The organism is Nostoc sp. NMS8, from assembly GCF_017115045.1.
In the GTDB taxonomy this organism is placed as follows: Bacteria; Cyanobacteriota; Cyanobacteriia; order Cyanobacteriales; family Nostocaceae; genus Nostoc.
In genome coordinates this window covers 1-57,671 of the sequence record NZ_JABXKK010000068.1, presented here as the reverse complement: position 1 = coordinate 57,671, position 57,671 = coordinate 1, and the positions used below count along the sequence as shown (strand labels likewise).

Annotated in this window: 48 protein-coding genes (1 of these 48 running past the window's edge); 18 read left to right on the top strand and 30 right to left on the bottom strand. The window is 42.6% G+C overall.

The features are described 5' to 3' along the window. The 5 genes from HWQ39_RS13025 to rimI form a co-directional block, all read right to left on the bottom strand. A protein-coding gene (locus HWQ39_RS13025) for a UvrD-helicase domain-containing protein (RefSeq protein ID WP_292845158.1) crosses the window boundary here: on the bottom strand, positions 1-1,437 show its beginning. Its footprint begins 2,091 nt before the window's first position; only the first 1,437 of its 3,528 coding nucleotides appear in the window; the start codon lies at positions 1,435-1,437; the stop codon falls past the left edge of the window. Positions 1,438-1,651: 214 nt separating this feature from the next. After that, complete coding sequence (locus HWQ39_RS13020; RefSeq protein WP_292845155.1) at positions 1,652-1,921, bottom strand: type II toxin-antitoxin system YafQ family toxin; 270 nt, start codon at positions 1,919-1,921, stop codon at positions 1,652-1,654. Then, positions 1,921-2,127: a hypothetical protein gene (locus tag HWQ39_RS13015; RefSeq protein ID WP_292845152.1), complete on the bottom strand. Its 207-nt coding sequence runs from the start codon at positions 2,125-2,127 to the stop codon at positions 1,921-1,923. Before HWQ39_RS13015 ends, HWQ39_RS13020 begins: the two co-directional genes overlap by 1 nt. A 155-nt stretch (positions 2,128-2,282) precedes the next feature. After that, a complete protein-coding gene (locus tag HWQ39_RS13010; protein WP_292845149.1) occupies positions 2,283-4,751 on the bottom strand; it encodes an ATP-dependent Clp protease ATP-binding subunit in 2,469 nt (822 codons plus the stop codon). 417 nt (positions 4,752-5,168) lie between these two features. Beyond that, positions 5,169-5,720 carry a ribosomal protein S18-alanine N-acetyltransferase gene (rimI, locus tag HWQ39_RS13005; RefSeq protein ID WP_292845146.1) on the bottom strand — a complete coding sequence of 184 codons (552 nt, stop codon included), beginning with the start codon at positions 5,718-5,720 and terminating at the stop codon, positions 5,169-5,171. Positions 5,721-5,812: 92 nt separating this feature from the next. Here rimI and lysA point away from each other — a divergent pair, with 92 nt between their 5' ends. The 3 genes from lysA to HWQ39_RS12990 all read left to right on the top strand — a co-directional run bounded on the left by lysA (position 5,813) and on the right by HWQ39_RS12990 (position 8,981). Next, positions 5,813-7,210, top strand: a complete 1,398-nt coding sequence (gene lysA / locus HWQ39_RS13000) for a diaminopimelate decarboxylase (RefSeq protein WP_292845143.1) — start codon at positions 5,813-5,815, stop codon at positions 7,208-7,210. A 101-nt stretch (positions 7,211-7,311) separates the two neighbouring features. Then, entirely contained in the window at positions 7,312-8,235 is a 924-nt protein-coding gene (gene cdaA / locus HWQ39_RS12995; RefSeq protein WP_292845140.1) for a diadenylate cyclase CdaA, read from the top strand. Beyond that, a complete protein-coding gene (locus HWQ39_RS12990; protein ID WP_292845138.1) occupies positions 8,232-8,981 on the top strand; it encodes an isoprenyl transferase in 750 nt (249 codons plus the stop codon). Before cdaA ends, HWQ39_RS12990 begins: the two co-directional genes overlap by 4 nt. Positions 8,982-9,440: 459 nt before the next feature. Here the strand turns inward: HWQ39_RS12990 and HWQ39_RS12985 are convergent, their stop codons facing one another. From HWQ39_RS12985 to HWQ39_RS12970, 4 genes are all read right to left on the bottom strand, one after another. Then, on the bottom strand, positions 9,441-10,328 hold the full coding sequence (locus HWQ39_RS12985; RefSeq protein WP_292845137.1) for a hypothetical protein: 888 nt from the start codon (positions 10,326-10,328) through the stop codon (positions 9,441-9,443). 14 nt (positions 10,329-10,342) lie between these two features. Next, positions 10,343-14,161 (bottom strand): hypothetical protein, encoded by a 3,819-nt coding sequence (locus tag HWQ39_RS12980; protein WP_292845135.1) that lies wholly within the window; start codon positions 14,159-14,161, stop codon positions 10,343-10,345. Between the two features lie 118 nt (positions 14,162-14,279). Further along, complete coding sequence (locus tag HWQ39_RS12975) at positions 14,280-14,552, bottom strand: DUF3143 domain-containing protein (protein WP_179063775.1); 273 nt, start codon at positions 14,550-14,552, stop codon at positions 14,280-14,282. Positions 14,553-14,594: 42 nt separating this feature from the next. Next, the gene (locus tag HWQ39_RS12970) at positions 14,595-15,110 is read right to left on the bottom strand and encodes a J domain-containing protein (RefSeq protein ID WP_292845665.1); all 516 of its coding nucleotides are present in this window, start codon (positions 15,108-15,110) and stop codon (positions 14,595-14,597) included. 139 nt (positions 15,111-15,249) lie between these two features. On the opposite strand from HWQ39_RS12970, the gene HWQ39_RS12965 reads away from it, so the two are divergent. Beyond that, positions 15,250-15,609, top strand: a complete 360-nt coding sequence (locus HWQ39_RS12965; protein WP_292845132.1) for a type II toxin-antitoxin system Phd/YefM family antitoxin — start codon at positions 15,250-15,252, stop codon at positions 15,607-15,609. A gap of 94 nt (positions 15,610-15,703) precedes the next feature. On the opposite strand, the gene HWQ39_RS12960 is transcribed toward HWQ39_RS12965, so the two are convergent. Together HWQ39_RS12960 and dnaK are read right to left on the bottom strand one after the other, a co-directional pair. Beyond that, complete coding sequence (locus HWQ39_RS12960; protein ID WP_292845131.1) at positions 15,704-16,699, bottom strand: DnaJ C-terminal domain-containing protein; 996 nt, start codon at positions 16,697-16,699, stop codon at positions 15,704-15,706. Positions 16,700-16,815: 116 nt separating this feature from the next. Further along, positions 16,816-18,900: a molecular chaperone DnaK gene (dnaK, locus tag HWQ39_RS12955; RefSeq protein WP_292845130.1), complete on the bottom strand. Its 2,085-nt coding sequence runs from the start codon at positions 18,898-18,900 to the stop codon at positions 16,816-16,818. A gap of 403 nt (positions 18,901-19,303) precedes the next feature. Between dnaK and HWQ39_RS12950 the strand changes: the two genes are divergently transcribed. Further along, the gene (locus HWQ39_RS12950; RefSeq protein ID WP_292845129.1) at positions 19,304-20,152 is read left to right on the top strand and encodes a M28 family peptidase; all 849 of its coding nucleotides are present in this window, start codon (positions 19,304-19,306) and stop codon (positions 20,150-20,152) included. 112 nt (positions 20,153-20,264) lie between these two features. Here HWQ39_RS12950 and HWQ39_RS12945 read toward each other — a convergent pair whose 3' ends face one another. The 3 genes from HWQ39_RS12945 to HWQ39_RS12935 all read right to left on the bottom strand — a co-directional run bounded on the left by HWQ39_RS12945 (position 20,265) and on the right by HWQ39_RS12935 (position 23,733). Further along, the gene (locus HWQ39_RS12945) at positions 20,265-21,002 is read right to left on the bottom strand and encodes a hypothetical protein (RefSeq protein WP_292845128.1); all 738 of its coding nucleotides are present in this window, start codon (positions 21,000-21,002) and stop codon (positions 20,265-20,267) included. A 763-nt stretch (positions 21,003-21,765) separates the two neighbouring features. After that, positions 21,766-22,671, bottom strand: coding sequence for a bestrophin family protein (locus HWQ39_RS12940; RefSeq protein WP_292845126.1), 906 nt, complete (start codon positions 22,669-22,671; stop codon positions 21,766-21,768). Positions 22,672-23,334: 663 nt separating this feature from the next. Further along, the gene (locus HWQ39_RS12935) at positions 23,335-23,733 is read right to left on the bottom strand and encodes a VOC family protein (protein ID WP_292845123.1); all 399 of its coding nucleotides are present in this window, start codon (positions 23,731-23,733) and stop codon (positions 23,335-23,337) included. A 1,117-nt stretch (positions 23,734-24,850) separates the two neighbouring features. Between HWQ39_RS12935 and HWQ39_RS34400 the strand changes: the two genes are divergently transcribed. Both HWQ39_RS34400 and HWQ39_RS12925 read left to right on the top strand, forming a co-directional pair. Continuing rightward, complete coding sequence (locus tag HWQ39_RS34400) at positions 24,851-24,991, top strand: hypothetical protein (protein WP_366932269.1); 141 nt, start codon at positions 24,851-24,853, stop codon at positions 24,989-24,991. A 1-nt stretch (position 24,992) separates the two neighbouring features. Further along, positions 24,993-28,688, top strand: a complete 3,696-nt coding sequence (locus HWQ39_RS12925; protein ID WP_292845120.1) for a PAS domain S-box protein — start codon at positions 24,993-24,995, stop codon at positions 28,686-28,688. Here HWQ39_RS12925 and arsC read toward each other — a convergent pair. The 7 genes from arsC to HWQ39_RS12890 form a co-directional block, all read right to left on the bottom strand. After that, positions 28,685-29,080, bottom strand: a complete 396-nt coding sequence (gene arsC, locus HWQ39_RS12920; RefSeq protein WP_292845117.1) for an arsenate reductase, glutathione/glutaredoxin type — start codon at positions 29,078-29,080, stop codon at positions 28,685-28,687. The two genes, HWQ39_RS12925 and arsC, sit on opposite strands and share 4 nt — an antisense overlap. 47 nt (positions 29,081-29,127) lie before the next feature. Beyond that, on the bottom strand, positions 29,128-29,562 hold the full coding sequence (locus HWQ39_RS12915; RefSeq protein ID WP_292845113.1) for an ArsI/CadI family heavy metal resistance metalloenzyme: 435 nt from the start codon (positions 29,560-29,562) through the stop codon (positions 29,128-29,130). Positions 29,563-29,593: 31 nt separating this feature from the next. After that, the gene (gene arsB, locus HWQ39_RS12910; protein ID WP_292845110.1) at positions 29,594-30,658 is read right to left on the bottom strand and encodes an ACR3 family arsenite efflux transporter; all 1,065 of its coding nucleotides are present in this window, start codon (positions 30,656-30,658) and stop codon (positions 29,594-29,596) included. Between the two features lie 34 nt (positions 30,659-30,692). Next, positions 30,693-30,851, bottom strand: a complete 159-nt coding sequence (locus HWQ39_RS12905) for a hypothetical protein (protein ID WP_292845107.1) — start codon at positions 30,849-30,851, stop codon at positions 30,693-30,695. Positions 30,852-31,161: 310 nt separating this feature from the next. Beyond that, complete coding sequence (locus tag HWQ39_RS12900) at positions 31,162-31,488, bottom strand: metalloregulator ArsR/SmtB family transcription factor (RefSeq protein ID WP_292845104.1); 327 nt, start codon at positions 31,486-31,488, stop codon at positions 31,162-31,164. Positions 31,489-31,726: 238 nt separating this feature from the next. After that, positions 31,727-33,526: an ABC transporter ATP-binding protein gene (locus HWQ39_RS12895; protein WP_292845101.1), complete on the bottom strand. Its 1,800-nt coding sequence runs from the start codon at positions 33,524-33,526 to the stop codon at positions 31,727-31,729. A gap of 79 nt (positions 33,527-33,605) precedes the next feature. Further along, complete coding sequence (locus HWQ39_RS12890; protein WP_292845099.1) at positions 33,606-35,384, bottom strand: ABC transporter ATP-binding protein; 1,779 nt, start codon at positions 35,382-35,384, stop codon at positions 33,606-33,608. Positions 35,385-35,599: 215 nt separating this feature from the next. On the opposite strand from HWQ39_RS12890, the gene HWQ39_RS12885 reads away from it, so the two are divergent. Further along, complete coding sequence (locus tag HWQ39_RS12885; protein ID WP_292845097.1) at positions 35,600-36,661, top strand: L-histidine N(alpha)-methyltransferase; 1,062 nt, start codon at positions 35,600-35,602, stop codon at positions 36,659-36,661. 100 nt (positions 36,662-36,761) lie between these two features. On the opposite strand, the gene HWQ39_RS12880 is transcribed toward HWQ39_RS12885, so the two are convergent. Both HWQ39_RS12880 and HWQ39_RS12875 read right to left on the bottom strand, forming a co-directional pair. Next, a complete protein-coding gene (locus tag HWQ39_RS12880; protein WP_292845094.1) occupies positions 36,762-36,974 on the bottom strand; it encodes a type II toxin-antitoxin system HicB family antitoxin in 213 nt (70 codons plus the stop codon). Beyond that, on the bottom strand, positions 36,958-37,224 hold the full coding sequence (locus HWQ39_RS12875; protein ID WP_292845091.1) for a type II toxin-antitoxin system HicA family toxin: 267 nt from the start codon (positions 37,222-37,224) through the stop codon (positions 36,958-36,960). The genes HWQ39_RS12880 and HWQ39_RS12875 overlap by 17 nt, the downstream gene beginning before the upstream one ends. Positions 37,225-37,731: 507 nt before the next feature. Between HWQ39_RS12875 and HWQ39_RS12870 the strand changes: the two genes are divergently transcribed. From HWQ39_RS12870 to HWQ39_RS12850, 5 genes are all read left to right on the top strand, one after another. Then, positions 37,732-38,502, top strand: coding sequence for a pentapeptide repeat-containing protein (locus tag HWQ39_RS12870; protein ID WP_292845088.1), 771 nt, complete (start codon positions 37,732-37,734; stop codon positions 38,500-38,502). A gap of 36 nt (positions 38,503-38,538) precedes the next feature. Beyond that, a complete protein-coding gene (locus tag HWQ39_RS12865; RefSeq protein WP_292845085.1) occupies positions 38,539-39,183 on the top strand; it encodes a TenA family protein in 645 nt (214 codons plus the stop codon). A gap of 14 nt (positions 39,184-39,197) precedes the next feature. Further along, the gene (locus HWQ39_RS12860) at positions 39,198-39,413 is read left to right on the top strand and encodes a hypothetical protein (RefSeq protein ID WP_292845082.1); all 216 of its coding nucleotides are present in this window, start codon (positions 39,198-39,200) and stop codon (positions 39,411-39,413) included. 13 nt (positions 39,414-39,426) lie between these two features. Then, a complete protein-coding gene (locus tag HWQ39_RS12855) occupies positions 39,427-40,167 on the top strand; it encodes a cobalt-precorrin-6A reductase (RefSeq protein WP_292845079.1) in 741 nt (246 codons plus the stop codon). A 98-nt stretch (positions 40,168-40,265) separates the two neighbouring features. Then, entirely contained in the window at positions 40,266-41,126 is an 861-nt protein-coding gene (locus HWQ39_RS12850) for an alpha/beta fold hydrolase (RefSeq protein WP_292845076.1), read from the top strand. A gap of 85 nt (positions 41,127-41,211) precedes the next feature. On the opposite strand, the gene HWQ39_RS12845 is transcribed toward HWQ39_RS12850, so the two are convergent. After that, a complete protein-coding gene (locus HWQ39_RS12845; protein ID WP_292845074.1) occupies positions 41,212-42,585 on the bottom strand; it encodes a calcium-binding protein in 1,374 nt (457 codons plus the stop codon). Between the two features lie 433 nt (positions 42,586-43,018). Between HWQ39_RS12845 and topA the strand changes: the two genes are divergently transcribed. Further along, positions 43,019-45,214 carry a type I DNA topoisomerase gene (topA, locus tag HWQ39_RS12840; protein WP_292845071.1) on the top strand — a complete coding sequence of 732 codons (2,196 nt, stop codon included), beginning with the start codon at positions 43,019-43,021 and terminating at the stop codon, positions 45,212-45,214. Between the two features lie 131 nt (positions 45,215-45,345). On the opposite strand, the gene HWQ39_RS12835 is transcribed toward topA, so the two are convergent. The 3 genes from HWQ39_RS12835 to ftsH form a co-directional block, all read right to left on the bottom strand. After that, positions 45,346-45,507, bottom strand: coding sequence for a hypothetical protein (locus HWQ39_RS12835; protein ID WP_292845698.1), 162 nt, complete (start codon positions 45,505-45,507; stop codon positions 45,346-45,348). A gap of 238 nt (positions 45,508-45,745) precedes the next feature. Continuing rightward, positions 45,746-46,660: a DUF928 domain-containing protein gene (locus tag HWQ39_RS12830; protein ID WP_292845069.1), complete on the bottom strand. Its 915-nt coding sequence runs from the start codon at positions 46,658-46,660 to the stop codon at positions 45,746-45,748. 304 nt (positions 46,661-46,964) lie between these two features. Further along, complete coding sequence (gene ftsH / locus HWQ39_RS12825; RefSeq protein ID WP_292845066.1) at positions 46,965-48,896, bottom strand: ATP-dependent zinc metalloprotease FtsH; 1,932 nt, start codon at positions 48,894-48,896, stop codon at positions 46,965-46,967. Positions 48,897-49,462: 566 nt separating this feature from the next. Between ftsH and HWQ39_RS12820 the strand changes: the two genes are divergently transcribed. After that, complete coding sequence (locus HWQ39_RS12820; protein ID WP_292845063.1) at positions 49,463-50,008, top strand: NADPH-dependent FMN reductase; 546 nt, start codon at positions 49,463-49,465, stop codon at positions 50,006-50,008. An 84-nt stretch (positions 50,009-50,092) separates the two neighbouring features. Here the strand turns inward: HWQ39_RS12820 and HWQ39_RS12815 are convergent, their stop codons facing one another. Then, on the bottom strand, positions 50,093-51,208 hold the full coding sequence (locus tag HWQ39_RS12815; protein WP_292845060.1) for a ferrochelatase: 1,116 nt from the start codon (positions 51,206-51,208) through the stop codon (positions 50,093-50,095). A 221-nt stretch (positions 51,209-51,429) separates the two neighbouring features. On the opposite strand from HWQ39_RS12815, the gene HWQ39_RS12810 reads away from it, so the two are divergent. The 3 genes from HWQ39_RS12810 (at position 51,430) to ilvB (ending at position 55,410) form a co-directional block, all read left to right on the top strand. Further along, positions 51,430-52,023, top strand: a complete 594-nt coding sequence (locus HWQ39_RS12810) for a hypothetical protein (RefSeq protein WP_292845057.1) — start codon at positions 51,430-51,432, stop codon at positions 52,021-52,023. 76 nt (positions 52,024-52,099) lie between these two features. Next, positions 52,100-53,377: an MFS transporter gene (locus HWQ39_RS12805; RefSeq protein WP_292845054.1), complete on the top strand. Its 1,278-nt coding sequence runs from the start codon at positions 52,100-52,102 to the stop codon at positions 53,375-53,377. A gap of 143 nt (positions 53,378-53,520) precedes the next feature. Beyond that, a complete protein-coding gene (gene ilvB / locus HWQ39_RS12800) occupies positions 53,521-55,410 on the top strand; it encodes a biosynthetic-type acetolactate synthase large subunit (RefSeq protein WP_292845051.1) in 1,890 nt (629 codons plus the stop codon). Between the two features lie 174 nt (positions 55,411-55,584). On the opposite strand, the gene HWQ39_RS12795 is transcribed toward ilvB, so the two are convergent. Both HWQ39_RS12795 and HWQ39_RS12790 read right to left on the bottom strand, forming a co-directional pair. Continuing rightward, a complete protein-coding gene (locus HWQ39_RS12795; RefSeq protein WP_292845048.1) occupies positions 55,585-56,862 on the bottom strand; it encodes a ribulose bisphosphate carboxylase small subunit in 1,278 nt (425 codons plus the stop codon). Between the two features lie 111 nt (positions 56,863-56,973). After that, positions 56,974-57,438 carry a GAF domain-containing protein gene (locus HWQ39_RS12790; protein ID WP_292845045.1) on the bottom strand — a complete coding sequence of 155 codons (465 nt, stop codon included), beginning with the start codon at positions 57,436-57,438 and terminating at the stop codon, positions 56,974-56,976. Between the last annotated feature and the right edge of the window lie 233 nt (positions 57,439-57,671).

Here is a 57,671-nt window from a genome sequence, read left to right as displayed (position 1 = left end):
AATAGAGCTTTGTAATTGTAGAGTAAGGCGCTCTCGTATTTCTTCCGCAGCCTTGCGATTGAAAGCTAAAATTAATATTTCATTGGGTGCAACACCACAATGTTTTTGCAAAAATAAAGCTCGATTTACCAAAGTTGAAGTTTTGCCACTTCCAGCCCGTGCTACTACTTGTATATGACCATCCACAGCACCAATTGCTGCTGCTTGCTCAAGATCAGGTAACGTATTTAAGTTGGTTTTTACCCAAGATTGCACATAACTTAACTTTTCATATTGGTATTCTTGAAATGATATGTGTTCAGTACATTGGGCTTGATATAAGTTATCAGCATTGAGGAAATCTTGCTCAAATTTTTCTTTTAAGCTCTTGAGCAAACCTTGCTTTTCTGCTTCGTGACGAGCGCGTTCTTGTCGTTCTTCTTCTATTTTTATGAGCCGGAGCCTCTCTTTTTCTCTGCGCTCTTGCTCAAGGCGAACGCGTTCCTGATGTTGTTCTTCTAGTTTGCGTTTTTTTTCTTCATGCTCTGCTACGAGTCGAAGTCTTTCTTGTTCTCTGCGTTGCTGTTCCAGGTGAGCGCGTTCCTGACGTTGTTCTTCTAGTTTACGTTTTTTCTCTTCCTGCTCTACTACGAGTCGAAGCCTTTCTTGTTCTCTGCGTTGCTGTTCCAGGCAAGTGCGTTCCTGACGTTGTTCCTCTAATTGCACAGCTATATTATCAAGTTTTCTAATAATTCTTGGCTTTTGTATTGACTCAGTAATTTCTTCAAGAAAAAAGGGCGGATTTATATTAGTAAATTCTTTAATGAAGGTATGTTTTTTATATTTGATAGTATAATTACCAGTCTTATCAAAAGGCATAGCGTCAACAGTTGGGTAGCTTACCCATATCTCTGACCAGTCATTTTCTAATAACGAAACTCGTCCTCTTCCTCGGACAAAATGCACAACTTCTCTTCGTAGAAGAAGCTTCCAGAGGCTATAGTTATTTCCAACTATTTCTGCAAAATCTTTAATATTATTAATCTGTGACTTACTACCAATATTATTTGGAAGCCTATCTTTTTCTCTAAGCTGGTGTTCTAGGCTCCCATCCTTTTGTTTTTCCCTTTTTGGTTCTTCTTTTTTTGTTTGTGTTATTTCAATAATTTCTTTATATCTTATGGGTGGGTATATTTTATTCCATTCTTTTATTTGGGAAATTTTACGTATAGAATTCTTTTTAAATCCAAAACTATTTGTTTCTCTACTTGTGAATTCTACACCTATTTGTAAACCTTGAGGGTCTATCAAGAAAACTTTTCCTTGTCTTCCATCAAAATGTATAACCTCTCTTCCTAGAAGAAGCCTCCACGGTTTAATATTATTGCCAATAACTTTGATGAAAATTTGAATATTGTCAATCTGTGAACCGCTATCCATACTCTTTTTTACTCTCACTCAACTGCTTGCAGTGACTTAAGCGCCTATTCTCAGTTTTCCCCCAGACAGAGCATAATTAACAGGGAAGCAGAATTTATAGAAGGGATAAGGTTAGATTCATCTGCTGTTTGTCTTTTTGTCGTATTGATAGACAACAAAAAAACGGTAGATAAGTTTTGTCTTCTACCGTTTTTTGAATATTGATTTTTATCTGCCTATTAATATATTTTATTTAGTAAACATCATCGTGACTACCGATATCTACAAACACAGCATCTTCATCATCTGTAAAGTAAAAAACTACTCTTTCGTCATAATCTATACTAAAACTCCATAAGTCTTTAAGCTTACCTGACAATTTGTGAGTTTTCAAACCCTGCTCAAATGGATCTGCTGTAAACTGCTCCAACTTTTGCCAAAACCGTGCTTCTAAATCTACATTCCTTTGAATTCGCTTTTTAAAAGCACGTTTAAATGAAGAATTGAAACTTACTTTTAACATTACTCTTCTATCAGTTGTCTCAGTTCATCGATATTCGAGGAAAACTTTAGTTCACTATTTTGCTGTTCTACTTGCGCCGCCTGAAAATTTTGATAAATCTCTTCACGCTTTTCTTCCCGTAGATATTGCTGCAATAACAGTTGAATTTCTAACTTTTCTTCGCTGGAAAGACTTTTAATTGCTTCAACTACATCACTGAAAGTCATAATCTAGAACACCTTTTAGTGTTTGTCCGCTCAATGTAATATGGTAACAATTTAGTGAACGATATACTACCGCAGACCGAAAAAAACGGTAGAGCAATAAATACTCTACCGTTTTCTAATTTTTTATTTGAGAATTAAATCCCAAACCCTAAATCTTACTCAACACCTTGGGGTAACAATTCCCGACGCTGTTGAGAACTAACTTGGACAATGCCATTTTCATCCACATCAACAAGGGCTGTATCGCCATCTTTGATACGACCAGACAGAATTTCTTCTGCTAGGCTATCTTCTAACAGGCGCATAATTGCCCGACGTAATGGCCTTGCGCCGTAGCTGGGACTGTAACCTTCTTGAATCAAACGATCCTTGAAGCGGTCTGTGACTTCTAAAGTGATACCCTTTTCCGTCAGACGACCAAATACTTCCTTGAGCATAATTTCGGCGATTTGGGTCACTTCCGGCTTGTTCAACTGACGGAAGACGATAATTTCATCGAGTCGGTTGAGGAATTCTGGACGGAAGTATTGCTTCAATTCTTCGTTGACCAAAGAGCGAATCCGGTTGTAAGTTGACTCGCTGGCATCTTCGGAGAATTCAAAGCCGATACCGCTACCGCCTTTTTCAATTACCTTAGAACCAATATTGGAAGTTAAAATCAGCAAGGTGTTCTTGAAGTCTACCGTGCGACCTTTGGCATCAGTTAACCGACCGTCTTCCAAAATTTGCAGCAGCATGTTGAATACATCGGGGTGGGCTTTTTCGATTTCGTCGAACAACACCACGGTGTAAGGACGCCGCCGCACGGCTTCGGTCAACTGACCACCTTCGTTATAGCCAACATAACCTGGAGGGGAACCAATCAGCTTGCTGACGGTGTGACGCTCCATGTATTCGGACATATCTAAGCGGATCATCGCTTCTTCGGAACCGAAGAAGTAAGCAGCTAAGGATTTCGCCAACTCGGTTTTACCTACACCAGTAGGCCCAGAGAAGACAAAGCTAGCTATGGGTCGGTTGGGATTTTTCAATCCGACACGAGCGCGACGAATTGCCCGTGAAACTGCTTTCACAGCTTCATCTTGACCGATTAAACGCTGATGCAAGGTGTCTTCCATGTGCAGCAGCTTTTCAGATTCAGATTCGGTGAGTTTGTTCACCGGTACCCCAGTCCAGGAAGCGACAATGTGAGCAATGTCTTCTTCTGTAACTACAGGTTCTTCACCTTCTGTGCCAGTTGCATTGGTCTTGCTTTGAGCGATCGCCCGGATTTCGGCTTTGATTTCCATTTCGCGATCGCGCAATCCCCCAGCTTTGTCAAAGTCTTGAGAGCGCACCGCGTCATCTTTTTCTTTTAATATCTGACGCAGTTCTTTGTCTAACTCTTTGGCTGCGGGTGGCAGTTGGGAGTTAATCAAGCGCACCCTAGAACCAGCTTCATCAACTAAGTCGATGGCTTTATCTGGGAGGAAGCGATCGCTAATGTAACGATCTGATAACTTCGCCGCCGCTACTAATGCTTCGTCGGAGATTTTCAGTTTATGGTGTTGCTCGTAGCGTTCGCGCAAACCATACAAAATTTCAATTGTTTCATCAACTGTCGGTTCGCCAACCATGACTGGCTGGAAACGCCGCTCTAGGGCTGCATCTCGCTCGATGTGCTTCCGGTATTCATCTAGGGTTGTAGCTCCGATGCACTGCAACTCACCTCTGGCCAAAGCTGGCTTGAGGATATTTGCTGCGTCTATAGCACCTTCTGCTGCACCCGCACCAATTAAGGTGTGTACCTCATCAATCACGAGAATGACATTACCCGCCGAGCGGATTTCATCCATGATTTTTTTCAAGCGTTCTTCAAATTCACCCCGGTACTTGGTTCCTGCTACGAGCAAACCAATATCCAGCGTGACGACGCGTTTATCTTCCAGGATGTCAGGGATATCTTTAGTGGCAATGCGGGAAGCTAAACCTTCAGCAATCGCCGTTTTACCAACCCCTGGTTCCCCAATTAGCACTGGGTTATTTTTAGTCCGGCGACCCAAAATTTGAATCACCCGCTCAATTTCCTTGGCGCGTCCCACCACTGGATCGAGCTTATTATCGATTGCCATCTGGGTCAGGTTTGAGCCAAATTCATCCAGAGTCGGGGTTTTTGTGCGCCCAGATGAACCACCTGGTGAAACTTCGGCAGTTTCTCCCAACATACGGATGACTTGGGTTCTGACCTTAGATAGATCCACACCGAGGTTTTCTAGCACCCTGGCTGCGACGCCTTCCCCTTCGCGGATCAGGCCCAACAGCAGATGCTCGGTGCCAATGTAGTTATGCCCCAGTTGGCGTGCTTCTTCCAAGGAGAGTTCTAAAACTCGCTTTGCCCGTGGCGTAAACGGAATTTCCACGGCAACAAAGCCTGATCCCCGTCCTATAATTTTTTCAACTTCGATTCGGGCATCTTTGAGATTGACGCCCATTGATTTCAGCACCTTCGCAGCCACCCCAGTGCCTTCGCCAATCAGACCCAAGAGGATCTGCTCGGTTCCGACAAAGTTGTGACCTAAACGGCGGGCCTCTTCTTGGGCCAGCATGATTACCTTAATGGCTTTTTCAGTGAAGCGCTCAAACATGGCTTTATCCCATCATCTGCGGTCGTGCCGGTATGCTGATTTTAGCACAGGCAAAGCTTTTGGATGCCTGTATAACAGATTATAGACATCCTGAAGCTATGACTTTAGTTGATGGGCTAAATGTTAACTATTGACTACCTTTATCTGGCTAGTGTACTGAGGAGCTTTAGTTCACCAGCTTTTTTGGGATTTATTACAAATAGCAGACAGCTTAAATTAAGGATTTATTGACTTAATCCCAAACATCTATATATAACGTATATATTTCTTAATATCAAGCAAAAATAATTTATATATTAAAGTTTTATAGATAAAATTATTTTTATAAAAAATTCAAATCTAAAATAGCTTAATAAAGTTGCATTTTTTGCTGAGGCCGATTGCAAGCCCCAATAATTCAAAATTAATAATGCCCAACTACTTAAAAAGCAAGTGCCAAGAGGATTTGTCTAAGCGATCGCTGACAATGGAATACCAGTGGTCTAAAGTTGCTTTAAATTTGGGGTGTTGTAAATCTGGGAGCCAAAGAATCAGCGCGTCCTCATCATTATCTTGATAGTAATGCCGCCGCCGCCCTGCTATTTTGAAGCCAAATTTTTGATATAAAGATATAGCCCCCAAGTTAGAAGCTCGCACTTCGAGGGTAGCTCGCTCCATTTTGCGATCGCAAGCTGTCTTAATAAGTGAATATAATAAAGCCTGTCCCATTCCTTGACGGTGATATTCGGGATTAACCGCCAAAATTGTAATGTGGGCTTCCTCTAAAATTGACCAAAAGCAACCCATTCCCAATAGTCTGGAATTAGAGACAGGGGAAAACAAACCCAGCAAATCGCTATTAGGACTGTCCAACTCTCTTTGGTAGCCTTCTATTGTCCATAGACCGCCAAAACAAGCTTGATCCAGTTCCAACAATGCACTGAGATGCTCAGGAGTCAGTAATTTAATTTCTAAGTCTAGTGAGATCACATTTATTGAATAACGTTACAAAGCCTTTGTAAACTGGGAATCGGGAGACGAACTCAAAGCCCGTAATTTGAACAAGGAAAACTTTTATAGTTATGGTATCGACTCACCCCACTGGGGTTCAACATTCTGGAAGTCAATATTTACCTCAAAGGCACGACACCAGCACAAATCTATCGCCTAATCAACAACTTTTACCCTTGACTGCCAGAGTTCATCATCATGACCTCCTGGAAATTGGTGGGTGTGATGTCACAACCCTAGTTGAGCAGTTTGGTTCACCTTTATATATTTTAGATGAAGAAACCCTGCGTTCGGCTTGTCAGCAATACCGAGATGCTTTCAAGCGATACTATAAGGGCGAATCTCAAGTATTGTATGCTTCAAAAGCTTGGAATTGTTTAGCCGTTTGTGCGATCGCAGCATCAGAAGGACTGGGAATCGATGTCGTCTCTGGGGGCGAACTTTATACCGCCTTGCAAGCGGGTGTTAGTCCCAATAAAATTTACCTCCACGGCAATAATAAATCTCGTGAAGAATTAATTTTAGCGATCGCATCTGGTGTCACTGTTGTGGTGGATAACTGGTATGAATTACATACCCTGGTCGAAATCGCCCAACCCTCTCTTCCAATTCGCATCATGCTACGGCTAACTCCCGGTATCGAGTGTCACACCCACGAATACATTCGCACGGGACACTTAGATAGCAAATTTGGCTTTGATCCCAACGATTTAGATGAAGTTTTTACCTTTGTTAGTCAACAATCTGCCCTGAATTGCGTAGGAGTACACGCTCATATTGGTTCCCAAATTTTTGAGCGCCAACCGCATCAAGATTTGGCTGCTGTGATGGTGCAGTGGCTCCGAGATGCTACTAAGTTTGGTTTAAATATTACAGAGTTAAATGTTGGTGGCGGTTTAGGGATTAAATATATAGAATCAGACGATCCCCCCAGCATTGAAGAGTGGGTAAAGGCAATTTGTCAAGTAATTCAAGAAGCTTGTGCAGCCGAAAATCTACCTTTGCCGAAATTACTGAGTGAACCGGGGCGATCGCTAATTGCGACAGCTTGCGTCACTGCCTATACTATTGGTTCATCCAAAGTTATCCCAGAAATTCGTACTTACGTGGCAATTGATGGAGGAATGTCTGACAATCCCCGCCCGATTACTTACCAATCAGTTTATCGGGCAGTTGTTGCCAATAAAATGTCTTTCCCTTTAACTGAAACAGTCACAATTGCTGGTAAACATTGCGAATCAGGAGATATTCTGATTAAAAACGCACTACTCCCAAAAACTCAATCAGGGGATATTCTCGTAGTTATGGGAACTGGTGCGTACAATTACAGTATGGCATCTAACTACAACCGCTTGCCTCGACCGGCAGCAGTCGTAGTGGCGAATAGCGAAGCAAATTTAATTTTGCAACGTGAAACTTATGAAGATTTAATTCGACAAGATCGCCTACCAGAAAGATTAAAGAAATAGTCATTTATCCTTAGTCATTAGTCATTAACTGGGAACTAATGACTAATGACCAATGACTAATGACTAAATGTAATTAGAGGCAAAAGTGTAATCCAGATGTCATGAGAGATTGGTGGAAGCAATGGCTGGCAAACCTGGGGTGGTCACAGTCCTTGCTACTTGGGACTCTGGATATTGTGTTAGTGCTGGTGCTGACATATATGATACTAGTTATCATTAGTGAGCGCCGAACACTTTGGATGGTGCGGGGATTCATTCTTTTAATGCTAGCCTCAGCACTAAGTGGCAGACTCGGACTACCTCTGCTCAGTTTTGTACTGGAAAAGTTAGTGATTGGTTGTGCTGTAGCGATGGCAGTTGCTTTACAGTCAGAATTTCGGCGGTTTTTGGAGCAATTGGGGCGTGGCGAGTTTCGTCAGCTACTTCAACCCGACCGTCTGGCAATCCCCAAATCTGATAGTGTAATTGATGAAATTGTTGAGGCTGTTAAAGAATTGTCAAAAAACCGCATTGGAGCTTTACTAATTGTCGAAACCACAGGGCCAATTGATGAGCGAGATTTTTCTGTGCCAGGAGTAAAGCTAAATGCGGAGGTTTCTAAAGAACTGATCCAGACAATTTTTCAGCCGAAAACTTTGTTACACGATGGAGCGACATTGATTCGTGGCTCACGGATCGTGTCATCAGGTATAATTTTACCACTTTCGGGACGCACAGCCTCGCGCCAGTTGGGAACACGCCACCGGGCGGCAATGGGAATTACTGAGCGGGTCGAAAATTGCATTTGTGTCGTCGTATCTGAAGAAACTGGTTCTATTTCCTTAGCGGAAAGGGGAACCCTAAATAGACCGCTGACGATTAGGAAGTTGAAAGAGTCATTAGAGGCTCTTTTGTCCCCAACCGTGGATAGGGAAGCTGTTGCTCCTGGTCTGTTGAGTTTTGTTCGTCGGATAGGTGGGAAGACACTAGCACTGGTTTCACGTTTACTCGGATTACCATCGACTGCTTCTCGAGATAAAAAATGACAGCACAACAAACTAAACTGCAAGATTTGCCTACTGACTTAAAACGAGAACTATTGCCGCAGCACGTGGCGGTGATTATGGATGGTAATGGTCGATGGGCTAAACGTCAGGGTCTACCTCGAATTATGGGTCATAAGCGAGGAGTAGATACTCTTAAAGATTTACTTCGCTGTTGTCAGGATTGGGGAATTCAAGCGCTGACAGCTTATGCTTTTTCAACGGAGAACTGGAAAAGACCGCAGGAAGAAGTGGATTTTTTGATGACTCTGTTTCAAAGAGTTTTGCGCCAAGAACTGCGGGAAATGGTCGAAGAGAATGTTCAAATTAAGTTTGTGGGGAATTTGCAAGACCTACCGCGATCGCTCCAACAGGAAATATCGCGTTCTATGGAAGAAACTAAGAATAATCGCGGTATCCGGTTTTCAGTAGCAACTAATTATGGTGGACGACAAGAGATTTTACAAGCTTGTCAGGCGATCGCCAAACAAGTGCAGCAAGGTCTATTACAACCTGATGAAATTAATGAGCAGGTGTTTGAGAGCCACTTGTACACAGCCGGAGTTACTGACCCAGATTTATTAATCCGCACCAGTGGAGAAATGCGCCTCTCAAATTTCCTTCTCTGGCAAATGGCTTATGGAGAAATTTATATTACTGATGCTCTCTGGCCCGATTTTAACCGAGCAGAGTTTCACCGCGCTTTATGTGCCTACCAGCAACGGGAGCGGCGATTTGGGAAAGTGTAAGGAAGGGGCATTGGGCATTGAAAAGAGGCAGAGGGGCGGAGGGGAAAACTCTACTCCCTTGCTCCCTGCTCCCTGCTCCCTTGCTTCTTTCCGGCTCCCTCACCTCCCCGCATTCTTAAGGGTCATGCTTTGTCTGAAACACCGTAGCGCGATGCCTGCGGCGGTAAACTACGCACATTGGCACGAATTTGAGTCATTGCAGCCGAGCCATCAACAACTTCGCCCCGCTCGGACGCTTTCCACCCAATAAGCGCTTCTTCTTGCAGGTCTTGCAGTCGTCCTTGATAGATGTCTTCTTGCTGTTCCAGGAGTTTTATGCCTGCAAGAATAACTGCGATCGCGTTCTGATACTTACCGAAGCGTGATTTGGCGTTGAACTACGGCTTCTACTTCAGGTGGCAGAACGATTGATGTGCTGGTAAAGTACTGAACTAGTATGAAACTTAAGATGACACTCAATTAGTTCGCTACCATACTATCCAATTCATAGACCAGGAATTGATTGTAGTGTGGATCGCTCAATGAATTACACACCAACACTAAAGCAGCAGGTTTATTATCTTGTGCAGGAATCGTATCTAAACCAGAATAGTGGAATCCTTCTGGAACAGAATAAACAGTTTCTATTTGTCCCTGCTCATTCAAGGCATGAACTTCGTATTCATGTAATATAAACATGTGTTTCCCATCAAAGGCAAGCCTTGACACTTCTTCGGGTGCTGGCGCCGACCAACTTATTTCATCCTGCCAACTAACAACACCAACTTGCCCGGATTTTTCTGAGAAATCATGGTAAAGCATTTGGGATTTATCTGGTTCTACGCGCAAAACGTTACAGTTGCTCAGTGGAAGCTGATCTAATGCCCTTCGCCAACCTCTATGTGCAATTCGAGCTTGCATCCCAGTACTTTCTACAAAAATAGGAATATCACCCTGCCATTCCAAGTAAAAGAAACCGTAAGATTTACCACCAGTAATCCAAAATAGATTCTTCTCCCAAAGGTAGCGTAAATCTATCACTCGTTGAACAGAAGGACACAGCAAGCTGTAGGGGGGTAGATTGATTTCAAGAGATAACAAGTTAGCAGTTCGATGCTCTTCATTAAGAATCAAAACAGCTTGACCATCAGCACGGAAACACCACTCATTAATAATTCCAGAGTTGCTGTAACCTTCAGTAAAATCGACTTGAAGTAAATCATTGCCATTCCAAGGGTCTATTACTCTAATTCCCTGGTAGTTATTGTTGATGACAATATGACTGTGCATAGGACGCCGCTGCACTTTATAAATATCACCTGCTATAACAAATTTCGTATCTGGATTGACAATTGATTGATGAGTCATGCTTGTTTCAAAGACTATCTAAGATTATCTGGTAGAGTTCGCCCTTTTACTGGGCCATCCTTAACTCCTCCTTCTGGTTTGAGAGTTCCAAGGTGCTTGCCCTGGGCATCATAGAATTCAATTTCACTACCTCGACCTTCATGGAAATTATCAACATGATAATAGCGACCATCACCATCCTTGTAGATTTCCCTTCCTTGGAACTTTCTGCCTGTTCTAGTGTAAGTTCCATCAGCTAAGAAAGTTTCTTCATCAAGTGGTGGTCTATTTTCTTTTACATAGGGAGGATCTTCCGTGCCTTTGGGCAGTTTCTTTTGAATATCAGACTCAAGCTCTTTTGCCTTTTTATTGATGCTCTCAAACTCTTCCAGCGCTAAACCTTCTATGTCAGGATCACCCTTAGCGCCATCGGCTGATTCACTTGCATCATTCCAATTTTTCTCAATTTGGCGTTGCCGTTCGCCAAAAATTCCTTTGTCTTCTCCAGAAAGTTTTTCTGTATTTTCCTTGTCGTTAAGTAGTTTCTTAACTGCCTCAATAGTTCCGCGCGAGTCTGTTTTAGCTTTTGCTAAGTTTGCTCTGCGAACAGCAGCTAATTCTGCATCAATGTTTTTGACCTCTTCGGCGACTGCTTCAGGATCAGTTGCTTCTTTTTGTTTAGCTGTGTTCAGTCTCTCTTGAAGGTCTGCTCTCTGTTTTAGCTCGTTTGGGTAAGCATTTTGTATGTCTCCACAATTTGGGCTGCAACGAATAGTTCCCCTTTCCGTTACTTTGATTTCGTGATGACCATCAGCCGTTGTTCGTTTAGCTCGGACTCCTGGCTCTACAGGTTTAACTTCATCTGGTTTAACTTCACCGGGTTTGACTTCACCAGGTTTAACTTCACCGGGTTTAACTTCCACTGGGACTTCACCAGGTTTGCCACCCTTGAAAACTCTGCCAAGGATGAACATGAGAGCGATGGTTAGTACCCCTTCGGTGATTTTCTCTGCTCGCTGCTCTGGAGTAAGATTCAAATCTTTCCCAGTGAGAATACTTATATTAAGCGCTCCTTCAAGGATTGGTGAGATACCAACAGCATCTAAAAGGGACACAAATGGTATCGCAATACCAGCAGCAAGATAAATGTACCAGGGCGGATCGTCCACACCAGCAGCATGTAATGCCTTTGCAAATTCTTCACAGCGATTGATAAAGGAAGTGACAAAGCCATAGATTAAGAAGCCCAGACCAACGATCGCAGCAATTCCTACTATCCCGATCGCTGCTACTATTTCTTCTGGAAGTAGAAGAATAACCACAACTACAACAGCGACAAAAATTGCCAATCCCACTAAGACTTTTAAGATTCCTTCCCCAATTCCTTTAAGAACCTGAAGCCATCCAGGATCGGCAGCTTTTTCGGCTGCTGACTGAGCTACTTGGGCAAAGTCACTTGGAGCTTTACTTTCTACATCTTTATTCGATTTAATACCTTCATCAACTTTGCTACGAATATCGTTATTAACTTTCTGCTGCTGTTGAACCCATTCCTGCTTGGCTTCATCAATTTTCTGCTGAATTCCTCCACCAAATTGACTAATCAACTGTTCGTTAGCGTTTTTATTACTTGTGACTGATTGTTGTACTTGTTGTGCTGCCTGCTCTGGAACTTGAGCTAAACCAGTACTCAAAGAGTTTGTAGCCTTATCTGCTTCACCTGTCACTTTCTGCTGTAATCCATCCAAGTGACCAGAGATAGCACTTCCTAGCTGATTCAAACTATTATTAGCACCGCTAACCTGGGAAGAAAGTGCTATTTCCAACTGTAATCGCGTTTGTTGGAATGGTTCTTTTGTCTCCTGAATAAATTTATCAATTGCTTTGTGATTATTTTTCTTATTTTTAGGAACTTGATTCAGTTTTTCAACAACTTGATGTGCCCCTTTGTCAAGTTGGTTGAGGCTAGCAACTTTAAATTGGCTTAATTGAGTTGCAGCAGTCTTCCCAGATATTTTGGCCGCTGCGGCGGCTGAATTACCAGCTTGCTTAATTCCTGAGATAGAACTTAACTTTAAATTTTCTAAAGATGCAAGGGCTTTTGTTTGCAACGTATCTATCTTTTGCAGTTGTTGAGTAATTTGGGTAATGAATTGAGAAGTTATAGTATTGGCATTATCTCGGATAGCTTTTTCAACTTGCGCGGTATTACTCCCCACACCAGTCGCTAATTTCTGCCCAGCGGCTCGAAATTCTTGTGCGGCTTTTTGTGCAGCTTCTCTGGCATCTTTGGCTAAAGATTGCCCGCGTGAGGTTAGCTTGCCTACTACTTCCGCAGAAGCTTGTCCAGCACCCTGGCGTGCAGCAGTTTTTTCCTCTGGTTTACTGCCGTAGCGATCGCCCTGTTGTTTCGCAATTGCATTCACTGCCGTAGCCGATTCTGCTGTTGAAGTGGTAGCACGGGTAGCTTCAGTTTGTCCTGTCTGCTCCATCTGTTTAGCTTCATTCTCAGACGTAGTGTTAGCCCCTTTGCGCTTAGTTTCTACTTCCTGCTGTAATGAATTCAACCCACGAGTAGTTTCAGCTTGGATATTTGTCTTGTGGTTCTCAATTTGCCCTTTCAGATTAGCCTTAGTTGTACTGAAGGTTTGTTGAACCTCAGCTTTCTTGGCGGCAATATCCGCTGTAATGCCTTGAATTTTCCCTTGAGTTGCTGCCTGAATTGCTTCGACTTGTATCTCTGTTTGTTGTTGCAAAAAATTCTGTTGAGCTTCAATTGTTTGTGTCAGAGCAGCTTTCTCTATCTCCTTTGTTTGGATAATTTGTTGAGCAGCCTGAGCAAGCTCTGGCGATTCCGGCATGGTTGGCTGGGGAATCTCAGGCAATTCTTGTGGTTGTTCTGCCTCCGCGATCGCCATTGCTGAAGGGTCAATTGCTTTATCTAATTGGGGTAACTGTCCAGCAGGGTTAGGAAGAGATTGCTGCGATTCAGCCACTTCAGTTTGCGGTGCATAAGTTTGAGGAGATACCACTTCATTGGCTACCCCTCCAGGCTGAGGAACGCTGGCAACTTCAGCTGTCGCTGATTTGTCAAGGACTGCATTACCGCTTTTCTCTGGTATGGAGTTGCTAGGGTAAGCCGCTTCTGAATTAGCCTGAGTAGGTGCAGGTAAACTTGGCTGAGTTGATAAGGCTTCTTGTTTGGTATCTACTGGAGGGATTGCCTTACTTCCAGCATCCTCTGTTGGGTGAGTATTAGTCGGTGCTGAATTTGCTCCATCAGGCTCTATACCAGATTGATCCGTTTTTGGAGTAGTTACAGGTTGACCAAATTTCTGGGTTTGTGATTCATCATCAAGTTTGTGTTGCACCATCCCCGTTTGCTGCACCAGTGGCGTGATGGTTTCTGGCGGTGGCTGCGTCTGGATTTCTTCTACTTCTTCCTTCGTTACCTGGCGTTGAAAGTTGGGGGTTGCGGGAGAAGCCATCCGCATCACCTGATTTGCCACGCGATCCGCTTCTTGCTCGTACTTGTCGTCTGGTTCTCCCACCGTTAGTTTTGTCTGGGGACGACGCAACGCTATACGACTAATATCATGACCAAAAGACTGTTGCTGAATGGCTTGTGATAATAAGGATTGCTCATCAACAGACTGCGCTTCTTGAAGGTTGGTTGATTCCTCCGTTGCTGTTTGGATTATATTATTCGTTGGTAAACCAAAGTCTCGCACTGGATTTGCCAGCGTCGGAGTTGTTGGTGAGACAAGGGACGGACTTGAAAAATTTGATGTACCTGCTTTCTTGTGCCCAAACGTACGTAGATGCGGAGCAGCTTGTCTTTGGACATTGCTCATCTCACCCTTCCTTCATTGATGGGTAAAGCTATGATTCCTGATGTTTGGCATTTTATACCAAATAAATTTTACAGTTTATCGAAATGCGATCGCCATCGACTTTCGTCTAAATTCACGATTATGGCCCAGAAAAAACCGCTTGTTCTACATCATCCCGACTCAGAGAATACTTAAATGAGCGTTGGATATCTTGTCCATTTTCTCCAGATTGGACATATCGCACGACAATTTGCTCAACATCAAGCCATAATTCCGCTTGCCAACTAGGCCGCTGCACGCGCCAGCAATGCCTCTGCGTTTCGTCTTGTTGACAACCTTGGTCTTTTAGCCACTGCTCAATTTGTGGCAGGGGATGATTATATAGGGGGGTATCAGAGGGAAGAAGAGGCATAGGAATTTTAGATTTTGGATTTTGGATTAGAGAATTTTTTAATTATTTCAGATGGGTAATTAGTTGCGAGATACAAGTAATCTGCTGTTGTATGGATACAAGTGATTGCAATTGATGGGTTTGAAAAGCAGCCTCGCCACGAGTTAAGCCAATGGCAACTGCTAACAGTAGGCAGCCTACAAATGTTAACACCAGTATAAATAAAGCAAAAATTTCGCCAGATGATAAGGGGCGATCGCTCGCATCGAGGTAAGCTGATTTTGACCAGTTATATGAATTTGATACGGGATGATTTAAATCAGCCGGTGGTTGAATCACTCCAAAGCGGGAATAGCCAATTTTTAAATCGTAACTTAACCGTCGTTCTGGATGGCTAAGGGTGGCGTAGGCTTCGTTGATTTGCTGGAATTTGGGAGTAGCGATCGCAGTCGGCAAGTCTGTAGTATCTGGATGATAGAGTTTGCTCAGTTGCCGATAAGCACGACGAATGTCAATTACCGATGCCCAGGGATGCAGTCCTAGCAGGGAGTAATAAGTTGGTTCGCTGCTTTGTGGCATTGCCCCGTTTTGATTCACGGCTGTTTGAGTCACTTTGCTCAAAGATATTTTTTATATTTTAAATCCTTTGTGAATTGGAGAAGACACAGCAGGTCTAGTATCTGATAAGATATTTTAATAAAGCATTTAATTCGATGCGATGCAGATCAGAATTAATCTCGAAAATATTCAAACTCTTACTGACTTTAAGCGTAATGCTAAAGATTACGTAGAGCGAATCAAGGCCACAAAGTCCCCGCTTGTACTAACAGTAAATGGGAAAGCTGAGGTTGTGGTGCATGAAGCCCAAGCATTTCAGCAAATGATAGATGAACTCCAGCGCCTTGAGGAAGAACTGCAAAAACTCAAGTTAGAAGCATTACGCAATCAGATTGACATTGGTATTAAAAAACTCGATAGCGGACAGTATACTGAATGTAACGACGAGTCACTTCCAGCTTTTTTTGCAAATATTAAAGCACTAGGACAGCAAAATTTGGCTAACACCGATTCTCTATGAGTCGATTTCGGATTTCTACTCAAGCAGCACGAGATATTGAGGATATATAGTCATTGTTCTGGTCAATAGCTTTATTAAGATTCATAGTTTATCCCTAACGGATTAAATCAGCACGGGGTTTAAAAGTTTCAATTTGCCGTAACTTTTCGTATAGTTCCCGTTCTTCTGGACTAATATTTTTCGGTGTAACTATTTGAATTTCTACTAATTGATCGCCACGTTTACCATCATCACTGGGATAGCCTTTATTCCCTAGACGAAATTTTTGACCAGACCTAACTCCGGGAGGGGTGGTCATTTTCACAGGCCCGTCAAGAGTTGGTGCTTCTACCTGTCCTCCTAAAACTGCCTCACTGGGAGTAACTGGAACTTGACAAAGGATATTTGAACCTTCTAGCTTAAATAATGGATGAGGCTCAACAGTAATTTTTAAGTATAAGTCGCCACCACCAACGCCTTGATTCCGCAAACGGATGGTTTGACCTGATACCATTCCTGGAGGCATGTTAACTTCTAGCGATCGCCCATCTTCCAAACGAATACGCTCATTACCACCTTGATAAGCCTTTTCTAATGGTAGAGTCAATCTGGCTTCTATATCTCGCCGGGTTGTGCGAGGTGGGGTGTTAACGGTGTAGGCAACTTTTGTTCTAGGGGAACGAAACGGATCGCTATTATTGCCATTACTAGAGTTATTTGCCGCACTCTTATTTTTAACACCGATAACTTGATTAATAAAGCTTTCAAAGTCGGAGAATTGGCTGGGATCTACCTCCTGATTGCCGTTGCGATCGCTAGCACTACTTTGCCAAGTTTTCGCCTTTGGTGCTTGTTTGTTGCCTGCAAAGCCTTTTTGCTTCCAGTAACGGCTAAACTGGTCGTACTGCGATCGCTTGGCTGGATCTGAAAGAACTTCATAAGCCTCGCCGATATCCTTAAATTTTTCCTCAGATTCTTTATTACCCGGATTCAGATCGGGGTGATATTGCCTCGCTAACCGCCGATAAACTTTTTTAATTTCCTCACCAGAGGCGTCTTTAGATACTCCTAAAATCTCGTAGTAATCGCGAAAGTTCGGCAAATTTTGCATAGTTTAGTTGTTTAAATTTTAGATTTTAGATTAATTATGAGTTAGGAGCTATGAGTTAGGAGTTATGAGTTGAAAGATTTAATTTTTAACTCCTCACTCCTAACTTCTAATTTTTCTTACAACCAATCATTGTCTTCTTCGTCATCCCAGTTATCTTGGTAGCTAGGACGAGATTTGCGTGGAGGACGGCTTTCATAAGAGGAAGAACGATTATTATCCCGGTTATAGTCTCTGCCATAGTCTTTACCGTAATCTTTGCCATAGCCTTGGCTGTATGAGTCGCGTTCTCGGTATGTATCTCTGGGAGATTCGCGTTCTCGTTCTTTATCGCCGCCAGTAAAGATGTCGCGGATAGTACCAAACAAGTCGTCATCTTCATCTTCAGCATAAGTCTCCCGAACTTCGCGATTTAGCTCATAAAGAGCATCTTGCAAGTCGGCGTAGGCTTGATCGATACCGCGATCGCTATTTTCCTTCAGACTCTCTTTTAATTGTCGGCAAATATTATCAATTCTTTGGCGGCGGTTTCGGGCAAACTGCATACCAAATTCCAGTGCTACTTCTCGAAGTTGTCTCTCTGCTTGGAAAATCAACGCCTCAGAACGAGTCCGCTTTTCTACTCTTTCTTTACGTTCGCGATCGACATCAGCATATTTTTGAGCATCCTGAATCATCCGATTCACTTCTGACTCGTTCAAGGTGGAAGCGCCTTGAATGGTAATACTCTGTTCTCGCCCAGTAGTTCTATCTAGGGCTGTTACCTGTAAAATACCATTAGCATCAATATCAAATGACACCTGAACTTGAGGAATTCCTCGCGGTGCTGGCGGGATGCCATACAGCTTGAACCGTCCTAAGGACTTGTTGTTTGCGGCCATTTCCCGTTCGCCCTGAACTACGTGAATTTCCACAGTATTCTGGTTATTTTCAGACGTAGAAAAAATGTCAGAACGGCGAACTGGGATGGTGGTATTGCGGGGAATGAGTTTTTTCATCACGCCGCCGATGGTTTCCAATCCCATAGAAAGGGGTGTGACATCCAAAAGCAGCACATCTTTGAGTTCACCTGCGAGAATTCCGGCTTGAATTGCTGCACCTACTCCGACAACTTCATCGGGGTTGACATTTTCGTTGGGTTCTGTGCCAATCAAGTCTCGCACTAGCTGCTTCACCATTGGCATCCGTGTAGAACCGCCAACTAAAACAACTTCTTCAATGTCTCTAGGTGAAAGTCCGGCATCTTTGAGGGCGCGTTTTACTGGTGTCCGTAAGCGTCCCACCAAATCACCACACAAACCTTCAAACTCGGAACGAGTCAGACGAGTTTCCAGATGTTTGGGGCCATCTTCCGTGGCAGTGATGAAGGGTAAGTTAATATCGGTGACGCTGACAGCAGAAAGTTCAATTTTGGCTTTTTCTGCCGCTTCCATCAGACGTTGCAAAGCTTGGCGATCGCGTCTTAAGTCTACCTCTTCTGTTTCCAGAAATTGCTCTGCTAACCAATCTACGATTATTTTGTCAAAGTCGTTACCACCAAGTTGTGTATCTCCACTGGTAGCCTTGACTTCAAATATCCCATCACCAACTTCTAAAATCGATACGTCAAAAGTACCACCACCCAAGTCAAAGACTAAGATAGTTTCCGTGTCACCCCGATCCAATCCATAGGCCAAAGATGCCGCAGTCGGTTCATTCAGAATCCGCAGCACTTCTAAACCGGCAATTCTGCCAGCATCACGGGTTGCCTGCCGTTGAGAATCGTTAAAATAGGCGGGTACTGTAATCACTGCCCCGGTAACTGGTTCACCCAAATAGCGACTAGCATCGTCTGCCAATTTCTTCAGCACCATTGCCGAAATTTCTTCTGGGGCAAAATCTTTATTCATACGAGGACAGGCAATTTTAATATTACCTACTTCGTCTTTGCGGATCGTGTAGGGCACACGCTTAGAATCTGCATTCAGTTCACCATACTTCCGCCCAATGAAGCGTTTAACTGCGAAAAAGGTATTTTGGGGATTGAGGACGGTTTGTCGCCGTGCCATTTGCCCAACTACTCTTTCACCTTCTTTGCTGAAGCCAACTACGGAGGGGGTTGTTCGCATTCCTTCTGCATTGGCAATCACCACCGGCTTGCCACCCTCCATAACGGCGACTACTGAGTTGGTTGTACCCAAGTCGATGCCGACTACCTTGCCCATGCGTTACTCTTCTCCTAAAGTATCTTTATATGTTTATTATGATTGGGCGGAACTACTTCTAGCTTTGTGCTACAAGATGAAAACACCTCAATGGTATGATAGTCATCATTAAAGCAGTAAGCTAAGATGTGCAGCTAGAGGAGATAGTTGCAAGACTAGAATAGCATTGAGATGGTTGGTGTGCCCAAGCAGCCTCAATTCTTGTTATCCGCAAGTTGATAAATGCATATTTTGCACCGAGCCCTGGCGATTAGAAATCGCAGCTATACAAACTTTCGTCCGCCTACGCGGACTTAGGGAAAATCAAGGATTTAAACCCGCGTAGGCGGGTTTTGTCTCGTGTAGCTGGGACTTATAGTCGCCTAGTGCAAGACTCTCATATTATTATCCCTATCTTAAAAAGTTGAATTTAACAGAGCGATTACAAACTTCTCTCAATGCGATCGCGCGAGAACGCGATCCTTATATGGCGACGGCTGGACATTTTTTTGTCCAAGAATACATCCGCCAGCAGTTTTCCCAATGGGGGAGTGTGGAAATCCACACCTTTGAAGTCAGAGGCAAAGCTTGTAATAACTTGATATTAAATTTACCATCCCAAACTAAAGGGCAAAAAAAGGATTTGCCACCGATTTTAATTGGCGCTCATTATGATGGCGTTCCAGGAACAGTTGCGGCTGATGATAATGCTACAGGTGTGGCGGTGTTGCTGGAATTGGCGAGAAAGTTTGCTGCCCAAGCTATCAGATATCCCTTAAGACTAGTTGCTTTCGATATGGAAGAATACGGCTTACTGGGTAGCGCTGACTATGCAGCGCTGTTGCATCAACAAAAGCAACAACTACGCTTAATGATCTCCTTAGAAATGCTGGGCTATAAGGATTCTACACCTGGTTCCCAAAGTTACCCTCGTCCTCTGGAACGCTTCTACCCAGATACGGGTGATTTTATTGCTTTAATTGGCAACTTGCGGATATTGCCCGATTTAATTGGCATGAGCCGTAATATTCGCAAAGCTGGCGTATCTAGTCAATGGCTACCCGTACCAAATCGAGGTTTAATAGTTCCCCAAACCAGACTTAGCGATCATGCGCCATTCTGGGATTTGGGTTATCCGGCAATGATGGTGACAGATACGGCATTCTTGCGAAATCCTCATTATCACAAAGCTAGTGATGCGATCGCTACTTTGGATTTAGATTTTCTGACTCGTGTCTGTGAAGGGTTAGAAATTGCAATTCGGAGTCTATAAAAAGTTTACGTTGTATTCATTTTTAATTTTTAATTCCGCCTTGCGGTACTAGCCTATTCCACTTTTTCCTCCCCCAACCGTTAGATACGCCCTTCTTCACCATAATTCAGTCCTAAGTTAAAAGTAAGTTCGTAATTGTATTGATTAACTCTTCTGCTGCTTCTAAGTCAATAGTTTGTAAATGGCCTGATGCTGCTAATTCTTTAGCGCGTTCATCAGTGGCATCTCCACGCAAAGCAGAAACAAGTTTATCTGCTGTTCTTCCACTACCAGCAATCACCATCACTAACCGTTTAGCGATGACGCTATTTAAGACATCAATAAAGCTAATCTCGCCACCATTAATTAGGACTGTAACGGAGGGTGCGCCATTAGCTAAAACAGTTGCTACCTTTACTATCCAGGGAGATTCGTCACCCCAATTATTGCCAGGAATTAGCACAAAATGAGTATGATGCGGCTCCAGGGATGTGGCATCATCACTCAGGATATGGGTTTGATCGGGTAAAATTACTTTTGCTGTGGGCGCTACACCAATTAGCGGAAACTTGCCATTGATTTGGCTACGGGCATTACCCATCAATCGCATCACTCCCGCATCAGTACCACCATCTACTACATAAGCCCCCAAGTTTTCGGCAATTGGGGCTAAGACTTCCACAAATAGGCTTTGGATAAGCAAAAAGTCGGCTTCGCTAATCTGACTAGCGCCCCCTACAATCACTAAAACGGGACGGGAATTAATTAGCCCTAATTGCTCTAGCGCCTTCGCTAAGTCTGCGGTTTCAGATAGCGTAACTCCTACTGCTGCTTGCTTGGGATTTAAATTTAGCCTAAAAAAATTTACCATTTATTCAAAGTAGAAGTTGCAATAATTTAAGTATCTTACGTAAGAAATCTCAGTTTGATGTGCATTCTGCAATTCACAATTTTTATAACAAAATGTATTAAAATTGACCCTAATTTCAGTTAGATAGTAAACACTCCAAGCCGAAAGGCAGCAGTTGGAACGAGAGCGCTCTGCTCGACAAGAGAGCGATGCCGAAAAACCAGCACTTCTAGCAGCCCAAGTGGACTTAGAAAATGTTTGAAAAGTTTTCTTCTCGGTAACAAAACGTTCTAGATCCCCCTAAATCCCCCTTAAAAAGGGGGACTTTGATTCCGGTTCCCTCCTTAAAAAGGGGGGCTAGGGGGGATCAGTTAGTGCCTAAAATCACGGCTAACCACTTTTCAAACAACCTCTCAGATAAGCAACCTGACTTAAGCCCAGATAAACGATTTTTCGGGCAAAGTTAAGGAGACAACCACAAAACTAGAAAAAGCAATTGCTGATGTTAATACGAAGATTGAAACTCAACTTAATCGAGAACAACTGAAACAGAAAATTTATCAACTGTTCGATAAAGTAACAGCAGTTCTTGATAGTCCTCAAGTTACCAAGAGGCTTCAGAAAATATAATCACCTCCCAAGTGCTGTATGAAACTCAGATAAGGTTGTCCAATAATATCCACCTATTTCAACTTGACATAAGTATTGAGCAAAGACTGAAGACTATATGGACAGTTTGTTCAAGAAGATTTTCAATACTACAATAATTTCTAATATCTTTTAATCAGATATTTTCTGTATGCGATCGCGTATTTGGAGTCAAAGTAATTAAATCATCAATATTGCGTTTCATTGTCTCGCAAATTGCATCTAATGGTAAATCATTAGCATCATAGCCAAAGGGGTTTTCTATCTCTAAGCCGATGGCTTCAATGCCAAATACTGTAAAACCAACTAAGGCGGAAATTAAACCTGTCCACCAACCGAGACTTTCTACTATTTGAAATGGTAGCAAAAAGCAATATAGTATCAGTAATTGCTTCAAATGAATAGCATAAGCAAGGGGCATGGGTGTTTTCAAAATGCGTTCGCAAGCACCTAAATTATCTACCAGATTATTTAATAATTCTTGCATAGATGTTAGCTGGTAACTGTTAAGGCAATTACGATTGTACTGTTGTTGTAAATAATCTCCTATCCAAAAGGCAACCTCTATGGGGGGATTATTCATAATCTTCAGTTTTCTGTACTTAGTAGATGGCATTAAGTCTTCTAACTCGCTATTAACTGTTTCTCCACGCAAATGTAATTTAGTTGTTACAGCAAAAGCTGCCAATAAGTTTAATGCTGTAATTTTATTTTCTTTATCTTCTGGTGAAATTTCATCAACTGATACCCAAATTTGTCGCGCTAGATTTCGGACGTTATTTACTATAGAACCCCAACATTTTCTCCCTTCCCAAAATCGCTCATAAGCAGTATTGGTACGAAAGACAAGTAACAACCCTAAAACAATACTAGGAATCACAGTTCCTAAAATAGGTTGGGATACAGGTTTGTCAAAATGGTAAAGTAGAGAAATCAAAAATCCAAAAGCTCCACACCATAAGATATGTCTGTAAATTGCTTTCATTACCGAACCCTTAAGTTGTAGTACTTTGCCTAGCCATGTGAGTGTTTTGGCTTTCATGCATTTGCCGGAAAAATATTTAGTAAACCGAATACATTAAATATCATAGAGGTTAAAAGTAATAACTATAGAAATAGCACAACTGGCAAGGAAGCTATTTTGAAAATAATTTTGTTCAATAAGCATTATATCCTCGCGACAATGATTGTATTGGGAGCATCTCACTTTCGTAAAAATATATCTAGCCTTGACGAATAGAATTCTTGGCTATACAGACAAAACCCACCTCCGTGGGTTTCCAATTTATTGAGTCCGCGCAGGCGGACGAAGTTTATGTAGCCGCAATTTTTAATCGCCAGATATATTTGCTTTCACTGAGATGCTCCCGATTGTATCCTAGCTTCTGTTATACAATATCAAGTCCGGTTAAATACCTATCATTAGGACTGACGCGAAGAATTTTTATCAGTAATTAGGTGTACATTTTATAAAAGTCAAGAGTGAGGCCCACGGTTTTGCAGTAATTGTAAATAAATGTAAAGCTTTTCTAGTGGCTGCATAAATCCCGCATCCTACCTTGATAAATTTATAGAAGAACAGGTACATGCTTATTGATGATGTCTATACAGCATTATTCGGTATCATGCACCCCAGTAAATCATAAAAGTTCTAATCTGTAAAATCCTGCCCTGTAAATTAAACGCTTAGGCATAACTAAATAAGTTATGTCTTTTTCTTGTCGTTAGTCTCGAAACGTTGAATTTCAATCAAATAACCATCAGGATCGCGGAAAAAACAGTGGTAAATATTGTACTTTTCGTTTAGTGTAGGCGGCTTTTCAAAATCGACGCCACGTTCTTGGAGATATTCAAACCATTCATCCACCTGCTGTGTTACCAGAGTAAAAATGACACTTGATTGGTTGTTGGTTGCAGGAGTTGATTTTTCGCTGGCTTCACAAATTCCCAAGTACGCAGAGTCATTAACAGTATAAATTCGACAGGTTCCTTGGTCAAGCCATAACTCAAAACCTAGCTTTTGTTCGTAGAATTCTGTAGATACATTGAGGTTATGGGTAGAAAAGAAGGTAATTTGCTGTTCGATTTGCGGATGGGTAGACATAAATACATTTGAGTATATACCCTAACGACATTGAGCGATCGCAGATGTAAAAATTGATTTATGTTAGAAACCTGTTACTGCTCCAGAATGCCTTAAGCGCATCTGGAGTTTCTTTTTGGAAAAAGCGATGTCTACGACAGGCTGCGCCTACAAAATTTTTCCAATCATCCTGATATGCCAAAAGGCGGCTGAATAAGGATGCATACTGAATTATTTATATCTAACACAGGGCATCAGTTTTTGATGTACCCTTTCTGCCAAACACCTCTTGCAAAACAGCCCCAGATAACCTGAGGCTGTTTTGCGTTACCTCCAATCGAGAAGGTAGATTTTAAACCTCACCCCTTGTAGGCGGCTTAGTTTCCCTATCCCCTTTCACCTACATTTGAGTGTATACCCTGATGACGTAGGATTTTCTCAGAGTGAAAATTTGGTATAGGTAAATGCGTATCTTTCATGACTCCAGATTTGTAACAAACATTTCTGGAGTTTTTTCATTATTGAACAGAATTCAGGAGTCAGAATTCTTCTTCAATAAGGATGAATTATCGCTTTCTAGTTTTGTCATTGGCATCTAACCATAGAAGTAAAGTTAACAACAGATTTTAAAATCTATGTTCAGATATAGTTGCCAAAATTAACAATGATTTGGAAAATTTCATCAAACGAAAAGTATTAGCTATAACTTATATATAGATAACCTATATATAAAACTAGCTTTGATATAAATCATGAAAATATCACACATCACAAAGTTTCTGGTTGTGTGCGATCGCTAAAAATTATCAATAAAATTTCTTAAAATAGTACTATTATCAATCGCTTATTAGGCAAAATTTAATGTTTATTTTATATATAGCTTCTACAGTGAACAGTAATCCGTGAACACTGATAACTGAATATTGGTATTTCACCAAAAGATGAAATTGATAACAACTGATGATTCTTGAAATTCTTCCTCAAGCTGGAGACAAATGACGAGACACCTGTCCTACTCTTCCTACTATGGAACTAGGAAAGCCAGTCAAAATTTCAGATTTAATCCGCGAACTTCGGCAGCAACTTGATCTCTCTCAAGATAAAGTTTGCGGCCAAGTTGGGAGTTTCCCTGCGAACAGTGAATCGTTGGGAAAATGGATCTACAGTGCCTTCGCCAATGGCACTAAAGCTAATTGAAGAAATGTTAGAAAAGATGGGTGAACCCAAAAGACTGATAAACGAGTATCTCCCAAAAGCGGAGCAACGGGAGGACTCTTAAGATGATGGTGAAAGTACCTGAAAAAATTTTGATGATGCGTTCTCGGTTAATAGCTTATGGTGTGATGATTTTGACAGTCATAGCGGCGCTACTGTTGACAAAACTGTTACTGCCAGTTTTAGAACCGAGCGTATTTACATTATTTTATGCAGCCGTAGCAGTGAGCGCCTGGTATGGCGGTATGAGACTGGGAGTATTAGCGATCGCTTTATCTGTTGCAATTTCGCTCTATTTTTTGATTGAGCCAGTCTACTCCTTTCATTTCCTCAGCCTGAAAGTTTTAGTACAACTAACCACATTTTCACTCGTATCTTTTTTAATTACTGCCCTCTCTTCAGAGTTACAAACTGCTAGACGCAAAGCAGAGACAAGCCTAAACTTGTTGCAAAATAGCGAAATGCGGTTTAGCCGACTGGCAGAATCCAACATCATTGGGGTTGTCGTAACTGATATGAATAACGGCTCGATCGTAGAAGCCAATGATGCTTTTCTGAATATGATCGGCTATACGCGAGAAGATTTGTTTGCTAATCAAATGAACTGGCGCGAGATTACCCCGCCTGAGTATCTTCTTTTAAGTGAGCGTTCAGTGGCAGAACTGAAAACTACCGGAGTATGTAAGCCCTTTGAGAAAGAATACATTCGTAAAGATGGTGATCGCATTCCGGTTCTGCTTGGTTCTGTGATATTGGGAGACACTCAAGAAACCATCACTGGCTTTGTTGTTGATTTGAGTGTACGCAAACAAGCAGAAATAGCATTAAAGCAAGCTAACGAGCGGTTTGAGTTAGCCGCCTCTGCCGTCAATTGTCTCATCTATGATTGGAATCTAGAACAGGATACCGTTGAAAGAACCCAGGGGTTAACCCGAATTTTGGGCTATTCCCTCGCAGAAGCTCAACCAACGGGTAATTGGTGGTGTGAACTTGTCCATCCCGAAGATTTGCAACGCCTACAAGAGGAGGCGTTAGTTGCTTTGGCAAATAGCGATCGCTATACTGCTGAGTATCGAATTCGCCACCAGAACAATCAATACATCTACGTGTTGGATCAAGGGATAGTGGTGCAACGGGATGCTGATGGAAATCCGGTACGCTTAGTTGGTAGCACTACAGATATCAGCCCTCGCAAGCAGGCAGAGAAGGCAATTCAAGAAAGCGAGGAGCGGCTCAGGAGTTTTGTCAAAGCAAATATAGTTGGTATTATTTTTGGTGATGTTAATGGTAGCATCACGGAAGCCAACGACGAGTTTTTGCGAATTGTCGGTTATACCCAGGAGGATATTCAAGCAGGTAAATTACGGTGGGCTGATATCACCCCCTCTGAGTATCTTTATTTAGACGAATTAGCTATTGCTGAGGCAACAGCGAAAGGAACTTGCACTCCTTATGAAAAAGAATGTATTCGCAAAGATGGTTCCATTGTCCCGGTTGTCGTTGGCTATTCCCTTTTAGGAGAATCTCGCCAGAAATCAGTCGCATTCATTCTGGATATTAGCGATCTCAAACAAGCGAAAAAAGCTCTGAGTCAGAGTCAAGAGCAATTTCAAGCTTTTATGGACAATATTCCCGCCGCCGCCTGGATTACCAATGCAGAGGGGCGTGTACTTTACCTCAGTCCAACTTATTTGAAGACATTCACTTTAGCAACAAATAAGGCGATTAATAAAAACATTTTTGACCTCTACCCAATCCAAATTGCTCAACCCCTCCTCGATAACATTAGAATAGTTGCCGAGACGAATCAGGTTATTCAAACTATCGAGTCTGCTCCACGCACAGATGGCAGTCTTGGCGAATTTTTGATCTATAAGTTTCCCATCGCCGATGCATCTGGGCAACGCCTAGTAGGAGGAGTTGCGATTGACATCACCGAACGCGAACGCGCCCTTCGCGAACGTCAGCTTGCAGAACAAGCCTTACAAGAGCGCAGTGAAAGACTTAAACTCCTCTCAGAAACAACCAGTGATTTGCTTTCAACCGAGCGCCCCTTGGATCTCATGAACAGCTTGTTTAGCAAACTATCGGCGCAGATGGATTTGCATTTTTACTTTCACTATCTAATTGATACACACGAAAACAAGCAGAGACTTCGATTAGTAGGTTGGAACGGTATTACTGATGAAGTATTTCAAGCAATTGAATATCTGGAATTGAATGAGGGGATGTGCGGACTAGTGCTGCAAGAAGGCCATCAAATCGTCGTCAATAATGTGCCGGACTCTACCCATCCAAAAGCTCACATTCTCCGTGCTTTAGAAATTACAGCCTACGCAGGTCAACCATTAATTGCTCAGGGAAAGCTGCTTGGTGTCCTTTCTTTTGCTAGTCGCACCCGTACTCAGTTGACTTCTGGGGAAATTGCTCTATTACAAGCAACCTCCGATCAGGTGGCGGTTGCTCTGGAACGCGCTCAGTTAATGGCTTCGTTACAGCGACGGAAAGAAGAATTGATCCAAGCTAACCGAATCAAAGATGAATTTTTGGCAGTTCTTTCCCACGAACTTCGCACGCCGCTAAACCCAATCCTGGGATGGTCGAAGTTACTTCAAATGAAAAAGTATGATGAAGCAACCACTACTCGCGCTCTTGAAACCATTGAGCGCAATGCCAAGTTGCAAACCCAATTAATCGAAGATTTGTTGGATGTATCTCGCATTCTGCAAGGTAAACTGAGTCTGAATATTGCTCCTGTGAATCTGGAAACTGCGATCGCCGCAGCCATAGAAACTGTACGTCTAGCCGCTGAAGCTAAATCTATTAATTTGCAATTTACAATTTTAGATTTGGAATTAGAAAATTCTGACAAAAATTTAGAATCGATCGATTTTAATCAGCAACCAGACAATCTAAAATCCCAAGTTGAAATTGTGCTGGAAGCGCCCCAAAGTTGCAACTCCAAATTTTTAGTAACAGGTGATTCCGGTCGCTTGCAACAAGTTATCTGGAATTTACTTTCCAATGCGATTAAGTTTACACCCCAAGATGGACAGGTAGAAATCAGTTTACAGTCTATTGGTTCTCAAATTCAACTTCAAGTGCGTGATACAGGTAAGGGAATTAGCCCTGACTTTTTACCTTATGTCTTTGACTACTTTCGGCAAGCTGATGGCGCAACCACCAGAAAATTCGGCGGACTGGGATTAGGATTAGCTATTGTTCGTCATATTGTCGAGTTACATGGCGGCACAGTTAAGGCAGAAAGTTTCGGTGAAGAACAGGGAGCAACCTTTACAGTGATGTTACCGCTGATCGAGATCGATCTAAATAATCACCAAGTTGTCTCTCAACCTGATGATTTGCCCGATTTAAATGGGTTGAAAGTTCTGCTTGTAGATGATGAGCGTGATACACGAGAATTAATTGCTTTTATTTTAAAGCAATCTGGCGCAGTAGTAATCCAGTCTGCATCGGCGATAGAAGCACTAGGAATTATGCCTCAGTTCCAGCCAAATCTGCTGTTAAGCGACATTGGAATGCCGGAAGTAGACGGCTATATGCTGATTCGTCAAATTAGAGCGATGTCAATAGAAGAAGGAGGGGAAATTCCTGCGATCGCCCTGACAGCTTATGCTGGTGAGGCTGATTATCAACAAGTAATTGCCGCCGGATTTGAGCAGCATATCACCAAGCCTGTGGAGCCAGCTAAATTACTTCGAGCGATCGCTAACCTAATTTATAGTCGTAGCAATTGTTAATTGAGTCTCTCAATTAACTTTACAACTCGTTCCTTAACTTCATCTCGAACGCGGCGAAAAGTTTCAATTGATTGCCCTGCGGGGTCATCAAGTTGCCAATCTTCAAACACCTCTCTTAATACCCACTCTTCGGGTAAATTAACACCACAGCCACATAATGAAATCACAGTATTATAATCATCAGCATTGAAATCACTTAAAGGCTTAGAAGTTTGATTGCTAATATCAATACCAATTTCCGCCATCACTTCAACAGTGACGGGATCTACCTCACTTGCTGCCAAACCTGAACTAGCAACAGCAACTTTACCTTCTCCTAATATTTGCGTAAATCCCTCTGCCATTTGAGAACGGCGAGAATTATGCTTACAAACAAACATCACCTTCTTCATAAATACTCCTCTCAAACTCTCTGCGTTCTCTGCGGTTCGTTTTCTCTTTACCCACAACACGACTTATTAACAGCCTGTCCCACCACCAAATTTTGTTCTGGCGTTGTATCTCCCACCTTCACCACAAAGACTTCCCAGCCATTCCCATCTGGATCTGTTACCCAAACCTTATCTTGCAAAGCGTAGCAGCAATCAGTATTATCCTCAGTAAATAATGCCAATCCTGCCTCCGTAAACCTTTGGATAGCCGAGCGCACTTCTTCTGTACTTTCAACTTGTACGCCCAAGTGAGATAATGCACCACCAGCCTGAATACTAGATGCTAAATTTAGTGTTAGATTTAACGCTGGGCTAGAAATATCAAATTTGGCATAGTCATGCTTATATTTCACAGGTTCCAAGCCAAACATTGCCCGATAAAATGTTACAGACTTCTCAACATCAGTAACATTCAAAGCCACATGAGTTTTCAGCAGTGCCATAATTTTGCTCCTCGTCGGATTTTTCAAATATTTATAAGGTTCTTGACTCAGGTGTTGTAAAATAACGTTTTTCCAACCAGAAAGCAACATTAACCAGACCAATCAACACAGGCACTTCCACCAGAGGCCCGACAACCGCAGCAAAAGCAACACCCGAATTAATACCAAACACTGCGATCGCCACTGCGATCGCTAGTTCAAAATTATTCCCGGCGGCTGTAAACGCTACACTGGCGGCTCTAGAATAGTCTGTCTTAATCCGCCAAGCCATATAAAAGCTGACCAGAAACATGATGAAGAAATAGACGATCAGCGGAATTGCAATCTTCACCACATCCAAGGGTATCTGAACAATTAAATTGCCTTTCAAGCTGAACATAACCACGATTGTAAATAACAGAGTAATCAGCGTGATCGGGCTAATTTTAGGCACAAATTCCTCGTGATACCACTGCTTACTTTTCACTTTGATTAAAAAGAAACGAGTGAAAAATCCAGCGATAAAAGGAATACCAAGATAGATAAATACACTTTTAGCAATCTCGGCAATGCTGACATTAACAACATTGCCTTTTAAACCAAATAGTGGCGGTAGCACAGTGATGAAAAACCAGGCATAAGGACTATAAAAGATGACTTGAAAAATACTATTGAAGGCAACCAATCCAGGCGTATACTCTGTATTACCTCGTGCTAAATCACTCCAAACAACTACCATTGCAATACAACGGGCTAATCCAATCAGAATTAATCCAGTCATATATTCTGGATAACCGTGTAAGAAGATTGCTGCTAGAGAAAACATCAAAATTGGCCCAATAATCCAATTCTGAAGTAGTGACACACCAAGAATTTTTCCGTTGCGAAATACATCCCCTAACTCTTCGTATCGCACCTTAGCTAGTGGCGGATACATCATCAGAATTAACCCGATGGCAATTGGTATATTGGTTGTTCCTACTTGAAACTGCTTGATAAACGCTTCGACTCCCGGAAAAAAATAGCCAATACCAACACCGATTGCCATTGCCAAAAAAATCCACAAGGTCAGGAAGCGGTCAATAAAGGAGAGGCGTTTTGAAGTCTTTTTGTTCATTACAGAGTTCATACATCTGGCATTATTCAAAGTTTCATAATGAACAAGTTGGTTGGTTTGGATGATTGTCCATGCCTAAAACTGTCCTTTGTAAGCGTTGGCGATCGCTGAATTTCAGTTGATGAATTGGTGTGGCTGTACAACTGCTCGCAAAAGCCAACACTCCAAATAAGAGAGCTAATTTTTTTGCCATTGCGTTCATTGACTTTACCGTTATCGGTAATTTTGAAAGTATGTTTATATCATTTCAAAAAAACTTGATATGTCAATAATAAGCATAGCACTATACATAAAAATTCATCAAAAAAAGTTGATGTATAGCAATTTGGGCAATAGTTTGTAGGGAAGCACAGTCGTAAGTAAGGGCACAGCAATGCTGTGCCCCTACCGTGTGGTATATTTACCTGAAAATAGCTATAAGTTGTCACCAATAGTCTCCGACTGGGAACGAGGCAATCTAAAAGCTGGTTTTAGGCTCCTTTCACGTTAAGATAAACTGATTCCTAATCGCAGCAGGGACGCGCAGATGAAATTACCTGATTCTGGGTAAAATCTGCCAAATATTTCTCTAAAATACTGAATTGAGGCAAATTCAAACTGTAATAAATCCAACGTCCTTCCTGACGGGAGTTAACTAAACCAGCTTCTTTGAGGGTTTTGAGGTGAAAAGATAGTTTCGACTGACTTACTCCCAAGACTTCGCACAATTCACATACACATAATTCTCGCTGCCGTAGCAATTCCAGCACACTAATCCTGAGTGGTTCGGAAAGAGCATGAAAGCCAGCAGCAATTAAATAAGGAATAGTAGGAGCTGAAGAAGTTGGCATCAATGATATTGATATTATAAAGATATGTTATCTCTATTGTGAACTAAAAACTATAGATTAAGTGCGTAGACGCACAGCAGCTTGTTGCCAAACATAGCGGTTTTAAAGGGCGTAAAATTACCCAAGGCTATTTTTTGGCGATCGCACTCATCAATAAAAAAAACACTTGTCTTGACGGCGATTTATCGCGTCTCAAAAACTTTGTACCTCATGTAAAAGAGAATCATCGTATAATATTTTACTTTTGATTTTGAAGAACCATTGTGTCTGCTACACCCAGTTGCAGGGCATAGAGGTTGGCATAGACACCTTGCTGATTGACGAGTTCATTGTGAGTACCCTGCTCGACAATTTGTCCCTGCTGAATGACTAATACCTGATCTGCCTGAGTAACTGTACTGAGACGGTGGGCAATTACGAAACTGGTACGACCTTGGAGCAAACGAGCGATCGCACTTTGCACTAGAGCTTCTGTGCGGGTATCGATGCTGCTGGTGGCTTCATCCAGAATCAGAATTCGGGGATTAATTAATACCGCACGAGCAATACTGATGAGTTGTCGTTGTCCTTGACTCAGAGGTGCGCCCCGTTCACCCAATTGAGTTGTATAACCCTGTGGTAGTGAGGTAACGAACTCATGTACATTTGCTAATTGTGCAGCCGCTTCAATATCAGCTTGAGTGGCGTAAGGAACGCCAAAAGCTATATTTTCGGCAACTGTGCCGGTAAACAAAATATTGTCTTGCAGAACGATGCCAATTTGACGGCGCAGACTTGCTTGAGTGACGCTACGCACATCAATATCATCAATTTTCACTGCACCGCCAGACACATCATAGAAGCGCAAAATCAAATTAATAATTGTACTTTTTCCTGAACCGGTCTCTCCCACTAATGCAACCATCTGCCCTGGATAGGCGTGCAAGTTCACTCCTTTAAGAACCAGTTGATCTGGGTTGTAGCCAAACTTGACATTCTCAAATGTCACCTCACCTTGAATAGGCGGCATTTCTGTGGCATCGGCTGCATCTTTGAGTTCTGACGGTTCATCTAGTAATAGAAAGATTCGCTCTAATCCGGCGAAGGCAGATTGGGCTTGAGTATAAAACTGGCTGAGAATTTGAATCGGGCGGAAGAACTGCTGGACGTAAAGTAAAAAGGATGTCACCACACCGACAGTTGCAGATCCCGTTACCGCCAGATAACCACCATAAGCTAAAACGCCTGCGGTTGCTAATGTGTTGAGAAAATCGATGGAGGGCAAAAAGGCCGAAGTAATTGCCACAGCCTCAACGTTGGCATCTCGATTGGCGGCGTTAAGAATGTCGAATTCTTCGATATTCATTTGTACGCGATTAAATGCTTGTGCTTCTCGCACGCTACCAATATCTTCTTCTAACTTGGCGGAAAGCTCCCCAATAGTTTGTCGAGTGACGCGAAATCTAGCTCTCGCCCAACGTGCAAATAAGCTTGTGGTAAAAATCATTAGTGGCACAACCAAATTACTCAACAAACCGAGTTGTAGGTTGATTGAGAGCATTGCAATCACAATGCCAACTAAACTGAAAGTGTTACCTAGCATTTGAGCGACTGTCAATCCAAATGCCTGATTTACGGTGTTGACATCATTTAGCAAGCGGCTCATTAAATCGCCTGCTTCGCTGCGGTCAAAAAAGCTGAGTGGTAGACTTTGGATTTTAATGAAAATATCTTGCCTCAATTGAGCCAGCAATCGCTGCATAATCCAGCCGACTCGAATAATTTGACCGCGAATTGCCAAGACACCAATCGCATAGTTCAGCCCTAATAGTCCTAATAATTGCAGTAGTCCCTGCAAATTACCTTGTGCAATCAGATGATCGATCGACCAGCCGAGAAAGAATGGCCCAATTGCCTGGGTTATGGCACCAACTAATACTAATGTGATGGCGATGGGAATTTCTTTGCGATAGAGTAGCACATATTGCAAAAAGCGCCGCAGGGTGGAACGTTTCTGACTCGTCTGCTCAGATGCAACAACAGGAAGAGTGCCTCTCATAAAAATTTTGGATTTTGGATTTTGGATTAAAAGTCTTTATTACAAGCCTGTGAGCAAAATTAATGATGCTAATTGCGGATCATTTTTTCTCCTTTGGTTTTACCTGAGATTCCAAAATCACACCGTAGAGTGGGCTAGTTTGCATCAATTCTTCGTGAGTGCCTTGTGCTACCAATCGTCCTTTATCCATGAGAAAAATGCGATCGGCATTCTGGACGGTGCTAATGCGTTGAGCCACTACAAAGGTTGTACAAGCTTTTTGGTGCATTAAGCGATCTAGTTCGGCTTGAATTTGGGCAGCAGTTTTGGCATCCACAGCTGAGGTGCTATCGTCCAAAATCAGAATGCTGTAATCGGTTAACAGGGTACGAGCGATCGCAATTCGTTGTTTTTGTCCACCAGATAAACCTACGCCTCGTTCACCCACAATCGTCTCGTAGCCATCGGGTAGACCGCTAATAAAATCGTGCATTTGGGCGGTTTTTGCAACTTCAATTACCTCTTCTAAGGTTGCATCGGGTTTGGCGTAGGCAATGTTTTCGCGGATTGTGCCAGAGAAGAGAGTGGTTTCTTGAAAGACAATCCCAATACGCGATCTGAGACTTTTGAGTGTAAAACTTGCTACATCTCGTCCGTCAATGCGAACTGCTCCCTTTGTGACATCGTAAAAGCGGGGAATCAAGTTCATAATTGTGCTTTTTCCCGAACCAGTCATGCCAAGAACGGCGATTAGCTCATTGGGTCTGGTTTCAAAGGATACTTCTTTGAGAGTTTCTGTTGTCGCTCCTGGATAGCGAAAGGAAACATTTTCAAAGGTAATTCTACCACCGCAGGTTTCAAAGGGGACAGCGCCGGGGCGATCGCGAATTTCTACTTCTGCATCTACAACTTCGTAGACACGTTCAGCGGAAGCAGCGGCTTGAGCGATCGCAGGTGCGGCAAATCCAATCAATAAAATCGGTTGGAGAATCAATGCTAGGTAGGAGTTAAACGCCACTAGTTCGCCAATCGAAAATCTACCCCCAATTACCTGCGCTCCCCCGTAGCCGAAAACTGCCAGTGTCACCACATTACTCAGCAAAAAGATCAACGGGAAGGTGTTACGGATGGCGCTAATAGTCTTCATGTTCGCCTTGACTAGGCCATCATTCAGGGTTGTGTAACGTGACCTTTCGGTTGACTCCCGCACAAAGGCTTTCACTACCCGGATGCCTAATAAGTTTTCTTGTAATACAGCATTCAAGTTGCTCAGTTGCTCTTGTACTTGCCGAAAAACTTTGTTATTTTTGCTGATGAATTGCGCCATTAACCATGCGGCGATGGGCACCACTGTCAGGGTAATCAGGGCTAATTGCCAATTCATCACCAGTAACAGTACCGAAATACTCACCAATGTCACAATTGAACCGACAACCTGAATTAAGCTAGTGCCAACAAAGGTACGAATCTGCTCAATATCGCTGGTGACACGGGTTAGGAGTTGGGAAGTCTGCGCTTGGTCATGAAAACTGAAGCTGAGATTTTGAATTTTGCTGAAAATTTTGTTTCGCAGGTCATAAGCAACACCCTGAGATACTGCTTCTGCTAGATAGCTTTGTCCAAAATTAAATACACCACGAGCGATCGCGGCTACTACCATCCAAGCGGCGCTGTATAGCACAATTTGGAGGTTTTTTTGCGATATTCCCTCATCAATTCCCCAGCGAAATAGTTGTGGGGTGATTGCGTTTGCGATCGTTAATAGCAACAGACTGACCAATGCTCCCAGTGAAGTCCATCGGTAAGTACTTAAACTTTTCAGCACGCGCTGGGTTGGCTGTATCAACGAAGTTTCCTGGAGTTCTGGTTGCTGAACCAATGGTATTCACCCCTATATCTTTGGAAAATTATCGTACTTTGATTGTAAAAAAACAATTGGCCATTATGTAGAGTACCGAATGGAGGATTTATAGATTAACATTCTATTTTTGGTGGAAATTCTGAGTTTTGAGACAGTGGTATGGGAGAATACCTGCTTGGCAAGCATTGTGGCTTATCCATTTCCAGACCGAAGAAAACCAAAGGACAAAAATAATGGCTCAAAATTTTCATAGCAGTTCCCAACTTCCTTCAGATATTTCAACTACTATCAGTCGCACAGCCGAGCCAAGTTCTGAGTTCTACTCTCTTTTTTCTGAAGAAGAAGTTTTAGGAATCATTGATGCTTTAGAAGTTAGACGAGAAATACCTCTAAAGTATTCTTATAAAGGTAGAGGTGCAAAAAATTGGAACGATTTTTATCTAAAATATGTTATTCCTAAATGGTATGGAAGAGCAAATGTAGAAATTGATCTTTTAAAGAGTAATTTTAAATATCTGAATAGCAATATCAAAACTGGCGAGAAAGTCAACATTGTAGATGTTGGTGCCGGAAATTCTTATCCTGTAAAAGAATTTATCCGCAGACTCAATAAATTAGGTAAAGTTAATAAATATATTGCCTTAGATATTAGTGATGAATTGCTTCAGATATCCAGAAATAATTTTAAAAAATGGTTTCCACTAGTCAACTTTATTAGTTCCACAATTGACATAGAAAATAGTTCTGTACCTAAAACTTTGTTTCAAAATCAAACTACTATTGAAATTGATGACACAGCAAAAATATTTTTACACTTAGGAGTTACTATTGGAAATCATCAAAATAGAGATGAGGTATTCAAAAATTTTAGAGATAGTATGGGAAAAAATGATCTTCTAGTGTTCACCAACGAAACTGGTTCTAACTCTACATGGGATGGAATATTTAGAGGCGGCTGTAAGTATCATGTAGAAGAAATATATGAATGGGTTAAAAATAAGATTGGGATTAAATCTGAAGATTGTGAACTAGTGAGAAAGTACGATCTAAAAACAGATAGTATAGTTGCTAATCTCAAACTCCGTCATAACCACACTATAAATTTTAGTCGGATAGGGATAGATAAAAAAATTGAAATCTCTGAAGGTGAAGAGATTACTATCTGGCGACACCATAAGTATGAAATACCTAAACTTTCACAAGAAGTACAACGTTCTGGACTACAACTTATTCACTATAGTACTGACAAATACAAATCACATATCATGGTGATTTGCAAGATTGCCAGTGACTAAGCTTTTCAATTAGACTAGACCTTGGCCCCTCTGTGGCTTGTTAAAAATTGCTACGCGCAGCGTCTCCAAAAGTTGCGACGTGACTTAGCTTGTGTATCAATCAAATATACATCAAACGTGGTCTAGATTCAGGAACCGGACGCCCTAAATCTTTAGCCGTTTCTATCCATTCCTGCACAACTAATTCTACATTATGCAGGGCTTCTTGATAAGAATCGCCGTCAGCAGCACAGCCTGATAATTCTGGGACTTCAGCAATAAAGGCTTGATCTAATTCACTCCAATAGAGAATAATTTCATACCGAAACATCATTTTTAGTTCCTAGGTTATACTTAATAATCACTGCCCGGACTTGTTTAATTTGATAGCTTTTGGCTTTTCCTTTTTTGTGTTGCAGGTTTAATATTTCCTCAACATCGGCTTTGATAAAAATACGATGAGCGCCACGAATCCGTTCCTCAAAGCCTAATGTATATAAAAGTTGCCACAGTTGGGCAAAAGGGATGTCTGTATCAGAAGTCCCAGAGAGAATTTTTTCTAAGAGTTTGTCTTGCTGACTCACGTTTTTCTGACTGTCTTAATGTTTCTATAGTCTCATATTTATTGAAAATCAGGGTATACAAAAGCAAATCTATTATTTTACTCCTGAGTTAGACCATCCCTGATGACAATGGCTAGTCTAGTTATCAGAGCAAATTGTATGCTTGGATACTGCTCTAATAATTTACTTGATTTCAAAAAATACTAATTATTTGGATGTTACAGATGCTTTCTTGAGTTTAATTTTGTGACATCAGTTTTACTTATTATAGAGTGTATAATTTATTTTGACGAATGACGCTAATTTACCATCCTTACTGGGGTTATCAGTCTTAATATTGGCTCAATTAATAGCTTGACTACTTTTCTACAATCCTTTAGCGTAGCGTTCCCTAGTAAAGGTATCACCAATTTATCAGTAATATAGACAACTACAGAGGGCAAATTGTTGAGATTGCTCATATCATAATGCTGAGGTATAAATCCGTCTCAGTTAACCTTGGTATGGAGTAAGAAATATTACACGATTATGAAAAACCAAATTATCGGCGCAGCAGCATTTTTAACTACTATTAGTTTGACAGTAACGGTACAAGCAGCAAACTCCGAACATGTTAGACAGTTGTTAGCAACCAAACAATGTCAAAACTGCGATTTGACGAATGCAGGTTTAGTTCTGGCTGACTTATCTGGAGCAAATTTGAGCGGTGCTAATCTCACAGGTGCTAACCTCAGCCGTGCAAATTTGAGCGGCGCAGATTTACGGGGTGCAAACTTGAGTGGTGCTAGTTTATTTGGTGTTAACCTGAGCGAAGCTAAATTTAGTGGGGCAAATTTGACTGGTGCTGATTTGAGAAATACTTATTTAGCGAATGCAGAACTAAATGGTGCTTACCTGAATGGCGCTAACTTTCAGGGTGCAGTTGGGATACCATTACAAGTAGCTTCATCAGAAGAATTTTATGCTTGGGGTATAGCAGAAGGGCAAAAAGGCAACCAACAGCAAGCAATCAGTTATTTTAATCAAGCGATCGCTATTAAACCAGAATATGCGGGTGCTTATTTAGCTCGTGGTGTCGCTCGCTACCAAATCCTAGATAGACAAGGTGCATTTCAAGATGCCCAAGTTGCTGAAAAATTGTTTACATCCCAAAACAACAGCCCTGGAACTCTAACAGCCCAAGCTTTTATTAAAGAACTCCAAACACCTGTAAATGACAAGGTAAGTACTGGTAGCCCCAGTTTCATGGACTTTTTTGGAAGTCTTGGCTCAGTCTTACTTCAGTTCTTCCCTTTTTAAGTGGGATAATAACAGATGACAAATGACAAGTAACAGATGACTTTATCTAAGGAATTATGGGCAGCAAATCAAGACTTAGCCCAAGCTTGCCTAGAGCATCCTTTCGTTCAAGGTATTGGTGATGGGACTCTTGAGCAGGTGAAATTTGCTTACTACGTAGGGCAAGATGCTTTTTTCTTAGAAGCTTTTGCCCGTGCGTACAGTATCGCCGCCGCTAAAGCACCAGACTGGTTAGGTTTCACCACATTTCATAACTTAGCTAGTGGAGTTTTAGAAGAACTGCGGCTGCATAGTGGCTATGCCTCTGAGTGGGGTGTCAATTTGCATTCTGTGGAACCTGCGCCTGCTACCCGCCGCTATACGGACTTTTTGTTAGCAACTGCTTGGGGTGGAGATGTGGGTTTAACTGCGGCGGCAATGGCTCCCTGTATGCGTTTGTATGCCTTTTTAGGAGAAAAATTGGCTCGTAACGATATTCCGAATCATCAATATACCGACTGGATTCGTACTTACAGTAGCGCAGACTTTCAACCACTAACACAACAATTAGAAAGTTTAGTTGACAATTATGCCATTAACAATGCTGTTGTGCATTCAACCTATCGTTATGCGATGTTTTGTGAGCGCGACTTTTTTCAGGCTGCGTGGATTTTGGAGCAGTCTGCCGAATTAAGTCGGTGAGAGAAATTCAATGTATGTCAATAAATACGGCAGGGAACTGGGTTGAAACTCTATTAAGAGACTTCCAAGAAATAAATGATCCAAAACACGTCATTGCGTTCGCCCTTGGCGTTCCCGTTGGCGTAGCCTCTCGTAGAGAAGGGTACGAAGCGAAGCAATCGCAAAGACTAGGATTGCTTCGCTTCGCTCACAATGACAATTGGGCATTTTTTTTACGTGGAGTACTCTAATTTTATATTAATCATGCGTGTTTTGATTCTGGGTGGGACGGGAGATGCAGCAGAACTAGCTGCCAAAGTTGCGACTATCCAAGGATTAGAAGTAATCACCTCTTTAGCTGGTCGCACCCGTGAACCGTCAGTACCCTTGGGCGATTTACGGGTTGGAGGCTTCGGTGGTGTGACTGGATTGGCTAGCTATCTGCGAGTCATGCAAATCGACTTATTAATTGATGCAACTCATCCTTTTGCGACTCAAATTTCCTTCAATGCCGCCGATGCTGCAACAGAAGTCGGAGTACCCCATCTGATGTTAATTCGTCCGCCTTGGGAAAAAGTAAGTGGCGATCGCTGGATTGAAGTTGATAGCGTTAAAGCCGCAGCAACAGCCCTGCAAAACCAGGCACAGCGAGTTTTTTTAACAGTTGGTAGGCAAGAACTTGCTGCCTTTGCTCACCTAGAGAAAATTTGGTTTCTGATGCGGATGATTGACCCGCCTGGCGATGATGCTTTAGTACCGCCGGGGATGGTATTGTGCGATCGCGGGCCTTTTACCCTCAAGAATGAGAGACAAATTCTAATTCACAACAACATTGATACTATCGTCAGTAAAAATAGCGGTGGCGATGCCACAAAGCCCAAGATTATTGCTGCGCGAGAACTAAGCATAAAGGTTGTGATGGTAAATCGCCCAGCCATACCACCAGGGGAGCAGGTTAGTAATGTTGATGCTGCTTTGGCATGGCTTTTGAGTAGCGCGCGCTAAAAATCTGATAAAAACAGTGCATTTAAGTAGCAAAGGACTTCCGACGCAAGTTGTTACTATTTTGAATTGAAGTCATCTGATTTTATACAATCCCGAAAATGCGAGCGAAAATACGAGATACAGAAATTTTCTTTGATGTGGAAGGTTCTGCATTAGTGGTGGATGGGGCAAGCATCTCCTCTAAACCTGTTGCCTTTCTAATTCACGGGGGGCCTGGTGCAGATCATACTTCCTTCAAACCAACCTTCTCGGCTTTAAGCCGAAAACTACAACTAGTCTATTTTGACCATCGCGGTCAAGGAAGGTCTGCCCGTGGCCCTAAAGAAACCTATACTCTAGACAATAATGTTGAAGATATGGAAGCTTTGCGCCAACACCTTGGTCTGGACAAAATTGTTGTGATTGGCGGCTCTTACGGTGGTATGGTGGCTTTGACTTATGCAGTCCGCTATCCTCAGAATGTCTCTCATCTGATTGTGATTGCCACAGCAGCCCATAGTGGCTTTTTAAAACGGGCTAAGGAAATCCTCGCATCAAAGGGAACTGAAGAACAAAAAGCAAGCGCTCAAAGGCTTTGGGATGGAAACTTTGAAAATGAGGAACAGCTAAGACAGTATTTTCAAGTGTTGGGGCCAATGTATTCGCTAAAATATGAGCCTACCACGTCAGGCATTGCTTGGCAGCGGAATATTCTCTCAGTTGATGCGATTAATGTTGCTTTTGGCGGTTTTCTCCGCAACTACAATATTCTTGACCAGTTACACAAAATTACTGCACCCACTTTAGTGATTGCAGGTCGGTATGACTGGATTTGCGCCCCAGAATTTTCGGAAGAAATTGCACAGGCAATTCCTAATGCCGATTTGAGAATTTTTGAGAATAGCAGTCATTTGATCCGCGCAGATGAGCCAGAAGCACTTTTGGATGCGATCGCAGGTTTCTTAGTTTACAAACGTTAGATCAAGAATACAAGCAGACGCAAAATGCTACCAAAAAAATTCCTCTCCCATCTGGAAGAGGAATTTTTATATTTGCTGTAAATCCCTAACTATGAATCCCAAGTACACTCTGCTGTTGAGCAGCGCCAATAAAGGCAATTTGCTCAACATTCAAGACATGCAGGGTAAATTGATCGCGCTTAATGGTGTAATTGTTGGAGCTGCCCGTAATAATGTAATTATTTCTCAAATTAGGCAGAATTACCTTGTCCCATCCCGATCCACCATCGATGGTAGCATTGCCGTAACCAACATCAAATGTGTCGTTTCCACTACCACCCTTAATCAAGACATTGGCAATAGCACCCCCTTGGTTTGAAACGGAATTACCGCTAGCATTAATTCGCCGAGCTTTGAAGTAATCGTTATCGTTTCCGCCATCAATCGTGCCGCCTTGAATGCCAACACTAGTGCCATAGCCAGTAAGGATATCGGCTCCTGACCCTTCATAAATAATGCCATTAGTATTAAGAATACCTATGCCTTTACTAATGCCAGTACCAGTGATGGTATCGTTGCCGCCGCCTAAGTCGAGAGTACTACTATTAACAATGCCTATACCTACACCGGGGGCAACTGTCCCAGCTTCAGGATAAGAAGGGATCGAGTCCCCTGCACCGCCTGTACCCTTGCCAGAAATGAAGTCGTTTCCCAGCCCTGTACTAATGACACTACCACCACTGTTGGAGATGCCTACACCATTCCCCGCAGGGGAATTAATACCAACAGGATTTATAGCCCCATTAGCACCCGTGCCGATACCAGTAATAGAATCGCTTCCGATGCCTCCATTAATGACGCTGCCACCACTGTTGAGGATGCCTGTACTATCTCCTCCAGAGTAACGACCCCCACCAGTTCCCTTGATAGAATTGTTCCCTTCTCCTCCATCAATGCGGCCATGCTGAGTGTTAGAGATTCCTATACTACTACCAGTTCCAAAGATAGAGTCGTTCCCTTTTCCTCCATCAATACGGCTATATTGAGTATTATTAATACCTATAGTGATGCCTGTTCCCAAACCGCCGCCTCCCGTTCCGGTTCCTTTGATCAAATCATTTCCGTCTCCTCCATAAATGTAGCCACCCTGAGTGTTAGAGATACCTGTACCAGGTAAAAAGCTTCTATACCCGCTACCACCACTGCCTGCGCCAGAGATAGTATCGTCTCCCAGCCCTGCATTGATAATGCCACTGTTAGCAATACCTGTGCCCGTGCTTGCATCAAAGCCGTTGCCGCCACCAATACCTGTGCCAGAGATAGTATCGTTACCTGCTTGAGTATTAATGACTCCCCTTGTTCTAACCTCAATTCCAATTGCTGGAATTTCTGGCAACGCCGTATTATCCTCTTTGCCAACCACTTGATCGGAATTCAAAGTGCCTATGGGTGAGAGTGAAGAAACAATTAGTCTGGGCATAATATAATTTTCCTGAATTGAGTGTGATACTTTTAACTGTTCGGCTTACCTAACTAAATCATGCGGTTAAGTACTGAACATCACAGGAATAATTTACCATTCTCCCTGTACGTGCAATAACGCTTTTAGAACAGGTATTTATTTACTTCGTTGAAATGAAGTATTTTTATGCAAATATCCCGATCTTTTTTATTAATACAGTTTTGGTTTGGGTATAAAAATGGCTTGATCCAAATAAAAAGAGTAAAACTTTTAGCGAAACCTGACGATCGCAGAATGTTTCAGAAATGCAAATAAAATAGAAAATACTTTGATTTATTCTCGCTGACTTCTTTTAGTATAAAAATAATTGTATCGAGAGTAAAACAGCATGGGCTGTGTTCTCGCTTCAATCCCACACTTGAATGCGTGTATACCTCCTGCCTCCTGAATTATGATCAAACGCCTGCTTGTGGTAGAGTCTCCCGGAAAAGTCAAAAAACTCAGTCAAATTCTGGGTTCAGATTGGAAAGTTCTCGCTAGTTGTGGTCACATCCGAGAACTCAGCAATGAAGGGGACGATTCCTTGGGTTTTGTCATGGATGGCAGTAATGTTCGGTGTAATTACGTTCCGCGTGACCAACGAGCGAAAGAAACAATCCAGAAGCTTAAGTCTGCGGTGAGGCAAGTTGATGAAGTTGTCTTAGCAACTGACCCAGACCGAGAAGGCGAGACAATCGCTTGGCATCTCAAAGAAACCCTGGGTCTAAGGGAACCGAAACGAGTAATTTATACTGAGATTACAGCATCGGCGGTACAGAGTGCGATCGCAAACCCCAGAAAGCTAGACCAAAATTTAATCGGTGCTGGGCTGTGTCGAGATTGCTTAGATAAGCTGGTAGGTTATAAAGGTAGCCCTTTAGTTTGGGCATTGAATAACGGCGCAAAGAGTGTTGGCAGAGTCCAAAGCGCGACGTTACATTTAATTTGTCAGCGAGAAAACGAAATTCTGGCTTTTGTCCCCCAAGATTACTGGAGTGTCTGGGTAGATTATGCGGAAGGATTTCGGGCTTTTTACAAAGGGACGGTTGATTCTGCGAAAGATGCACCAGACCAAGAAACTGAAACTAATGATGACGCAAAGGTAGGTAATAGTCCAGAAACACCAGAGTCTAAGCGCGTTCTTTCCGAAGCAGAGGCTACACGTTTAGTTGAAGAAGCACAGCGGCACCCTCATCAGGTGATTCATTTTGAAGGAAAAATCGTTAACCGCCAGCCGCCTCCACCATTTACAACCTCCAGCGTTCAGCAAGCAGCCGGTTCAAAGCTGAGGTTTGCTCCCGACAAAACCATGATTGTGGCCCAAAAGCTTTATGAGGCAGGGCTAATTACATATATGCGAACAGATTCAGTGATGCTGAGTCTAGAATTTTGTGCTAGCGCCCGTAAATGGTTAGAGCAAAACGACCCGCAGAATGTACCGCAGCAAGTCGCCAAGCATCGCAGTAGCAAATCCGCTCAAGAAGCACATGAAGCGATTCGTCCAACGGATGTATTTCGTCCCTCAGTTCAGTTGCGTTTAGAACTTCCTGATGATGAGTTTAATCTGTATGTGATGATCTGGAAACGGTCAATTGCTTCTCAGTGTCGTGCAGCCCAGTTGCGTAAAACTTTGGTGATTACTCAGTCTGGTTCTCTACTGTGGTCAGCCAGAGGGCAAGTGATTGAATTTTACGGTTATGCCCGGTACTGGAACAATCTCAGCAAGGATAGTGTTTTACCTTCATTACAACAGGGACAGGCATTGAAACTGGAGAATGCTGGACATGAAAAGAAGCAGACTCAACCACCACCTCGTTATAGTGAACCAAAATTAGTGCAACTGATGGAACGTAAAGGAATTGGTCGCCCAAGTACTTATGCTCCTACTGTTGCTACCTTAAAAAAACGAAATTATGTCGAGTTGAAAAAAGACCATCTGCAACCGACAGCGTTAGGGTTAGAAGTTGATGCGTTTTTACTTAAAGCACTGCCTGATTTACTAGAGGCAGAATTCACAGCAAAAATGGAAGATGCCCTTGATGCAATTTCCGAAGGAAAAAATTCTTGGCAGCATTATTTAACTAGTTGGAATCAAAATTACTTCATACCAGCACTTTCCAAAGCTAAAACTATAGTTCCAAGTTCCTCAATAGGTAAAGCTAATGTGATAAGTGAGCGTAAATACGAAACTTCCAAAACGCGATGCCCTGAATGCAAAAATTTTCTCGCCAAAATTCCAAGTAGTAAGGTCAAAAAGAAATATTTCCTCAAATGTACAAAAGGCTGTGAAAATCTCGTGCTATTTTGGAGCGACTTTAACAAAACTTGGGAACCACCACGAACTAAAGCATCCCAGCCTGAAAATCAACAAAAGCCTTCTGTCAAGATTACAAAATATCCCTGCCCGGTATGCAAAAAACCTCTAGAGGAGTACAGTTACATCAAAGAGGGACAGAGTAAGACAATGTTGCGATGTAGCGATTCGCGATCGCGTAAGGACACTAAACATAAAGATGTGGCTTATTTCAGTACTCAAAAAGGGTGGTGGAGTCCTAAATTTGGGGAGTTAGGAGTTAAGAGTTCTCATACTAAGCATGAGAACGAGTGATATCATGTCAGATTAATTAACCATAATTAAGCGTTGCTAACACAACTTTATTAACCTGCTTCACCGCAGACTTGAGCTTCTGGATTATTTCTTTCGCTCGTTGGTTACACGGAACTTAATTGCATCTGACATTATTGCCATCCATGACGAGATTCTGAGCAATAAACTGGCATTGCAATTAGCGATGGCTGCGCCAACGCCAAAGGCGAACGCCTATTCTTGTGATATGGATTTTCTAGAATACTGTACCAAAAAGCTTGGTAAATTGCTGAACTCAGTTTAGAGGAAATCATGCCCCTCCAAAGCGATCGCTGGTTAAGTAAGTACAGTAGGTATTTACAATATATATAATAATAAATACACACTAACTTAGTTCAGCTTGACTTACAGCAGCAATTAGCGAGAATTAATACCGTCCACACCATAAGTATTTGCGTAGGCGTAGCCGATCGTAGACATCGCTTAATCTTAAATTGAAGCGTAAAAAACCTGGCTCCTCTATCAAAAACAGGTTTTTAAATAATTGTTAACTTATTTCTGTGCAGTACAACAGGGCAATAAAGGTTTATTTACAACTTCTTTAATGTCTACTGAATTCAATAAATCTTCCCAATATTTCTCAACTTCATGATCGTTAGGGCGCTGGCGGCGTAAATTAGCTAAAGTTCTCAAAGCATCTTCCCAAAATCCGGCTGTAGCAAATAAAACTGCACGATCTAAGTCTGTAGTTGGTTGATTTAGCTGAAGAGATAGGTTTTCATCTTGCGATCGCACAATTGTACCTTCTATATAAGAATCTTTATCGCGGTTATTAGTATCACAAATCATCGAAAAAGTCCAATTGTACTCTTTATCGATTTGTAGAGATGGCTGATCGGCAGGTACATTTACACTAACAATACCATTCTGCCCAACAGGTTTGAAAGTTCCCTTATATAATGGGTCAATGCTATCACCATCCCGCAAAACAAATTCTAGGGCTTGCACTGTTGTAGAGGTTTGAGGAAGGTAGAAAAAAAATGTGGGATGCTCTGCTGTCGTTCGTTGAGCTTCCTTATCTGTTGGCGTCAGGGGAATAAGATATTGTCCAGCTTGAAAGCAACTTCCCCGTGTTCCTGCTGACCTGACCCTACCAGGTCTACCTGGAACAAAGGCAATACGATTTTTACCGCGTTGGATGTAACTTGTAACATTTCTAATTGCAGAAGTAGCATACTTATCTCCAGGACGTAAGCGTTCTGCTTGCTGAAAATTCAATAAAGCTTTTCTATAGTTTCTCCGTTTGGTTTCATTATAACCAAGCAGCATATATTGGGTGTAACCTGCTTTAGCTTGTGCTAGTTGGTAAACTGACTCTGTTGCCAAAACTTGATTAGTACCTACAGGCTCGAAAGGGAGAAATGCTAAAGCAGCAAGCAGATAGCTTGCCCAAAATCTATGTTTCATAATATCTATGTCTATTTGTAGTACATCGCTTGGGTATATATAATACAATAGCCTAAGCTTGACAGTGACAAGACTTGAGGTGTGCTACTTTCTGGGAAGGCTGAGGTAGTCTTGTAATTTTTTTACAACAAAAAAATTCCCAACTTCTGAAAAAAGTTGGGAATCTTAACCTTTGGATTTTCAATAGTTTAAAGTTGATGGACTATTGCTTGTGCCTATTCCTTAATAAACATCTGGTGAAATTAAAGATGCGTTATCCAGAACCCTTGTAGAGACGTAGCACTGCTACGTCTCTACATTATTTTTAATGAGGTACAGCCAATTGTTCATCGGCTACTTGAACGTGATCGGCAACAATTTTACGGAATAAATCGCCTTCAATTGTTTCCTGTTCAGCTAGCAAATCGACTAAACGCTCCAAAACTACGCGGTTTTCTTCCAACAGTTCTTTGGCCTTGATGTAAGAATTGCTGACAATTTCACGTACTTGTGAATCAATTTTGGCGGCAATTTCCTCCGAATAGTCTGATTTATTCATCCAGTCGCGTCCTAAAAATACCTCTCCACTCTGATTTTCCAAGGACAATGGGCCTAATTCTGACATCCCGAAGCGTGTCACCATCTGCCGCGCCATCCCTGTCACGTGTTGCAAGTCATTGCTAGCACCTGTGGTCACTTCTGGTTTCCCAAAAACGATTTCTTCGGCGGCGCGACCACCCAAAGTAGCAGTAATCCTGGATTTGAGTTGGGAACGGGAAATTAACCCCTGTTCTTCGTTGGGAGTAAACCAAGTTAATCCCAGTGCTTGTCCTCGTGGAATTAATGTCACTTTCTGCACAGGATCGTGGTCTTTAAGCAACGTGCCCACTAAAGCGTGTCCAACTTCATGATAGGCAATCAAGCGCTTGCTCTTGCTGTCTACTAAGGCAGTACCTTCCATACCTGCAACAACTCGGTCTACAGCCGCATCAATTTCTAAAATGGTGACAGCTTCTTTGCGTCTTCTCGCAGTGAGAATGGCGGCTTCGTTGAGTAAGTTGGCTAAGTCTGCGCCAGTAAAACCAGGAGTGCGGCGAGCGATCGCTTCTAATGATACGCTAGGATCAATTTTCTTGTTCCGGGCGTGGACTTTCAAAATTTCTAGTCGCCCTTTGAGATCGGGTGGATCGACCATCACTTGTCTGTCAAAGCGTCCTGGTCTGAGTAACGCTGTATCTAAAACATCTGGGCGGTTTGTGGCAGCAATAATAATGATGCCTGTGTTCCCTTCAAAACCATCCATTTCAGTGAGCAGTTGATTGAGGGTTTGTTCGCGCTCATCGTTCCCGCCACCGATACCAGCGCCCCTTTGTCTACCGACTGCATCAATTTCATCGATAAATATTAGGCAAGGAGCATTCTCTTTAGCTTTTTTGAAGAGGTCGCGCACACGAGATGCACCCACACCAACGAACATTTCTACAAATTCCGAACCGGAAATACTGAAGAATGGTACACCTGCTTCGCCGGCGATCGCTTTTGCTAGTAAAGTTTTACCAGTACCAGGAGGGCCAATTAACAGCACTCCTTTGGGAATCCGTGCGCCTACAGCAGTAAATCTTTCTGGCTGTTTCAGGAAAGTAACAACTTCTTCGAGTTCCTCTTTAGCTTCTTCAACCCCAGCGACATCTTCAAATTTAACTCCAGTTTTTGCCTCCATTTGGAAGCGGGCTTTGGATTTGCCGAAATTCATCGCTTGGCTAGAAGCATTTGTAGAGCGCCGGAGGAACAATAGCATTAAAGCCACCAGTGGCAAAATCCACATGAGATTAATCAACAGTCCAACAGCAGCTCGACTGTTAGCAGAGGAAACCTCACCAAAATCAACATTCCTCTCTTTGAGAATGTTAATTAACTCTGTATTTTGCGCCAAAAGTCTCACCTGTTGCGGTGGTGCATCATCCTTTTGCCCCTTGAGATAAACCCTTGCTAGCTGTTCGGTTTCATCAAGCTCTACTTTTTGGATTTCTCCCGCCTTCGCTTTTTTGATCAAGTCGCCATAATTTAGAGAGGTGGTTTCTGCTTTTTGTGCCATGACAGGAGTACCAACGAAAATTCCTGGCAACATAATCAAACTAGCAGCGATGCCTATGGCGGGCTTCTCTACAAGACGTTGCGCGAACGCCAACGCACCAACCCAAGCACCGCGCTTCGAGGACTGCTTTTTTATCAATGCTTTTTTTCCCAAGTTTGTCATAACAATTACCCTTTGTCTGCTGGCACAAGTTGAGCTATGGTTTATGCCTATTCTTCTATTAAAAATTGTAATAACTGGAAATTACACTTTTCTTATCTAGTCTAACTTCCACATAAAACCATTCCCAATTTTCTGCCCACTATTCCATGAAGTTGAGCCGCTAGTACGAGAGGCGGAGCCTCGAAGACGAGCATTCCCAGCCGGAGACTGGGAACGAGGCAATCTAAAAGCTAGTTCTAGACTTGCTTTCACGTTCAGTTGACACCACTGCTACATGAATTGCCCCTACACCTTGCGATATAATTTTGTACCGCATCTCAGTGGGAACCGCTATATCTAGATTTATGCAGCTGTTAAGACTGGGCATTGGAAAGAGATAGCCAAAGGTCGATTTATGTGCAGATAATAACTTTATTCTTTAGTCCGCAGTCCGCAGTCTCCAATCCCCAGTAGATATTAATTTGACACATTCTGACACAAATCGCTAAGATAGGCATAGTCATAACGATTCCGTTTTTAAGAAGAAATTTGGTACTAGTAGCTAATTAATAGTTTGTGGGTTAATTATGGTTAGAATTATTGGCATTGGTGGTAGTTTAAGATCCAACTCTTATACCCAGCTTGCTTTACAAGTAGCAGTGCAAAGGGTAGAAGCCCTCGGTGCAGAGGTAGAAATTCTCGATTTACGGCAGTTGCAGCTACCATTTTGCACTGGTGCAAAAGAGTATTCAGAGTACCCAGATGTTAAGCGGTTGCAGGATACTGTCAGTCAGGCTGATGGCTTAATTTTAGCGACGCCTGAGTATCATGGTAGCGTTAGTGGTGTCCTGAAAAATGCTCTTGATTTGATGAGCTTTGAGCAATTATCTGATAAAGTTACAGGACTAATTAGCGTCTTGGGTGGTCAGCCTAATAGCAACGCCCTAAATGACCTACGACTAATTGTTCGGTGGGTACATGGTTGGGTGATTCCCGAACAAATTGCGATCGGACAGGCTTATGGTGCTTTTAGTCCTGAAGGCAAGCTACTAGATGAAAAGCTATCTCAAAGATTCGATCAATTTGCTCAGAGTTTAGTTGATAACACTCGCAAACTGCGGGGCATGAATTAGCTGTAGGGTGGGCAAAGCTGTGCCCACCCTCCAGAACTAAAACTAAACTTAACGATCTCCGTGCGCCTCCCTCAAAGAGACACGTTAATGATGATGGTGGTGATGATGATCCCCTGCTAGTTGGGGATTAACTGCCAAAGGTTGCTCTGACAACAACTCTGCAATATGAGCATCAGCCCATTGCGCCACCATTGCCAAAAATTCTGGATGGTCGTTGACGCAAGCCATTTGCACGTAGTTCGTACCAGGATGCTGTTTTTCTAAAGCATGGATGATATGGTGTACATCCAATAGAGTTTCGTGGTTTTCTGTCGCAAAGCCAATTGGCATAAATATTACTACTTTCGCACCCAATTGAATCAGGTTATTTGCAGATTGCTCTGCATTTGGCTGTGTCCAATCAATTAGGGGTGTATCATGATTGAGCCAACCCACCGAGATTAACGGATAGCGGTTAATCAACTTATCCCGAACCAAGTCGTACATTGCTTCACTTTCAGCAATCCCAGAAGTAAAGCCTTTAGCTTTATGGGGACAGCCGTGATTCATTAACACAATACCGATTTGAGAAGGTAGATAAGCTCCGGCTAGTTCAGCAATTTTCTCCTCAACCAGATGAGCCATCAAATCGATGTAAGCTGGTTCGTTGAAGAAAGAAGGAATATAACGCTGTGCTTTAACCCAGTGTTCTTCACCATCAGTCAACTCAACCAGAGCATTGTTAACTTGCTCGATCGCAATCCCACTAGTAAAGATAGAATCAACAACCAGCAACGGGTAAATTAGCAGCTTCTCGAAGCCTTGGTTTTTAATTTCTGCCAAGACTTGATTAGGTAGAAAAGGGGCGCAGAAGTTGAAAGCCTTAAAAACTTGAACCTTATCACCCCATTTTTCTTGTAAATTCTTCTCAATCCCAGCACGCTGCTGTTCAAAAATGGCATTGTGTGGCGAGATAAAATCGTGGTGTGTGTGTCCCCACTCATGGCGGTCAAATAGTGCCAAAAGCTTTGCTAGGGGGGGATAAATCCAGGTTGGTACTGGTGCGAATTTTGCTGTCAGTAGATTTAAAGCCTGTTCGTTATAGTTGGCGAAATCTTCGTAGCTTTCGACTTCGCCGTAGCCCATGAGCAATACGGCTACACGGTCTTTACCTGATAGATGCTCGTGAGTGTGTTGTACTTTTTCCGGCGTGGCAACCACAATGAGTTCCTCTATATAACCAGAGTGCAGAGAGATTTGGAATTAGGGAATAGTTTGCACATTTTCCCCACTAGTAACTTATTATCCCATCCAGGGGGATAGGATAGGTGGGAAAATCCTAATAATACATCAAAAGACATACAGAACTTACGCACAAATAACTGAAAATCTAACCACAGAGACACAGAGGACACGGCAAAAAATCAAAGGTAGTGTTAGGGATGAGTATAATTATTTGCCCTGGAATCCATGAACCAGAGTTAACTGAAAGCTTTAGAGTCGGATTGTTAGATTTAGTTTCTCATGGCGCGATACCTGCGGTGAGCTACGCTAACGCACCCAATTACGGAAATATACTGATTTATCCGGGTAAAGATGTTTCGGTTTTATCAGCATTGCACATTTTGCAGTTTTTGCGCGATTGCTTGACTGGCTCATTAAAATCACCAATCATATTCATTAGCTTTAGTGCTGGCGTAGTTGGGGCAATCGGAGCAGCGCATTTATGGCAACTTTTAGGTGGTCGTGTCAAAGCGTTTATTGCTATAGATGGATGGGGAGTACCATTACAGGGAAATTTCCCTATTCATCGGATGAGTCATGATTATTTCACTCATTGGAGTTCGTGTTTGCTAGGTAGTGGTCAAAATAACTTTTATGCAGATCCCGCAGTCGATCATTTATCGATTTGGAAATCTCCCCAAACTGTACAAGGCTGTTGGGTAGATTCTTCCATTGAGATTATTCCACCCAAAGGTCGTCTGACAGCAGCGGAATTTTTGCTTATGCTGTTAAAGCGCTATGAAGCAAATTAATCCGGACAATGGAGTAATTAAACAGGAGTTAGTCATTAGTTCCCCGACTCTCCATCTACCCAAAGAAAGTATCTAAATGTTTCCAACTGAACCGGCTGCTGTTAATAACGGATTTGGCGCACTGCTAAAAAACCGTGCTTTTATGTTCCTGTGGTTTGGACAACTGGTGTCTCAGTTAGCAGATAAGGTCTTCTTTTTGATGCTGGTCGATCTGGTAGTAGACAAAAACAGTAGCTACTTTCCTCCTGCGGGAGTAGCAAAAGAATCCATGTACCCCATTTTGATGGTGGCGTTTACCATACCAGCAATTTTATTTGGTTCAGCTGGGGGTGTATTTGTCGATCGCCTACCGAAAAAGCTGATTATGATTGGCTCTGATATTTTACGCGGGCTATTGGTTATCGGACTTGCCTTTTTACCAAAGGATTTTCATATACTTCTGCTCATCACTTTTGGGGTTTCCACCGTTACCCAATTTTTTGCCCCAGCCGAACAAGCGGCGATTCCTTTACTGGTGAAGCGAGAGGGTCTAATAGCAGCTAATGCGCTGTTTACTAGCACAATGATGGGTGCTTTAATTGTCGGTTTTTTGTTAGGAGATCCGCTGCTGAGTTTGGCTGAAACTGGGATAGCTAAAAACTATGGGCCAGAGTTAGTGGTGGCGCTACTATACTTGTTGTCGGCTATAGTTATGCTGCCGATTCACTTTCGGGAAAAAAAATTAGCGAGCGAAATTCTAGGCGATCGCATCGACCTTTGGGCGGACTTTAAAGAAGGCTTACGCTACCTCAAGAAAAACCGTTTGGTGTTAAATGCAATGCTGCAAACTACAGTTTTATACTGCGTCTTTGCCGCCTTGATGGTACTTGCCATTCCCTTAGCAGAAAAATTTGGTTTACAAGGAAAACAATCTGGACGCTTTATCGCCGCAGTGGGAATTGGTATGGTTATAGGTGCTGGCGTTTTGGGTCATTGGGGCGAAAAAACACATCACAAACCTTTACCTTTAATCGGCTTTTTGGGTATGGCGCTCATTTTGGCAGTGGTTTCCTTCACCAATAGTCAAGTATTAGCACTCGGATTTTGTATTTTACTGGGTGTGAGTGGTTCTTTAATTGGTGTACCAATGCAAACTCTCATTCAACAGCAGACTCCACCAATTATGCATGGTAAGGTTTTTGGCTTTCAAAATCATGCCGTTAATATAGCCCTTTCCGCACCACTGGCGATTACAGGCTGGTTAAATCAAGAGTTTGGCTTGCGAATTGTTTTGATCGCAATGAGTCTTGTGGTTGCATTTGTTGGTATTTGGGCTTGGAAAAATACCCGCAATGTCTTGCAAGACGTAATTTAATTAATGTAGGCTAATAATCTAGCTTTAATACTTAGATATTAGATATATATGAAATTATCGGAATTTAATTGAAGTTTTCCATTAAAATGAAATCTTAACTACAGAATTCAGCATTAACTTTAGCTATAGTCTGAGGTTTGACCGTGCCATTGCTTTCCCAAATTATTCTCCCACAAACCGAGAATCAAAAACAGTCCCGTAATTCTAGCCCGCCAGTCGTGCCCAAACGTGCATCTGGCGGTTTTGCTCTGCTTGACAGCCTTCACCGCCACGGCGTTGATTATATTTTTGGTTATCCCGGTGGAGCAATTCTACCAATTTATGACGATCTGTATAAGGTCGAAGCAACTGGTGCTATTAAGCACATTTTGGTGAGACACGAACAAGGTGCAGCCCACGCTGCCGATGGTTACGCCCGTGCCACAGGGAAAGTCGGAGTCTGCTTTGGAACTTCTGGCCCAGGAGCAACTAACTTGGTGACAGGCATCGCCACCGCCTACATGGATTCAATCCCGATGATTGTGGTTACAGGACAGGTAGCACGTCCGTCGATTGGTACAGATGCGTTTCAAGAAACCGATATTTACGGCATTACCCTACCAATCGTCAAGCACTCTTATGTAGTGCGTGACCCCAAAGACATGGCGCGAATTGTCGCCGAAGCCTTCCACATCGCTAGCACTGGGCGTCCGGGGCCAGTTTTGATTGATGTGCCAAAAGATGTAGCTTTAGAAGAATTTGACTATGTACCTGTAAAACCAGGTTCAGTAAAATTACGCGGTTATCGTCCCACCGTCAAGGGAAATCCCCGGCAGATTAATGCCGCAATCCAGTTGATTACCGAAAGTCGCCGGCCGCTATTGTATGTGGGTGGTGGTGCGATCGCAGCTGGTGCCCATGAAGAAATTAAACAACTAGCTGAATTATTTGATATCCCTGTCACCACAACCTTAATGGGGATCGGTGCATTTGACGAACATCATCCCCTCGCTTTGGGAATGTTGGGGATGCATGGCACTGCTTACGCTAACTTCGCCGTTAGTGATTGTGACTTGCTAATTTGTGTTGGCGCTAGATTTGACGATCGCGTTACAGGCAAGTTAGACGAATTCGCCTCCCGCGCCAAAGTCATTCACATTGATATCGATCCGGCAGAAGTCGGCAAAAACCGCATTCCCGAAGTTCCCATCGTCGGCGATGTGCGGAACGTGTTAGTAGACTTATTGCGTCGATGCAAAGAAGCAGGCGTCAAGGCTACACCGAATCAAAACCAAGAGTGGCTAAATCTAGTTAATCGTTGGCGCGAAGAGTATCCTCTTATCGTGCCGCACCATCCCGACAGCATTTCACCCCAAGAAGTGATTGTAGAAGTCAGCAGCCAAGCACCTCAAGCTTTCTACACCACAGATGTCGGACAACATCAAATGTGGGCAGCACAATTCCTGAAGAATGGCCCAAGGCGCTGGATTTCTAGCGCTGGTTTGGGAACGATGGGTTTTGGCTTACCTGCGGCGATGGGTGCGAAAGTGGCATTTCCTGATGAAGAAGTCATCTGTATCAGTGGCGATGCTAGTTTCCAAATGTGTTTACAGGAACTAGGAACGCTCGCACAGTATGGGATAAATGTCAAGACGATAATTATCAATAACGGTTGGCAAGGAATGGTACGCCAGTGGCAGCAAGCCTTCTATGGTGAGCGTTACTCATGCTCCAACATGGAAGTAGGGATGCCAGACGTAGAGTTATTGGCAAAAGCCTACGGGATTAAAGGCATGGTAATTAGCGATCGCAGTCAATTAAAAGATGCGATCGCCGAAATGCTAGCACACAAAGGCCCCGTGATTGTGAATGTCCATGTCACCAGAGACGAAAACTGCTATCCAATGGTAGTCCCTGGCAAGAGCAATGCTCAAATGGTCGGCTTGCAGAAGCAAGCGCCAAAAGCTGCATCAGAGCCAGTGTATTGTAGTCACTGCAATGCCAAAAATGCTCCTACTCACAACTTCTGTGCTGAGTGTGGGACAAAGTTGTAACACTGTGTTCTGTGCTTTAAAACCTCGTTTTCTGCCTCTCCTGGCGGCTCTGCCGCGAGTTCGAGAGGCGAAGCCTCAACTGACAAACATTCCCAGTCTCTGACTGGGAACGAGATAATATCTAAAAGCTTGTACTAGGCTATTTTTCACCTTAAGTTGACTCAGCACTCTTCATCAATTTTTCCCATTTGGACGCTGAATAATCGTCTCCACTACCCGCCGCTTGGCTTTTGGATCGATACCTACTAAACGTACATACTCACCACTATATTCTGTCAGAGTTGATTCCAAATTTGAAATTGCATCAGACTCAGCATCAATGTGGCTATTAACACAACTTTGCCAAGAACCTGTACGGAAGCGGCGCTCATCTACGTGTTCAATACTAATTTTGTAACCTTGAGATAATAATTGCCGAATCTGTTCTTGTGTCTCTAGGGTCAAATGTGGACTCGATGCTTGTTCTTTTTGCTGGAATCCATTAGTTTTTACTTCTGGGGTTGCGCCATTTGATGGCTGACTAGTTGGTGTCACCGCAGCAGGTGGTGAAGATTGATAATAATTTCTGCCTCGATTTAGTCGGTTGTACTCATCAACCAATTGGGAATTTTCCACCCGTTTGTGTTCGCCAACCATCAAGTTCCCAGACTCGATTAAGTGAGACAGGGTGAAATTGGGCTTTTTAAATTCTGGTGGCCCTTCAGCACTGTTAACCACACTCAGAGATACCTGCTCAAAACCGACCTTATGGATATAGTTGCGGATTTGTTCGTCATAAATGCGCGATCGCAAAGCGCTAAAAAAGTCAATGGATTGATTGATAAAAGTATCAACTAGCTGTTCAACTTCCCGTGGTGACAATCCATCGGGTTCAAAAATCCCCTTGACAATTCCCACCTTGTCATCTCTATCTGGTTCCCAGTAGAATTTATCCATCCGTCCATCCCGAATTAACGGTGCATAGAGGGTAGAAAAATCATTACCTGTGACAATAATCGGCACACGATTTAAAGGCGTGGAATCATAGCTTCCCGGCAACTGCACATCTGTAGGATTATCAGCAATATTCATCAGTGTGGCATTTACCAACTGGGTATTTACAGTATATTGAGTGCCTTCATCAAAGCGTCCAGCGCCAGCATCTAAATCGTTAATCATCAGTACACACATTTTGCCGCGTACTTTAATGAGTTCTGCTGTTTCTCGATAGCGCAGCCGAATCAACCGCGCTGGATCTCCTGCATCTGGACTTTCTAATTCGCCGCCAGATACTAGAGTCACCTCAATACCCATTTTTTCAAAGACTAACTCACATTGAAAAGTTTTGCCCTCACCTTTGCGTCCATGAATTCCCAAAATCAAGGGTACTCGCACGCCAGGAAGCTTCAAAAAGTTTTTAGTGATGTGGACAGCAAGTTTGTCCAAAAAGCGAGGAGCGATGTAGTAACCCATGAGTTTATCTTATGAAAAATTAACACTTCTAAGGTTAATGTTAAGTTTTTTTTGGGGATAGCGATCGCTTTTCTTTCACACAGGACACAGTTTAGCTTTAGCTATTCCTACTTAACTGACGATTTTTCGGCTAATGGCATCTCCAATCTCCATCAGTATCTCTTCCTCTTCTGGAGTAAATTCGTAGGGAACTGGCTTGGCAATGCCCAAAGTACCATACAATTGACCATTCAGTATTAGCGGCACAGTGATAGAACCTTCTACCTTGGTTTCCTTTGCCGAGGGTCTAGCCACACCCGATTCATCGGTTTGCAAGTTGCAAATCTGCACAGGTCGCTTACGTTCGGCAGCGACACCAGCCATTCCTTTGCCAATGGGAATTACTGTCATTTTAGGCAACAGAAATTCTGGAATGCCCTGGTAAGCCTTTAGGTGCAATAATTGGCTATCGCGATCGAGGGTATGGATAGTACCTGTAGAACAGTCGAAAGCAGCCAGGATTTCGGTCAGCAGACGATTCCAGTCGATGGCTGGGTCTGCCAGAGCATCAAAAATAGGTTTGATATTTGAAGTCATAGTGGTAAGAGATGAAGTTTGATCAAAAACGCGGAAACGATCTGACTAGTACCGCAAGGCAGAATTCAAAATTCCAATTTAGTCTAATAATTATGCCTGTGACGGTAAGTATGCTGCCAACACTGTCAAATATCGAACCAAAGATACGAAAGAATTTTATATCTTGATTCATAAAATATAGGACTTACGCATTGACAGAATAACAAAATAGTGAATTCATAAATAAGGGTCGT

What these genes read in the sequence shown, in the direction of transcription:
- topA (WP_292845071.1), top strand. Translation starts at nt 43,019, where the DNA reads ATGATCAAACGCCTGCTTGTGGTAGAGTCTCCCGGAAAAGTCAAAAAA.
- HWQ39_RS12975 (WP_179063775.1), bottom strand. Translation starts at nt 14,552, where the DNA reads ATGCCTCTTCTTCCCTCTGATACCCCCCTATATAATCATCCCCTGCCA.
- HWQ39_RS12790 (WP_292845045.1), bottom strand. Translation starts at nt 57,438, where the DNA reads ATGACTTCAAATATCAAACCTATTTTTGATGCTCTGGCAGACCCAGCC.
- arsC (WP_292845117.1), bottom strand. Translation starts at nt 29,080, where the DNA reads ATGAAGAAGGTGATGTTTGTTTGTAAGCATAATTCTCGCCGTTCTCAA.
- HWQ39_RS12855 (WP_292845079.1), top strand. Translation starts at nt 39,427, where the DNA reads ATGCGTGTTTTGATTCTGGGTGGGACGGGAGATGCAGCAGAACTAGCT.
- HWQ39_RS12905 (WP_292845107.1), bottom strand. Translation starts at nt 30,851, where the DNA reads ATGGCAAAAAAATTAGCTCTCTTATTTGGAGTGTTGGCTTTTGCGAGC.
- HWQ39_RS12965 (WP_292845132.1), top strand. Translation starts at nt 15,250, where the DNA reads ATGCAGATCAGAATTAATCTCGAAAATATTCAAACTCTTACTGACTTT.
- HWQ39_RS12880 (WP_292845094.1), bottom strand. Translation starts at nt 36,974, where the DNA reads ATGATGTTTCGGTATGAAATTATTCTCTATTGGAGTGAATTAGATCAA.
- HWQ39_RS12870 (WP_292845088.1), top strand. Translation starts at nt 37,732, where the DNA reads ATGAAAAACCAAATTATCGGCGCAGCAGCATTTTTAACTACTATTAGT.
- HWQ39_RS12820 (WP_292845063.1), top strand. Translation starts at nt 49,463, where the DNA reads ATGGTTAGAATTATTGGCATTGGTGGTAGTTTAAGATCCAACTCTTAT.
- HWQ39_RS13015 (WP_292845152.1), bottom strand. Translation starts at nt 2,127, where the DNA reads ATGACTTTCAGTGATGTAGTTGAAGCAATTAAAAGTCTTTCCAGCGAA.
- HWQ39_RS12805 (WP_292845054.1), top strand. Translation starts at nt 52,100, where the DNA reads ATGTTTCCAACTGAACCGGCTGCTGTTAATAACGGATTTGGCGCACTG.
- HWQ39_RS12990 (WP_292845138.1), top strand. Translation starts at nt 8,232, where the DNA reads ATGACAGCACAACAAACTAAACTGCAAGATTTGCCTACTGACTTAAAA.
- HWQ39_RS12915 (WP_292845113.1), bottom strand. Translation starts at nt 29,562, where the DNA reads ATGGCACTGCTGAAAACTCATGTGGCTTTGAATGTTACTGATGTTGAG.
- HWQ39_RS13010 (WP_292845149.1), bottom strand. Translation starts at nt 4,751, where the DNA reads ATGTTTGAGCGCTTCACTGAAAAAGCCATTAAGGTAATCATGCTGGCC.
- HWQ39_RS12810 (WP_292845057.1), top strand. Translation starts at nt 51,430, where the DNA reads ATGAGTATAATTATTTGCCCTGGAATCCATGAACCAGAGTTAACTGAA.
- HWQ39_RS12850 (WP_292845076.1), top strand. Translation starts at nt 40,266, where the DNA reads ATGCGAGCGAAAATACGAGATACAGAAATTTTCTTTGATGTGGAAGGT.
- HWQ39_RS12940 (WP_292845126.1), bottom strand. Translation starts at nt 22,671, where the DNA reads ATGAAAGCCAAAACACTCACATGGCTAGGCAAAGTACTACAACTTAAG.
- HWQ39_RS12865 (WP_292845085.1), top strand. Translation starts at nt 38,539, where the DNA reads ATGACTTTATCTAAGGAATTATGGGCAGCAAATCAAGACTTAGCCCAA.
- HWQ39_RS12795 (WP_292845048.1), bottom strand. Translation starts at nt 56,862, where the DNA reads ATGGGTTACTACATCGCTCCTCGCTTTTTGGACAAACTTGCTGTCCAC.
- cdaA (WP_292845140.1), top strand. Translation starts at nt 7,312, where the DNA reads ATGAGAGATTGGTGGAAGCAATGGCTGGCAAACCTGGGGTGGTCACAG.
- HWQ39_RS12925 (WP_292845120.1), top strand. Translation starts at nt 24,993, where the DNA reads ATGATGGTGAAAGTACCTGAAAAAATTTTGATGATGCGTTCTCGGTTA.
- HWQ39_RS12895 (WP_292845101.1), bottom strand. Translation starts at nt 33,526, where the DNA reads ATGAGAGGCACTCTTCCTGTTGTTGCATCTGAGCAGACGAGTCAGAAA.
- HWQ39_RS12830 (WP_292845069.1), bottom strand. Translation starts at nt 46,660, where the DNA reads ATGAAACATAGATTTTGGGCAAGCTATCTGCTTGCTGCTTTAGCATTT.
- arsB (WP_292845110.1), bottom strand. Translation starts at nt 30,658, where the DNA reads ATGAACAAAAAGACTTCAAAACGCCTCTCCTTTATTGACCGCTTCCTG.
- HWQ39_RS12945 (WP_292845128.1), bottom strand. Translation starts at nt 21,002, where the DNA reads ATGGTAAATTTTTTTAGGCTAAATTTAAATCCCAAGCAAGCAGCAGTA.
- HWQ39_RS13020 (WP_292845155.1), bottom strand. Translation starts at nt 1,921, where the DNA reads ATGTTAAAAGTAAGTTTCAATTCTTCATTTAAACGTGCTTTTAAAAAG.
- HWQ39_RS12970 (WP_292845665.1), bottom strand. Translation starts at nt 15,110, where the DNA reads ATGCCACAAAGCAGCGAACCAACTTATTACTCCCTGCTAGGACTGCAT.
- lysA (WP_292845143.1), top strand. Translation starts at nt 5,813, where the DNA reads ATGGTATCGACTCACCCCACTGGGGTTCAACATTCTGGAAGTCAATAT.
- HWQ39_RS12845 (WP_292845074.1), bottom strand. Translation starts at nt 42,585, where the DNA reads ATGCCCAGACTAATTGTTTCTTCACTCTCACCCATAGGCACTTTGAAT.
- HWQ39_RS12900 (WP_292845104.1), bottom strand. Translation starts at nt 31,488, where the DNA reads ATGCCAACTTCTTCAGCTCCTACTATTCCTTATTTAATTGCTGCTGGC.
- HWQ39_RS12985 (WP_292845137.1), bottom strand. Translation starts at nt 10,328, where the DNA reads ATGACTCATCAATCAATTGTCAATCCAGATACGAAATTTGTTATAGCA.
- HWQ39_RS12885 (WP_292845097.1), top strand. Translation starts at nt 35,600, where the DNA reads ATGGCTCAAAATTTTCATAGCAGTTCCCAACTTCCTTCAGATATTTCA.
- HWQ39_RS12860 (WP_292845082.1), top strand. Translation starts at nt 39,198, where the DNA reads ATGTCAATAAATACGGCAGGGAACTGGGTTGAAACTCTATTAAGAGAC.
- dnaK (WP_292845130.1), bottom strand. Translation starts at nt 18,900, where the DNA reads ATGGGCAAGGTAGTCGGCATCGACTTGGGTACAACCAACTCAGTAGTC.
- HWQ39_RS12980 (WP_292845135.1), bottom strand. Translation starts at nt 14,161, where the DNA reads ATGAGCAATGTCCAAAGACAAGCTGCTCCGCATCTACGTACGTTTGGG.
- HWQ39_RS12960 (WP_292845131.1), bottom strand. Translation starts at nt 16,699, where the DNA reads ATGCAAAATTTGCCGAACTTTCGCGATTACTACGAGATTTTAGGAGTA.
- ftsH (WP_292845066.1), bottom strand. Translation starts at nt 48,896, where the DNA reads ATGACAAACTTGGGAAAAAAAGCATTGATAAAAAAGCAGTCCTCGAAG.
- HWQ39_RS12835 (WP_292845698.1), bottom strand. Translation starts at nt 45,507, where the DNA reads ATGATTTCCTCTAAACTGAGTTCAGCAATTTACCAAGCTTTTTGGTAC.
- HWQ39_RS12935 (WP_292845123.1), bottom strand. Translation starts at nt 23,733, where the DNA reads ATGTCTACCCATCCGCAAATCGAACAGCAAATTACCTTCTTTTCTACC.